General features: G+C 71.4%; 59 protein-coding genes and 1 pseudogene (2 of these 60 cut by a window edge). 28 read left to right on the plus strand and 32 right to left on the minus strand.

Going from position 1 to position 53774, the window contains the following annotated elements:
- Both D3272_RS12420 and D3272_RS12425 read left to right on the plus strand, forming a co-directional pair.
- Positions 1–718, plus strand: partial view of a xanthine dehydrogenase family protein molybdopterin-binding subunit gene (locus D3272_RS12420; protein ID WP_129219493.1) — the 3' portion only. 1544 nt of this gene lie to the left of the window's left edge; only the last 718 of its 2262 coding nucleotides appear in the window; its start codon lies beyond the left edge, outside the window; its stop codon occupies positions 716–718.
- Positions 719–918: 200 nt separating this feature from the next.
- Entirely contained in the window at positions 919–1512 is a 594-nt protein-coding gene (locus tag D3272_RS12425; RefSeq protein ID WP_129219494.1) for a retropepsin-like aspartic protease family protein, read from the plus strand.
- A 27-nt stretch (positions 1513–1539) separates the two neighbouring features.
- Here D3272_RS12425 and D3272_RS12430 read toward each other — a convergent pair whose 3' ends face one another.
- Positions 1540–2817: a hypothetical protein gene (locus D3272_RS12430; RefSeq protein ID WP_129219495.1), complete on the minus strand. Its 1278-nt coding sequence runs from the start codon at positions 2815–2817 to the stop codon at positions 1540–1542.
- Between the two features lie 207 nt (positions 2818–3024).
- Between D3272_RS12430 and D3272_RS12435 the strand changes: the two genes are divergently transcribed.
- The 4 genes from D3272_RS12435 to D3272_RS12450 all read left to right on the plus strand — a co-directional run bounded on the left by D3272_RS12435 (position 3025) and on the right by D3272_RS12450 (position 5860).
- Positions 3025–3300: a hypothetical protein gene (locus D3272_RS12435; protein ID WP_129219496.1), complete on the plus strand. Its 276-nt coding sequence runs from the start codon at positions 3025–3027 to the stop codon at positions 3298–3300.
- A 185-nt stretch (positions 3301–3485) separates the two neighbouring features.
- On the plus strand, positions 3486–4514 hold the full coding sequence (locus D3272_RS12440; RefSeq protein ID WP_129219497.1) for an SDR family oxidoreductase: 1029 nt from the start codon (positions 3486–3488) through the stop codon (positions 4512–4514).
- A 38-nt stretch (positions 4515–4552) separates the two neighbouring features.
- Positions 4553–5074 carry a DUF4142 domain-containing protein gene (locus tag D3272_RS12445; RefSeq protein ID WP_129219498.1) on the plus strand — a complete coding sequence of 174 codons (522 nt, stop codon included), beginning with the start codon at positions 4553–4555 and terminating at the stop codon, positions 5072–5074.
- Between the two features lie 48 nt (positions 5075–5122).
- The gene (locus tag D3272_RS12450; protein ID WP_129219499.1) at positions 5123–5860 is read left to right on the plus strand and encodes a hypothetical protein; all 738 of its coding nucleotides are present in this window, start codon (positions 5123–5125) and stop codon (positions 5858–5860) included.
- A gap of 179 nt (positions 5861–6039) precedes the next feature.
- On the opposite strand, the gene D3272_RS12455 is transcribed toward D3272_RS12450, so the two are convergent.
- Both D3272_RS12455 and D3272_RS12460 read right to left on the minus strand, forming a co-directional pair.
- Positions 6040–7056, minus strand: coding sequence for an LLM class flavin-dependent oxidoreductase (locus D3272_RS12455; RefSeq protein WP_129219500.1), 1017 nt, complete (start codon positions 7054–7056; stop codon positions 6040–6042).
- A 178-nt stretch (positions 7057–7234) separates the two neighbouring features.
- Positions 7235–7435 carry a hypothetical protein gene (locus D3272_RS12460; protein WP_129219501.1) on the minus strand — a complete coding sequence of 67 codons (201 nt, stop codon included), beginning with the start codon at positions 7433–7435 and terminating at the stop codon, positions 7235–7237.
- A gap of 231 nt (positions 7436–7666) precedes the next feature.
- Here D3272_RS12460 and D3272_RS12465 point away from each other — a divergent pair, with 231 nt between their 5' ends.
- Entirely contained in the window at positions 7667–8170 is a 504-nt protein-coding gene (locus D3272_RS12465; protein ID WP_129219502.1) for a hypothetical protein, read from the plus strand.
- 67 nt (positions 8171–8237) lie between these two features.
- On the opposite strand, the gene D3272_RS12470 is transcribed toward D3272_RS12465, so the two are convergent.
- The 3 genes from D3272_RS12470 to phaR all read right to left on the minus strand — a co-directional run bounded on the left by D3272_RS12470 (position 8238) and on the right by phaR (position 10741).
- Complete coding sequence (locus tag D3272_RS12470; RefSeq protein WP_129219503.1) at positions 8238–8672, minus strand: hypothetical protein; 435 nt, start codon at positions 8670–8672, stop codon at positions 8238–8240.
- A gap of 352 nt (positions 8673–9024) precedes the next feature.
- Positions 9025–10056, minus strand: a complete 1032-nt coding sequence (gene trpS, locus D3272_RS12475) for a tryptophan--tRNA ligase (protein ID WP_129219504.1) — start codon at positions 10054–10056, stop codon at positions 9025–9027.
- 70 nt (positions 10057–10126) lie between these two features.
- Positions 10127–10741: a polyhydroxyalkanoate synthesis repressor PhaR gene (phaR, locus tag D3272_RS12480; RefSeq protein WP_129219505.1), complete on the minus strand. Its 615-nt coding sequence runs from the start codon at positions 10739–10741 to the stop codon at positions 10127–10129.
- Between the two features lie 269 nt (positions 10742–11010).
- On the opposite strand from phaR, the gene D3272_RS12485 reads away from it, so the two are divergent.
- The 4 genes from D3272_RS12485 (at position 11011) to D3272_RS12500 (ending at position 13203) form a co-directional block, all read left to right on the plus strand.
- A complete protein-coding gene (locus D3272_RS12485; protein WP_129219506.1) occupies positions 11011–12192 on the plus strand; it encodes an acetyl-CoA C-acetyltransferase in 1182 nt (393 codons plus the stop codon).
- 146 nt (positions 12193–12338) lie between these two features.
- The gene (locus D3272_RS12490; protein ID WP_129219507.1) at positions 12339–12572 is read left to right on the plus strand and encodes a hypothetical protein; all 234 of its coding nucleotides are present in this window, start codon (positions 12339–12341) and stop codon (positions 12570–12572) included.
- A 23-nt stretch (positions 12573–12595) separates the two neighbouring features.
- Positions 12596–12826, plus strand: coding sequence for a hypothetical protein (locus tag D3272_RS12495; RefSeq protein WP_245496524.1), 231 nt, complete (start codon positions 12596–12598; stop codon positions 12824–12826).
- Between the two features lie 137 nt (positions 12827–12963).
- Entirely contained in the window at positions 12964–13203 is a 240-nt protein-coding gene (locus tag D3272_RS12500) for a DUF6894 family protein (protein ID WP_129219508.1), read from the plus strand.
- A gap of 33 nt (positions 13204–13236) precedes the next feature.
- Here the strand turns inward: D3272_RS12500 and D3272_RS12505 are convergent, their stop codons facing one another.
- Entirely contained in the window at positions 13237–14271 is a 1035-nt protein-coding gene (locus D3272_RS12505) for an aspartate-semialdehyde dehydrogenase (protein WP_129219509.1), read from the minus strand.
- Between the two features lie 375 nt (positions 14272–14646).
- Between D3272_RS12505 and D3272_RS12510 the strand changes: the two genes are divergently transcribed.
- Positions 14647–15087, plus strand: a complete 441-nt coding sequence (locus D3272_RS12510) for a hypothetical protein (RefSeq protein ID WP_129219510.1) — start codon at positions 14647–14649, stop codon at positions 15085–15087.
- A gap of 33 nt (positions 15088–15120) precedes the next feature.
- Here D3272_RS12510 and cax read toward each other — a convergent pair whose 3' ends face one another.
- The gene (gene cax / locus D3272_RS12515) at positions 15121–16203 is read right to left on the minus strand and encodes a calcium/proton exchanger (protein ID WP_129219511.1); all 1083 of its coding nucleotides are present in this window, start codon (positions 16201–16203) and stop codon (positions 15121–15123) included.
- Between the two features lie 100 nt (positions 16204–16303).
- A complete protein-coding gene (locus tag D3272_RS12520; RefSeq protein ID WP_129219561.1) occupies positions 16304–16699 on the minus strand; it encodes a flagellar export protein FliJ in 396 nt (131 codons plus the stop codon).
- A gap of 519 nt (positions 16700–17218) precedes the next feature.
- On the opposite strand from D3272_RS12520, the gene ctrA reads away from it, so the two are divergent.
- Positions 17219–17920, plus strand: coding sequence for a response regulator transcription factor CtrA (ctrA, locus tag D3272_RS12525; protein WP_129219512.1), 702 nt, complete (start codon positions 17219–17221; stop codon positions 17918–17920).
- A gap of 551 nt (positions 17921–18471) precedes the next feature.
- Here ctrA and D3272_RS12530 read toward each other — a convergent pair.
- Complete coding sequence (locus D3272_RS12530; protein WP_129219513.1) at positions 18472–18837, minus strand: response regulator; 366 nt, start codon at positions 18835–18837, stop codon at positions 18472–18474.
- A gap of 193 nt (positions 18838–19030) precedes the next feature.
- Positions 19031–19690 (minus strand): annotated as a pseudogene (gene chpT, locus D3272_RS12535) (histidine phosphotransferase ChpT); the annotation flags it as partial.
- Positions 19691–20026: 336 nt separating this feature from the next.
- Here chpT and cysQ point away from each other — a divergent pair.
- Positions 20027–20866 (plus strand): 3'(2'),5'-bisphosphate nucleotidase CysQ, encoded by an 840-nt coding sequence (cysQ, locus tag D3272_RS12540; protein ID WP_129219563.1) that lies wholly within the window; start codon positions 20027–20029, stop codon positions 20864–20866.
- Positions 20867–20973: 107 nt separating this feature from the next.
- Here the strand turns inward: cysQ and D3272_RS12545 are convergent, their stop codons facing one another.
- From D3272_RS12545 to D3272_RS12575, 7 genes are all read right to left on the minus strand, one after another.
- Complete coding sequence (locus D3272_RS12545) at positions 20974–21408, minus strand: CBS domain-containing protein (protein ID WP_207210198.1); 435 nt, start codon at positions 21406–21408, stop codon at positions 20974–20976.
- A 79-nt stretch (positions 21409–21487) separates the two neighbouring features.
- Positions 21488–21700 carry a hypothetical protein gene (locus D3272_RS12550; protein WP_129219515.1) on the minus strand — a complete coding sequence of 71 codons (213 nt, stop codon included), beginning with the start codon at positions 21698–21700 and terminating at the stop codon, positions 21488–21490.
- Between the two features lie 183 nt (positions 21701–21883).
- Positions 21884–22663, minus strand: coding sequence for a purine nucleoside phosphorylase YfiH/LACC1 family protein (locus tag D3272_RS12555; RefSeq protein WP_129219516.1), 780 nt, complete (start codon positions 22661–22663; stop codon positions 21884–21886).
- Positions 22660–23751, minus strand: a complete 1092-nt coding sequence (locus tag D3272_RS12560; protein WP_129219517.1) for a class I SAM-dependent methyltransferase — start codon at positions 23749–23751, stop codon at positions 22660–22662. Before D3272_RS12560 ends, D3272_RS12555 begins: the two co-directional genes overlap by 4 nt.
- 18 nt (positions 23752–23769) lie before the next feature.
- On the minus strand, positions 23770–24597 hold the full coding sequence (gene lgt / locus D3272_RS12565) for a prolipoprotein diacylglyceryl transferase (protein ID WP_129219518.1): 828 nt from the start codon (positions 24595–24597) through the stop codon (positions 23770–23772).
- Positions 24598–24815: 218 nt separating this feature from the next.
- Positions 24816–25484, minus strand: coding sequence for a maleylacetoacetate isomerase (gene maiA, locus D3272_RS12570; RefSeq protein WP_129219519.1), 669 nt, complete (start codon positions 25482–25484; stop codon positions 24816–24818).
- Complete coding sequence (locus tag D3272_RS12575; protein WP_129219520.1) at positions 25481–26581, minus strand: catalase family protein; 1101 nt, start codon at positions 26579–26581, stop codon at positions 25481–25483. The genes maiA and D3272_RS12575 overlap by 4 nt, the downstream gene beginning before the upstream one ends.
- A gap of 207 nt (positions 26582–26788) precedes the next feature.
- Between D3272_RS12575 and D3272_RS12580 the strand changes: the two genes are divergently transcribed.
- On the plus strand, positions 26789–27463 hold the full coding sequence (locus D3272_RS12580) for a DoxX family protein (protein WP_129219521.1): 675 nt from the start codon (positions 26789–26791) through the stop codon (positions 27461–27463).
- Between the two features lie 52 nt (positions 27464–27515).
- On the opposite strand, the gene D3272_RS12585 is transcribed toward D3272_RS12580, so the two are convergent.
- The 3 genes from D3272_RS12585 to D3272_RS12595 form a co-directional block, all read right to left on the minus strand.
- Positions 27516–28451, minus strand: a complete 936-nt coding sequence (locus tag D3272_RS12585; RefSeq protein ID WP_129219522.1) for a sugar-binding protein — start codon at positions 28449–28451, stop codon at positions 27516–27518.
- Positions 28452–28548: 97 nt separating this feature from the next.
- Positions 28549–29580, minus strand: a complete 1032-nt coding sequence (locus tag D3272_RS12590) for an ABC transporter permease (RefSeq protein ID WP_129219523.1) — start codon at positions 29578–29580, stop codon at positions 28549–28551.
- Positions 29580–30353, minus strand: coding sequence for an ATP-binding cassette domain-containing protein (locus D3272_RS12595; RefSeq protein WP_129219524.1), 774 nt, complete (start codon positions 30351–30353; stop codon positions 29580–29582). Before D3272_RS12595 ends, D3272_RS12590 begins: the two co-directional genes overlap by 1 nt.
- A gap of 264 nt (positions 30354–30617) precedes the next feature.
- Between D3272_RS12595 and D3272_RS12600 the strand changes: the two genes are divergently transcribed.
- Positions 30618–30857 (plus strand): DUF6894 family protein, encoded by a 240-nt coding sequence (locus D3272_RS12600; RefSeq protein WP_129219525.1) that lies wholly within the window; start codon positions 30618–30620, stop codon positions 30855–30857.
- 133 nt (positions 30858–30990) lie between these two features.
- Positions 30991–31269 (plus strand): DUF6894 family protein, encoded by a 279-nt coding sequence (locus D3272_RS12605; RefSeq protein ID WP_207210199.1) that lies wholly within the window; start codon positions 30991–30993, stop codon positions 31267–31269.
- Between the two features lie 214 nt (positions 31270–31483).
- On the opposite strand, the gene D3272_RS12610 is transcribed toward D3272_RS12605, so the two are convergent.
- From D3272_RS12610 to D3272_RS12630, 5 genes are all read right to left on the minus strand, one after another.
- Positions 31484–31963, minus strand: coding sequence for a F0F1 ATP synthase subunit B family protein (locus tag D3272_RS12610; protein ID WP_129219527.1), 480 nt, complete (start codon positions 31961–31963; stop codon positions 31484–31486).
- Between the two features lie 11 nt (positions 31964–31974).
- Positions 31975–32517, minus strand: a complete 543-nt coding sequence (locus tag D3272_RS12615; RefSeq protein ID WP_129219528.1) for a F0F1 ATP synthase subunit B family protein — start codon at positions 32515–32517, stop codon at positions 31975–31977.
- Positions 32518–32727: 210 nt separating this feature from the next.
- Positions 32728–32991 carry a F0F1 ATP synthase subunit C gene (locus D3272_RS12620; protein WP_129219529.1) on the minus strand — a complete coding sequence of 88 codons (264 nt, stop codon included), beginning with the start codon at positions 32989–32991 and terminating at the stop codon, positions 32728–32730.
- 52 nt (positions 32992–33043) lie between these two features.
- Entirely contained in the window at positions 33044–33805 is a 762-nt protein-coding gene (locus D3272_RS12625) for a F0F1 ATP synthase subunit A (protein ID WP_129219530.1), read from the minus strand.
- Positions 33806–33880: 75 nt separating this feature from the next.
- The gene (locus tag D3272_RS12630) at positions 33881–34237 is read right to left on the minus strand and encodes an AtpZ/AtpI family protein (RefSeq protein WP_129219531.1); all 357 of its coding nucleotides are present in this window, start codon (positions 34235–34237) and stop codon (positions 33881–33883) included.
- Between the two features lie 290 nt (positions 34238–34527).
- On the opposite strand from D3272_RS12630, the gene D3272_RS12635 reads away from it, so the two are divergent.
- Positions 34528–35265: a C13 family peptidase gene (locus D3272_RS12635; protein WP_245496526.1), complete on the plus strand. Its 738-nt coding sequence runs from the start codon at positions 34528–34530 to the stop codon at positions 35263–35265.
- 175 nt (positions 35266–35440) lie between these two features.
- A complete protein-coding gene (gene gyrB / locus D3272_RS12640; RefSeq protein ID WP_129219532.1) occupies positions 35441–37906 on the plus strand; it encodes a DNA topoisomerase (ATP-hydrolyzing) subunit B in 2466 nt (821 codons plus the stop codon).
- A 61-nt stretch (positions 37907–37967) separates the two neighbouring features.
- Here the strand turns inward: gyrB and D3272_RS12645 are convergent, their stop codons facing one another.
- The 5 genes from D3272_RS12645 to D3272_RS12665 form a co-directional block, all read right to left on the minus strand.
- Positions 37968–38192, minus strand: coding sequence for a hypothetical protein (locus D3272_RS12645; RefSeq protein WP_129219533.1), 225 nt, complete (start codon positions 38190–38192; stop codon positions 37968–37970).
- A 123-nt stretch (positions 38193–38315) separates the two neighbouring features.
- Positions 38316–38771, minus strand: coding sequence for a gamma-glutamylcyclotransferase family protein (locus D3272_RS12650; protein WP_129219534.1), 456 nt, complete (start codon positions 38769–38771; stop codon positions 38316–38318).
- 23 nt (positions 38772–38794) lie between these two features.
- Entirely contained in the window at positions 38795–40969 is a 2175-nt protein-coding gene (locus D3272_RS12655; protein WP_129219535.1) for a glycosyltransferase family 2 protein, read from the minus strand.
- A gap of 49 nt (positions 40970–41018) precedes the next feature.
- The gene (gene rfbA, locus D3272_RS12660; protein WP_129219536.1) at positions 41019–41912 is read right to left on the minus strand and encodes a glucose-1-phosphate thymidylyltransferase RfbA; all 894 of its coding nucleotides are present in this window, start codon (positions 41910–41912) and stop codon (positions 41019–41021) included.
- 132 nt (positions 41913–42044) lie between these two features.
- Entirely contained in the window at positions 42045–43397 is a 1353-nt protein-coding gene (locus D3272_RS12665) for a nucleotide sugar dehydrogenase (RefSeq protein ID WP_129219537.1), read from the minus strand.
- A 234-nt stretch (positions 43398–43631) separates the two neighbouring features.
- Here D3272_RS12665 and D3272_RS12670 point away from each other — a divergent pair, with 234 nt between their 5' ends.
- The 4 genes from D3272_RS12670 to D3272_RS12685 all read left to right on the plus strand — a co-directional run bounded on the left by D3272_RS12670 (position 43632) and on the right by D3272_RS12685 (position 47008).
- The gene (locus D3272_RS12670; RefSeq protein WP_129219538.1) at positions 43632–44552 is read left to right on the plus strand and encodes a polyphosphate kinase 2 family protein; all 921 of its coding nucleotides are present in this window, start codon (positions 43632–43634) and stop codon (positions 44550–44552) included.
- 362 nt (positions 44553–44914) lie between these two features.
- Complete coding sequence (locus tag D3272_RS12675) at positions 44915–45595, plus strand: hypothetical protein (RefSeq protein ID WP_129219539.1); 681 nt, start codon at positions 44915–44917, stop codon at positions 45593–45595.
- Between the two features lie 151 nt (positions 45596–45746).
- The gene (locus D3272_RS12680; RefSeq protein ID WP_129219540.1) at positions 45747–46490 is read left to right on the plus strand and encodes an archaeosortase/exosortase family protein; all 744 of its coding nucleotides are present in this window, start codon (positions 45747–45749) and stop codon (positions 46488–46490) included.
- The gene (locus tag D3272_RS12685) at positions 46487–47008 is read left to right on the plus strand and encodes a hypothetical protein (RefSeq protein ID WP_129219541.1); all 522 of its coding nucleotides are present in this window, start codon (positions 46487–46489) and stop codon (positions 47006–47008) included. Before D3272_RS12680 ends, D3272_RS12685 begins: the two co-directional genes overlap by 4 nt.
- A gap of 38 nt (positions 47009–47046) precedes the next feature.
- On the opposite strand, the gene D3272_RS12690 is transcribed toward D3272_RS12685, so the two are convergent.
- Entirely contained in the window at positions 47047–47619 is a 573-nt protein-coding gene (locus D3272_RS12690) for a biotin transporter BioY (protein ID WP_129219542.1), read from the minus strand.
- Positions 47620–47817: 198 nt separating this feature from the next.
- Between D3272_RS12690 and D3272_RS12695 the strand changes: the two genes are divergently transcribed.
- The 5 genes from D3272_RS12695 to D3272_RS12715 all read left to right on the plus strand — a co-directional run.
- Positions 47818–49464, plus strand: coding sequence for an ABC1 kinase family protein (locus D3272_RS12695; RefSeq protein WP_129219543.1), 1647 nt, complete (start codon positions 47818–47820; stop codon positions 49462–49464).
- Positions 49465–49724: 260 nt separating this feature from the next.
- Entirely contained in the window at positions 49725–50849 is a 1125-nt protein-coding gene (locus D3272_RS12700) for an iron-containing alcohol dehydrogenase (protein WP_165361330.1), read from the plus strand.
- 17 nt (positions 50850–50866) lie between these two features.
- Positions 50867–52405 (plus strand): aldehyde dehydrogenase family protein, encoded by a 1539-nt coding sequence (locus D3272_RS12705; RefSeq protein ID WP_129219545.1) that lies wholly within the window; start codon positions 50867–50869, stop codon positions 52403–52405.
- 23 nt (positions 52406–52428) lie between these two features.
- A complete protein-coding gene (locus D3272_RS12710) occupies positions 52429–53550 on the plus strand; it encodes a mandelate racemase/muconate lactonizing enzyme family protein (RefSeq protein ID WP_129219546.1) in 1122 nt (373 codons plus the stop codon).
- 5 nt (positions 53551–53555) lie between these two features.
- Positions 53556–53774: the 5' end (the start) of a LysR substrate-binding domain-containing protein gene (locus D3272_RS12715; protein ID WP_129219547.1), read on the plus strand. 789 nt of this gene lie beyond the right edge of the window; the window shows 219 of its 1008 coding nt (coding positions 1–219); its start codon is at positions 53556–53558; its stop codon lies beyond the right edge, outside the window.

Below are 53774 nucleotides of genomic sequence, written 5' to 3' on the forward strand. Positions count from 1 at the left end.
CACCGCCACGGCCGGCAACGCCATCCACGCGGCGGGCGGCGACGTCATCGCCAAGCTGGCGCGCCTCGCCACCGACGACCAGCGCTCGCCGCTGTTCGGCGCCGGCAATGCCGGCGTGGTAGCGCGGGACGGCCGCCTCGTGCGGCGCGACGACGAGAGCCGCGGCGAAAGCTACGCCGACATCCTGGCCCGGGCCGGCCTGCCCGCGCTCGAGGGCCAGGGCAGTGCGGGCGCCGACCAGGATGCCCAGAAGCGCTATGCCATGCATGCCCACGGCGCCGTCTTCGCCGAGGTGAAGGTCGACCCCGAGCTCGGCCAGATCCGCTGCACGCGCCTCGTCGGCGCCTTCGCGGCCGGCCGTGTCATCAACCCGCGTCTGGTGCGCAGCCAGTATTTCGGCGGCATGATCTGGGGGGTGAGCTTCGCCCTGCACGAGGAGGCCGTCATGGACCACCGCTCGGGCCGGCCGCTCAACGCCAACCTCGGCGAGTACCATGTGCCGGTGAATGCCGACATCCCGTCGCTCGAGGCCATCCTGGTCGACGAGAAGGACAGCATCATCAACGCCCTCGGCGTGAAGGGCGTGGGCGAGATCGGCATCACCGGCACGGCCGGCGCCATCGCCAACGCCGTCTACCACGCGACCGGCGTTCGGGTGCGCCAGGCCCCGATCCGGCTGGAGCGGCTGCTCGGCGACCTGCCGCTCGCCGCCGAATGATGCCGCCGCCCGGGGGACGATCCCTCCGGGCGGCGTCTCCAAGCAGCGCCGGCCCCCGGCGCGCCGGATTGCCCGGCATTCGACCGATCCGCGAAGTCCCGCCTTGACGATACCCGACGATCGGCCGCGGCGCGCAACCTTCCGGTAGGGAGCCGCGCCTGATCCTGTCCCCGCACGGGCGGAAGTGCGGAGGTCACCGGATGGGGTTCGTCAGGTTGGCGGTCGGCAGCGCCGTCGTGGCGTTGCTGGCGGCGCATCAATTGTCCGCCATGGCGCCGGCGCAGCGCGGCGCGCTCTGGGCCGGCGTGCTGGGTGCGGTCGGGACGGTGAATCCCGGGAGCGGCGCCGCGGCCGCGCCTTCGGCACCGCCGGTGGCCCCCGTCGCCGCGTCTGCCGCCGCGCCCGCCGCCCCACCGGCCTTCGGCGGCGAGGAAACGATCGCGCCCGACAGGCTCGGCCAGTTCCAGACCACGATCGAGGTCGACGGGCAGCGCCTTCCCGCCATGGTGGACACCGGCGCGTCCTATCTGGCGCTGCCCGCCGAGGCCGCCGACAGGCTCGGCATCCGCCCGCTCCCCGCCGACTTCAACATCCCGGTCAGCACCGCCAACGGGCGCGCTCTCGTGGCCAAGGTCAACCTGCCCTCGGTGCGGCTCGGCGGCATCGAGGTCCGCGACGTGACGGCGCTGGTCAGCGGCCGGGGGCAGCTCGGCCAGGCGCTGATCGGCATGAGCTTCCTGTCGCGCCTGTCGAGCGTCAGGATGGACCACGGCCGGCTGCTGCTCGCCCGGTGAACGGCACCGCAGCGCGGTGCGGCCGGCTCACACCGCCGCGCGCCGGCGCATCGCGTCGAAGTCCTGCGGCTTTCGGCCGGCATCCGGAATGGGCCACAGTCGCCGCGCCTCGTCGCCGAGCGACCGCGACACCTGATTGAAGATCTGCCGCAGCCGGTGGACATGCGGGTTGTCGAGGCGGAAGCGGATGTCGGCCTTCAGGGTGGCGAGGTTCGGCGCCGCTCCTCCGGCCGGCGGCGGGGGGTGATGCTGCCACAATATGGCGCCCACGGCGCCGATCAGCGCGTCGTCCCGGCAGGCCGGGTCGAGCAACACCCGTTCGAGGTCGAAGATCGTCCGGATGCCCAGCGTCCACAGCTGCTGCAGCGCCATGGGGCCGACCGAGGCGCAGAGCTGCGCCTGGGCCACCCAATCCATGATCTGGTAGACGCCGTAGGGCGTCTCGACGAAGAGCATCAGCGGGTTGGCGGCGGCGAGGTTCTGCACGGTCCCGATGTGATAATCGTCGAGGCGGCTGCGGGTCTCGGAATCGATCCCGTCGATGACTTCGAGAGGCGTCGACGTGAAGGCCTCGAACAGGCCGGTCGCTTCGCGCTTGTAGAGGCGCAGCCGCGACCAGCGCAGCACGGTCCGCACCGCGACATCGGGGAAGTAGCCGGCCGCGAAGGCCGCCACGAGCACCACCGGAAAGGCGGCGGGTCCCTCGACGTCGAAGGGGAGACCCACGGCCTGGCCGAGGCGGAAGACCCCGAAGACCAGGAGGGGAGCGCTGACCACCGAGAAGCACAGGTTGACGAAGGCTCCCAGCATGGAGAAGGGGCTGAGGTCGAAGTTGTTGATCGCCTGGCGGAAGGCGCGCAGCGTGAACAGCGCCGCGCCCGCGTAGGCAGCCAGCAGCACCCAGCCGAAGAGCGGCAAGTCGGCGTGGTCGCCGAGCCAGGGCACCGACGCCCCGACCGGCTGGTGGAAGGCCACGTGCAGCACCATCGCCAGCGTGAGGGCGTTCAGCGCCGAACACAGCAGGACGAAGGGGATGGCGCTCAGCAGCCAATGATGGCGCAGGAAGTCCGGCCGCCCTCGGCCGCCGCCGGGCCCGGGGTCGCGGTCGACCGAATACTTGTACTTCACGAACTCGAAGGACGGGATGATGGTGTCGCCTCCGCTCTTCGACGTGTCGAAGACGAACTTGAGGTCTTCGACGATCCCCTGGCGGTGACGCTTGGTCGACTCGCGCGTGACCACGAAGATGGCGGGGATCAGGGCGGCGGTGCCGCAGGATACGACCAGGATCAGCAACGGCAGCATCGCAGACCTCGCGTGATCGATGCGCGACTCACCCCGCCCGCGGCGGCCAAGACGCGACTTCAGGTATATTAATGATCGGATGCGCTCTGTAAAGTTGTGAAAAACCGGCGCGAGGCGGGCTTCGGCGGGGCTCCGGTGCCGGTCGCCGCATGCTGCCATTTCGGCGGCCCGCGCGTTGCGCTCCGACAGGACAACAGGAGCTGGACGATGGCCGATATGGTGTGGGACTCGCCCGCCGTGGTGCGTTGGAGCCCCGAGATGACGACCGAACAGATTGGGGTGTCGGGGGACGCTGCCGAGACGCGCAGCTTTCCCGACCTGCGCGCGGCGCTGAACTTCGTCATGGAGGAGCTGGAGCCGACCCCGCGCATGAACGTCGGGGTGTATCCCGAGCGGGGCAGCGCGCTGATCAACCTCGCCTATATCGAGCAGGCCTACCGCACGCACCCCATGCCGGACGGCGAACCCGGCGGGGCCGCCTGACTGGCCCTCCGCCGGGACGGAGGAGGGGGCGAGGTGACGAGGTTTCGCGCCGGCCCGCCCCGCGCTCGGGCGCGGTTCCGGCAGGAGCGGACGGCCTACCGCGACGATGCCGGCGCGGAACCTCGGACCGTTCGGCGCGAGTTGGCCGGGCGAGTCGATTCTAAGCCGGTGAGGCAGATTTCCGCATGTCCGACAGCAACGACACGTCCCTTTCACGCCGTCAGATCATGGGCGGCGCCGGGCTCGGCCTGGCGGCGGTGGCGGCCAGCCTGCCGGCGGCGGCCCAGACGGCACCCGGAGCCGCGCCGGCCGCCTCCGATGCGGCAGCGCCGAAGCCGTTGCAGGACCCCACCACCAAATATCCGCGGCCGCCCTATCCCCGGCAGTCGCAGCCCTGGCCGGGCCTGGCCGGGCAGATGGATCCCGTGCCCGACCATGGCGAGAAAAGCTACAAGGGTTCGGGGCGCCTGGCCGGTCGCCGGGCCCTCATCACGGGCGGCGATTCCGGCATGGGGCGGGCCGCCGCCATCGCCTTCGCGCGCGAGGGCGCCGATGTCGCCATCAACTACCTGCCGGCGGAAGAGCCCGATGCCCGCGAGGTCGTGGCGCTGATCCAGGCCGCGGGGCGCAAGGCCGTGGCGCTCCCCGGAGACCTGCGGGACGCGGCCTTCTGCCGGCGCCTCGTCGACGACGCCGTGCGCCAGCTCGGCGGCCTCGACATCCTGGTGAGCAATGCCGGGCGGCAGCAGTCGCGCGCCTCCATCGCCGAACTCTCCGACGAGGACTTCGACGCGACGATGAAGACCAACATCTACGCGCCGTTCTACATCATCAAGGCGGCGCTCCCCAGCCTCAAGCCGGGTTCGGCCATCATCGCCACGACGTCCGAACAGGCCTACGATCCGTCGCCGGACCTCTACGACTATGCGCAGACCAAGGCCGCCACGATGAACTTCGTGAAATCGCTGGCCAAGCAGCTCGGCCCCAAGGGCATCCGGGTGAACGGGGTCGCGCCGGGCCCGATCTGGACGCCGCTGCAGGTGTCGGGCGGCGCTTCGGAGGGCAAGGTCATGACCTTCGGGGCGACGGCCCCGCTCGGCAGGGCCGGCCAGCCGGCGGAACTGGCCGGCATCTACGTGCGGCTCGCCGAGGACGACGGCAGCTACACGACGGGCAACATCTACGGGGCTGGCGGCGGCCAGGGCCAGCCTTGAGCCGCGTCGACCGTACAGCTCCGCGAGGGACCTTGAGGATGGCGAAGACCGGATTGTGGGCAATGGCGGCGCTGGCCGTGGTGGCCGGCGGGAGCGGGGCCTCGGCGCAGACGCCGGTCCCGCCCTCGCCGAAGGACTTCGTCCTGGCGACGGCGCAGACCGACCGGTACGAGATCATGGCGGCGAGCGTCGCGTCGGCGCAGGCCCAGGACCCGCGCGTGCGCTCGCTGGCCCAGCAGCTCCTCGGCGATCACACGCGCGCCCGCGACGCGCTGCGCCAGGCCGCCGTGGCGGCCGGCCTGCCGGCGCCGCCGGACGGCATGTCGAGCGACGAGGCGAGCCTGCTCGCCGGCCTCCAGGGCCTGCGGGGACGGGATTTCGACCGGGCCTACGCGCGCCAGCAGGTGCTGGTGCACACCCAGGCCGTCGCGGTCGCCGACAGCTTCGCGGCGGCGGGAGCGGACCCGACCCTGCGCAAGGCCGCGCAGGCCGAGCTCCCGACCCTGCGCGATCACCTCAAGGCCGCGCAGCAGCTGCGTGCCGATCTCGGCGGTCCCTGATCGGGCCTCTCCCTGGCGCGGCGTCGACGCGCGGCAGCGGGGCCGGGGTTGGGGGACATCCTGCCGCGTGGCTCCTATAGGCCGGGCCGCCGTCGCGGGAACCCGCAACGGGTCTGCGGATTGCGATCGCACCTGGGCCTGTCACGCCAGGCTTGGCCGCGATCGGGATCGCCGGTCCTGTCGCGGCGCATCGGGGTGCGGAACGGCCCGTCGTCGGAGGCCGATGTCAGGAGACGGGCCAGGGGATATGACGCTTACGGTGACGCCGCCGACGGATACGGATATGCGGCCTATGGCCCGCCGCTATACTTTCGGGGTGGTGACCTCGACGCCACGCAGGGCCTGAGCGGCCCCGGCTCGACAGCCTATGACCAGCAGGGGCCCTATTCTAGCTACGCTGCCGAGAGCGACCGCGGCGGCATCTTCGAGCGGCAGACCACGCTGTATGCCGACAAGGTCACATCGTCCACCAGCTATCATTATGCCGACTCGGATTACGCGTATTCCAGCTATGGCCGGACGACCTCCTACGAGGCGCCGTCGTTCGGCTTTCCGGCGGAAGGCGGGTCTCCACTGTCCGAGATTGATTCGAACAGCATTCGGACGGAAACGTTCGACGGAGACAGCGCGCACCTGTCTTCATACGCGACCACCTACTACGCCTACACCGATGGAACCTACAAGCAATCGTTCGAGACCTTCGTCCACGACTATGTCGGCGGGCAGTTGCAGGCCGATACGGATGTCGGGAGTGATTTCACGGTCACCGGCTATCGCCAGGGCTGAACCCCGATCGGACCCAAGGGAGGCCCCGTTCAGGTGAAGCCATGGTCGAGCGCGATCGACACCACGGTGCCGGCCGTGACGGTCGGGCCGGTGAACACAGCGGCGCCGCGGCGGACGACGACGACGAGACATGACGGCGGACCGGCCGGCGCCCCCGTTGTCCCCGCCTTCGGCGCCCCTCAGCGCCAGCCGAGGGCGGGGGCGACGTGCTTCAGGATGCTGTCGATGACGTGGATGTTATAGGCGACGCCGAGCTGGTTCGGCACCGTCAGCAGCAGCGTGTCGGCTTCGGCGATGGCCTCGTCGGCCGCGAGCTGCGCCACGAGCCGGTCGGGCTCGGCCGCGTAGGAACGGCCGAAGATGGCGCGCATGTCGTCGATCACGCCCACCTGGTCGCCCCCGCCGTCGCGCCCGAAATAGGCGCGGTCACGGTCGCTCACCAGGGCGAAGATCGAACGCGACACCGACACGCGCGGCTTGCGGGCATGCCCGGCCTCCGCCCAGGCCTCGCGGTAGCGGCGGATCTGCCGCGCCTGCTGGACGTGGAACGGCTCGCCGGTCTCGTCGGCCTTCAGGGTGGAGCTTTGCAGGTTCATGCCCTTGCGGGCGGCCCATACCGCCGTGGCGTCGGAGGCGGAACCCCACCAGATCCGGTCCCGCAGGGTCGGCGAATGGGGTTCGAGGCGGAGCAGGCCGGGCGGGTTCGGGAACATGGGGCGCGGGTTCGGCCGGGCGAAGCCCTCGCCGTCGAGGGCGCGCAGGAAGGTTTCGGCGTGGCGGCGCCCCATGTCGGCCTCGGTCTCGCCCGCGGCCGGCGCGTAGCCGAAGTGGCGCCAGCCGTCGATCACCTGCTCGGGGGAGCCGCGGCTGAGGCCGAGCTGCAGCCGCTCGCCGCCGATGAGGTCGGCGGCGCCGGCGTCCTCCGCCATGTAGAACGGGTTCTCGTAGCGCATGTCGATGACGGCGGTGCCGATCTCGATGCGGCTGGTCCGGGTCCCCACCGCCGCCAGCAGGGGGAACGGCGAGGCGAGCTGGCGGGCGAAGTGGTGGACGCGAAAATAGGCCCCGTCCGCGCCCAGTTCCTCGGCCGCCACGGCGAGGTCGATGGACTGCAGCAGCGTGTCGCGCGCCGTCCGAGTCGCCGATTGCGGCGACGGCGACCAATGCCCGAAGGACAGGAACCCGATCGTCTTCATGGTGATGCCCTCCGGGCCATGGCGCCCGTGCCCCTACGCCCCGCCCGGGGCGCGGCGCCCGGGCGATGACGCCAGATAGGTCGCCCACCGGCGGCCTCGCAAGGAGGCACACGGGTGTTACCTGACCGATACCTTGGCCGGCACTTGCCCGCGCCGGGGCCGCGTCGCGGCGGCCGGCTCACCGCCCGGCGAGCATCGCCGCCTGGGCCTCGACGAGCCGGCGCGCCTGGGCCTCGTAGGCGCGCCACCGCGGGCGGGGCGTGGCCGGCGGCAGCCCGTCGTCCGCGGTGCGCGAGGCGTCGGGGGCGGGGGTCGGCTTGTCGGGATCCTGGCCGTCGGCCTGGCACATGGCGCGCGCCGTCGTCTCCACCTGGTCCAAGGCTTCCTCCTGCGGAACGGCCTCGGGGAGGCCTGCCGTCGGGCAACGCGGGAAGGCGGGGTCCGGGTCGGGCCCGAAACGCCACGCCCCGGTCGGGCCGGCCGCCGCGCCCGGCAGGCTCCACCTCCGGTGGAACACCGTTCCCCTGCCGAAAGGGTTTCTCTATGGTGGCGAGCGAGGCGGACCCTCGTCGGATCCGCGCGTCACCGACGCCGACAGGGGCAGAACCACATGCGTTTCGATCTTTCACGGTCGGTCGCCGTCGCCATGGTGCTGACGCTGGCGCCGATGGCGGCCTGGGCCAAGTCGACCACCGTCAACGGCATCACCCTCGACGTGCCGGACGGGTACAAGGTGTCCAGCAGCAAACGTGGCGTGCTGGTCAAGTCGCCGGACGACGAGGTCGACGTCTGGGTGGAAACCTTCGAGGGGGCCGATACCCAGACCCTTCTGGGCGAACACGCCGCCTATTGGGACAAGGAGAAGGTCGACCTGCACGGCAACGGCATCACGACCACCGGCAAGTCCGGCGATGCCAACGTCTCCAACACCGATTTTCCCGATGCCACCTGGAAGGGCGACCCCACCGTCCTGCGCTATTCCGCCATCGGACCCTACGGGTCGAAGAACAAGATGGTGCTGGTGACCTACTGGGCCTCGCCCGGCGGCGACAAGGACTTCGGCGGCGCCATCCAGACGATGATCGGCGACATCGGCTTCAAGTTCGAAAAATAGACGACGGGCGGCGCTCGGCCCGGCGGTCCACGCCGGGCCTCCGGGCCGAGTCTGCGCCATCGCCGGCTCAGGTCTTGACGTCGAGGCCGACGATCTTCCACTCGCCGTCGGACTGGATGTATTTCAGCACGTATGCGGCGTGATAGTCGCTCGTCAGGTCGATGCTGCCCTGCAGGATGAGCATGTCGTCGTCGAGCTTGGCTTCGTTGCCCTTCAGCGGCTTGGCCACGGCCCGGCTGATGTCGACGTGGTTGTCGACGAAGCCCTTGAAGATCTCCTTGAACTTGTCGGGCGAGAACTGGTCGCGGAACGGCTTGGCGGCCTTCGCGTGCAACACCGTGTAGTTGCCCGTGAGGTTGGCGTCGTTGAAGGTCATCAGCGTCGTCTTGACGAGGACCTCCTGGTCCTCGGCCGACGGGATGCTCAGCGCGAAGGCCGACAGCGAACTCGCGATCAGCAACCCGGCCGCGACGACGACGCGTTTGAAACCGATGGACACCATGTCGAACCCCTCTGCAGCCGAAGCGCTGGCGCCCCCGCGCCATCGCGAGGGTCCACGACCGGGCGGCACGGCAAGACCGCGGCGGCAAGACCGCGGCGGCAAGGCCGCGGCGGCAGGGGTCCGGCGAGCCGGCATGGCTGCGGGCGGCCGTCGCGGGGCGCGTTGCCGTCGCGGGCCGGGCCTGTATCGCCGCCGCTGCCGAAAACGGACGTCCCGAGCCGACCACGATCTGCCGTCGAGATTGCTGGAATCCAGGACAACCGTCAATAGTCAGGTGCCGTGGCGAAGCCCTCCGGCCGCCATCGTCGCGGGGTGCCGCCCGAGGGCGGGCCGACCGGGGGCTGGGGGCGGCTCAGCCCAGCAGGCCCACGATGCCCTTCACGTCGCGCAGCGTGGCCTCCGCGATGGCCCCGGCGCGCTCGGCGCCGCTCGCCAGCACGCCGTCGATGTAGCCCGGGTCGGCGGTGAGCCGGCGCATCTCGGCGGCGATGGGCGACAGCTTCTCCACCGCGAGGTCGCTCAACGCGGCCTTGAAGGTCGAGAACTGGTGGCCGCCGTGCTGGCTCAGCACCTCGGCCTTGCTCAGCCCCGCCAGCCCCGCGAAGATGGCGACGAGGTTGTCGGCCTCCGGGCGCCCGGCCAGGCCGTCGACCTCGGACGGCAGGGCGTCGGGGTCGGTCTTGGCCCGGCGGATCTTGCCGGCGATCGTGTCGGCGTCGTCGGTCAGGTTGATGCGGGAATTGTCCGAGACATCCGACTTCGACATCTTCTTGGCGCCGTCGCGCAGGCTCATCACCCGCGTGGCCGGCCCCTGGATCAGCGGCTCGGGCAGCTTGAAATAGCTGTCGCGCCCGGTCTTCTCGGCGATGCGGGCCGAGAAGTCGTTGTTGAACTTGGTGGCGATGTCGCGCGTCAGTTCGAGGTGCTGCTTCTGGTCGTCGCCGACCGGCACGGCATCGGCCCTGTAGAGCAGGATGTCGGCCGCCATCAGCACCGGATAGGCGTAGAGCCCCACCGAGGCGTTCTCGCGGTCCTTGCCGGCCTTCTCCTTGAACTGCGTCATGCGGTTCAGCCAGCCGAGCCGCGCCACGCAGTTGAAGATCCAGGCGAGTTCGGCGTGGCCGGGCACGCGGCTCTGGTTGAAGATGGCGTGGCGCACCGGGTCGATGCCGGCCGCGATGAAGGCGGCCGTCACCTCGCGGGTGGTGGCTTCGAGGGCGGCGGGGTCCTGCGGCACCGTGATGGCGTGGAGGTCCACCACGCAATACAGGCAGTCGTGGTCCTGCTGCAGCGTGACGAACCGCGTGATGGCGCCGAGGTAGTTGCCGAGATGGAGGTTGCCGGTCGGCTGCACGCCGGACAGGATGCGGGGTCTAGCGGTCATGGTCTCGGCTTCGCGTCGGGTGGAGGGACGGGGGCTCGTTCCTAATCCACCGCAGCCCGGCGCGAAAGGGTCACGGCTTGGTGGACAGCCGCTCCAGCCGCTTCTGCATCTCCTCCATGTCGCGCTTCATGGTTTCGAGGTCGTCGGCCTTGGCGGGGGCGGCCTCGGCCGCCGCCGGGGTCGCGGCCGGCGTCAGCGCGCCCGTGAAGGGGTTGAACATGGTCAGGGCCTGCGAGAACATCAGCATGTTCTTGCGCGTCTGGTCCTCGAGCTGGTCGAACATCTGGCTGCGCAGGGGGGCGCCCGGCAGCAGCTTGGCGCCGAACGACGCCTCGATCTGTTCGCGGAAATTGTGCTGGTCGTTGGTCAGCTTGTCGAGCGTGAACTCGAGGTAGCTCGGCACCAGCATCTGCATGCTGTCGCCGTAGAAGCGGATCAGCTGCCGCAGGAAGGAGATCGGCAGCAGGCTCTGGCCGCCCTTGCCCTCCTGGTCGAAGATGATCTGCGCCAGCACCGACCGGGTGATCTCCTCGCTGGTCTTGGCGTCGAAGACGACGAAGTCTTCGCCCCGCTTCACCATGAGGGCCAGGTCCTCCAGCGTCACGTAGGTGCTGGTCTCGGTATTGTAGAGCCGACGGTTTGCATATTTTTTGACCGTCACCGGCTGTTTGGCATCCGCCGTCATCGCATCCACCCGCTCTGTCCCGACCCGCGTCCCGTTCCGGCAAGATAGGGAGAACGCGCGGGCGGGGGAATATGAATTTGGAGGTTGCGGGCCGGCCCGGTCTTTTCCACATAGGATGGGACACGCGGGAACGGCCGGAACGGCTGCCCTGTCCGTGAGCGAGGCCAGGCTGGCCTGCCCGGAAAAGAGGCGAAACCTGCGCGCCGCCGCCGACGCCCCTCAGGGTGCGGCGGGCGGACGTCCCTGTCCAGGAACCCCGAGGAGATCCCATGTCCACCGACATCGTCATCGTGTCCGCCGCCCGCACTCCCGTGGGCTCGTTCAACGGCGCCTTCGCCAACACGCCCGCCCATGAACTCGGCGCCACGGCGGTGAAGGCCGCGCTCGAGCGCGCCAAGGTTTCGGCCGACGAGGTCGACGAGGTGATCATGGGCCAGGTGCTCACCGCCGGCCAGGGCCAGAACCCGGCCCGCATCGCCGCCATGGCGGCGGGCATCCCCAAGGAGAAGACCGCCTGGGGCCTGAACCAGCTCTGCGGCTCGGGCCTGCGCGCCGTGGCGCTGGGCCTGCAGCAGATCGCCAACGGCGATGCCAGCATCATCGTGGCGGGCGGCCAGGAATCCATGAGCCTCGCGCCACATGCCGCCTACCTGCGCTCCGGGCAGAAGATGGGCGACCTGAAGTTCGTCGACACGATGCTGAAGGACGGCCTCCTCGACGCCTTCCAGGGCTACCACATGGGCACCACGGCCGAGAACGTCGCCGGCAAGTGGCAGCTCAACCGCGAAGAGCAGGACACGTTCGCGGCGGGCTCGCAGAACAAGGCCGAGGCCGCCCAGAAGGAGGGTCGCTTCAAGGACGAGATCGTGCCGGTGACGGTCAAGACCCGCAAGGGCGACGTCGTCGTCGACCAGGACGAATACATCCGCCCCGGCACCACCGTCGAGGCGCTGGCGAAGCTGAAGCCCGCCTTCTCCAAGGAGGGCTCGGTCACGGCCGGCAACGCGTCCGGCATCAACGACGGCGCCGCCGCCCTGGTGCTGATGACGGCCGCCGAGGCCGAGAAGCGCGGCCTGACGCCGCTGGCCAGGATCGCCTCCTGGGCCACCGCCGGCGTCGACCCGGCCGTGATGGGCTCGGGCCCGATCCCGGCCTCGCGCAAGGCGCTGGAGAAGGCCGGCTGGAAGGTCAAGGACGTCGAGCTCGTCGAGGCCAACGAGGCCTTCGCGGCCCAGGCCTTGGCGGTCAACAAGGACATGGGCTGGGATCCCGCCATCGTGAACGTCAACGGCGGCGCCATCGCCATCGGCCACCCGATCGGGGCTTCCGGCGCCCGCGTGCTCACCACGCTGCTCTACGAGATGCAGCGCCGCGACGCCAAGAAGGGCCTGGCGACGCTGTGCATCGGCGGCGGCATGGGCATCGCCATGTGCCTCGAACGCCCGAACTGACCGCGTCCCGCATCGGCACCATCGGACGGGCGGGGCTTCGGCTCCGCCCGCTTTCGTTCCGGCCCGCGCGACATGGCCGCGGGCGGAACCCGTGTCCGGCGCACCTGTTGTGCCGGCACGCAAGGTCACACGGGGAGGCTTCGGTCATGGCATCAGCCGGCAAGTCGAAGGGCACCAGCCAGGAAGACAAGGTCCAGGCGCCCGACAAGCACAACACCGCCTCCAAGGGCATGGCCGAGATGACGCGCGGCGCCGGCGGCACGGGCGACCCGGAAGCGCTGGACGACGTCGACTATACCCGCCCGGCGGGCGAGGGCGACGTCGAGCGCGGCCGCTCGCACGAGGAACACAAACGGTTCGGCGACCGCAGCGATACCTGACGGCGCGACAGCAGGAGGCGAGGATGAGCAAGCATATCGACGGACACCGGAAGGGCGACGAGATCGCCATCGGCGAGATCACCGTCCAGGACGACCTCAAGCGCAACCCGGGCATCGGTCAATCGAAGGGCCTGACGGGGGCCGACCCCGAGGACATCGCGGCGGACAGCACCGCCGAGGGCGACACCGCCAACGAGGTGGATGCCCGCACGGGCGGCGTCGACCCGAAGCACATGGGCCGCACCAACCGCTGACGGGAGGACCTCGGGGGCCGCGCGCCCGGCTTCCGTCCGCTGCCGGACGGTAACTCCCGGCGGGTTTCTCCCGTTGTCAAAGGGCCCGCCGGGTGGATCTCAGGCGGGCCCGAGACAACGGGAGGCCAGGTCCCGCGATGCCACGCTATTACTTCGACGTCCACGACGGCGACCATTACAGCCGCGACGAGAGCGGCCTCTGCCTGCCGGAGGTCGGCAAGGTGTGGGAGATCGCCGTCCCCATGGTGGACGAGATCGCCAGGGCCAAGCACCAGCGGCAGCCGCCCCACACCGTTTCGGTCGTGGTCAGGGACGGGGAAGGCCGGATCGTGTATCGCAGCGACCACGTCGGCCGCCGGCAGGAAGAGACGGCCTGAGGCCGGCTTCGCCGGCCTCAGGCCCCGTCGCGCTCAGGCGGCCTTGCGCTTCGCCTGGATCAGGCCGCGGTTCACCAGCACTTCGGCGATCTGCACGGCGTTGAGGGCGGCGCCCTTGCGCAGGTTGTCGCTGACGCACCAGAAGGACAGGCCGTTCTCCACCGTCGGGTCCTCGCGCACGCGCGAGATGTAGGTGGCGTCCTCACCGGCCGCCTCGTGCGGCGTGATGTAGCCGCCGGGCTCGTGCCGATCGATCAGCAGGCAGCCCGGCGCCTCGCGCAGGATGTCCTTCGCCTCCTCGGCCGAGATCGGATCCTCGAACTCGACGTTCACGGCTTCGGAATGGCTGATGAACACCGGCACGCGCACGCAGGTGGCGGTGAGCTTGATCTTGGGGTCGAGAATCTTCTTGGTCTCGACCACCATCTTCCACTCCTCCTTGGTCGAACCGTCCTCCATGAAGACGTCGATCTGCGGGATGAGGTTGAAGGCGATGCGCTTCGGGAACTTCTTGGTCTCCAGCGCATCCGACACGAAGACGGCCCGCGTCTGGGTGAAGAGCTCGTCCATGCCCTCCTTGCCGGCGCCCGACACGGATTGGTAGGTCGCCACCACCACGCGCTTGATGCGGGCCTTGTCGTGCAGGGGCTTCAGCGCCACGACGAGCTGTGCCGTCGAGCAATTGGGGTTGGCGATGATGTTGAGCTTGCGGAAGCCCACGATGGCGTCGGCGTTCACCTCGGGCACGATCAGCGGCACCTCGGCGTGCATGCGGTAGGCCGAGGAATTGTCGATGACGACGCAGCCCTGCGCGCCGATGCGCTGCGCCCATTCCTTCGAGATCTCGCCGCCCGCCGACATGAGGCAGATGTCCGTGTCGGAAAAGTCGTGCTGGTCGAGGACCTTGCACTTCAGGATCTTGTCCCCGAAGGAGATCTCGGTGCCGCGCGAGCGGTTGGAGGCCAGGGCCACGACTTCGCTGGCCGGGAAGCCGCGTTCGGCCAGGATGCCGAGTATCTCGCGGCCCACATTGCCGGTGGCGCCGACGACGGCAACCTTGAACGCCATGTGATCTCTCCTCGGCGGTGGGATGGCTGAAAGCCGCCCTGCATAGAGCCTCGCGTGCCGCGCCGCAATGGCGTCGAGCCACGGCACGGGCCTCCGGATGCGGGTCGACGTGGGACCTTCGGGAGCGCCCTTCTCCCCACGGGGGAGAAGCGCGACGGTCCGCGGCGCCCCGCGCGGGTTTTGTGCGGCTGCGAGATCTTCTTGCGGTGCAGAAGTAGATGCATCGCGTCCGTCCAGTGTTCATGGCGAAATCGCATGGTCTCGCGTCGATCCCATGCGGAGCCATGTCTTCTCCGACGATCCTGCCAGGATTATCTCACCATCATACAATCGAGCCTGCACCTGACAGGCTCGGGCAGGAGCAGGAGGCGGCACATGCGTGCGTTGAAACTTCACGCGACTGTGGCGATGCTGGCCGGGGCGATGACGGTCGGTGGGATCGGTGCCGCGATGGCGGGCGCCGACGACGGGGGCGCCCATGCCTTCTTCGCGATCCCGAGCCCGGGTTCGGCGACCGGGGTCGCCGCAACCGCCACGCCCGACGGGGCCTCCGGTGTCGCCGATAGCGCGGCCGAGGCACAGCCCAGTGCCGGCGTGAGCCGGACGGTCGTGGCGGAGAGGCGCGCGTTACGGCGCCACGTCGCCGTGACGCGCCTCGCCCACTACACGGCTGCACCCCACCGGTCCGTGCCGCATGTCGCCGTTGTGCGCCACGAGGGCCCGCATCGCGCGGTGGCGGTGGCCCATCGTGTCCCGGCGCCGGGGACGCTGCACGCCATGCATCGCGGGCCTGAGACCGGCGGCCACCAGTCCTGACGTGACTCCGCCCCGTCGGTCCGCTCCGCGGGTTCAGCCCGCGAAGAAGAAGGCGAGGGCGAGGAGCAGGTAGACCCCCACCAGGAGGAGTCCCTCGAACCACGTGGTCTCGCCATCGCCCGCCACCGCATTCACGATGAGCGCCGTGACGCCGATGGCGAACAAGTCGAGCGGGTTCGAGAAGACCAGGGTCATCGGCTTGCCGATGAGGAAGGACGCCACGACCAGCAGCGGCGCCACCACCAGGGCGACCTGGATGGCGGAGCCGATGCAGATATCCATGACGAGGCCCATCCGGTCGCGGTGGGCGAAGAGCACGGCGGCGAACAGGTCGGCGGAGGTGCCGATGAGCGCCAGCACCACGACGCCGAGGAACAGCGGCGACAGGTGCAACTGGCTCGCCGTGGCCTCGAGGGCGCCCGAGACGAGTTCGGCCTCGAAGGCCAGCACCGCCGTGCCCACCACCATGATGCCGACCGGAACCCAGATCGACCGGCCGCGGCCCTCGGCGCCGCGTTCGGCGGCGGCTTCGGCGCTGTCGCGCGCGAAGACGTCGCGGTGGGTGACCAGCGTGTAGATCAGGTTGCCGGCATAGATGGCGAGCAGCACGGCCGACACGCCGAGGCTGAGTTGCTCGTCCGAGAACGGGATGTCGCGCCCGTCCGGATGCAGGCGCAGCACGAGGTCGAAGACGGCCGGCAGCAGCAGCGCGATCAGCACCACCACCAGCAGGCTGGACAGCAGGCCGGCGCGCTCCCGCTTGAAGGTTTGGCGGGCGCGCGTCGCGCCGCCCACCAGGATGGCGAGTCCCAGCCCGAGCAGGCCGGTGCCGATGATGGAGCCGGTGATCTGCGCCCGCACCACGCCGGCCTGGCCGTCCGCCAGGACGAAGACGGCGAGCACCAGTTCGGCGATCGAGCCGAAGCTGACGTTGAGCAGCCCCCCGACGGCGGGACCTGCCGCTTCCGCGACGGCCTCGGTTGCCGAGGAGACGTGATAGGCCAGGACCATCACGCCGACGGCGGCGGTGACGAAGACCCACAGGGGCGAGGCCCCCCACAGGAAATGCAGTGCCGCCGAGAGCGGCACGACGATAAGGAGCAGCAGAGCGATCATGGCACCGTCCGGGGGATTGCCATGTCTCAATGCCGGCGCCGCCCTCGCGTTGCCTCGGCAATGCGCACTTCGGCCGGGGGCCCGGCCGAAGGCGGTGCGGTCAGGCGCGCGCCAGCCGCGCCATGCCCATGTCGCGCTCGGGCCGGGCGGCCTCCATCGCGGGCATCTTGTCGCGGCCGTCCAGAGTTTCGACCTTCTTCAGCTCGTCCTGCGCTTCGCCGAGCAGGCCCCTGGCTTCGTCGAGCTGGTCCTTCAGCTCATCCGACGACCGTTTCAGGTTGTCGCGCCGGGTCACCGCGGCACGGGCGAAGGTGGGATAAGCATAATGGTTCGGATCCGAGATGCCCGAACGCTGTTCTTCCGACGCGATCTCGCGATCGAGATCGACCACCATGCGGCTGAAATCCGCGATCATGGACTCGATCTGCGTGACGCGACGGCGCCGTTCGTCGACTTGAAACCGTTTGAGGCGGATGAGGTGATCCCGCGACTTCACCATGCAAAACTCCAAGACGCGAGGGGCGGAAACTATGCTTCGACCCTTCAGGACCATGCCGACGCCGCGAGACACCTGGACCTTGGCGGATGGAAGTTGCTTCTTCCTTACTCCTGACGCTTGAAAGTAAGGGTAACGGGCTGCGGACCGCGATCGCGCGGCGCTAACGTCCTGTTTACCTTTTCCGTTAAGATTGCCAGATGGAGCCCACCCCGACGGTTCCCAGCCCCCGTCGTTCGGTGGGCCGCCGGCGGGGGTGGGGAGGCGGAGCGGACCGCCGACATGAGCAAGGCCGGACAGGATGACTCAGAGGGGGCCGTGGCGTGGCGGGATCGGCAGGCCGATCGACGTGGACGGATTCGAGGCAAAGCCGCGGCTTAATGAAAGTGATTCCATTAACCTTTCGGTGCTAACGATGAATGATGGCTCGGGGTTCTTAGCGGCCCTCGACCGAGATGCCGTAACGCGCTCGGCGCGCATCATCGGCGAGGCCAACCTGGGCAGGGGTGAGGACCACACATGCGCGTTCTCCTGATCGAAGACGACAGCGCAACCGCGCAGAGCATCGAGCTGATGCTCAAGTCCGAGAATTTCAACGTCTACACGACCGACCTCGGCGAAGAGGGGATCGATCTCGGCAAACTCTACGATTACGACATTATCCTGCTCGACCTCAACCTGCCCGACATGTCGGGCTACGAAGTGCTGAGGACGCTGCGGGTCGCCAAGGTCAAGACGCCGATCCTCATCCTGTCCGGCCTCGCCGGCATCGAGGACAAGGTGAAGGGCCTCGGCTTCGGCGCCGACGACTACCTGACGAAGCCGTTCCACAAGGACGAGCTCGTCGCCCGCATCCACGCCATCGTGCGGCGGTCGAAGGGCCATGCCCAGTCGGTCATCGCCACCGGCGACCTCATCGTCAACCTCGACCAGAAGACCGTCGAGGTCGGTGGTGCCCGCGTGCACCTGACCGGCAAGGAATACCAGATGCTGGAGCTGCTCTCGCTCCGCAAGGGCACGACCCTGACCAAGGAGATGTTCCTGAACCATCTCTACGGCGGCATGGACGAGCCCGAGCTGAAGATCATCGACGTCTTCATCTGCAAGCTTCGCAAGAAGCTCGCCAATGCCAGCCACGGACGCAACTTCATCGAGACGGTCTGGGGCCGCGGCTACGTCCTGCGCGAGCCGAACGAGGCCGACAACCGCATCACCGCCTGACGCCTCCGGTCGTCACGGTCAAAGGCCCCGGTCCGGATGGACCGGGGCCTTTGTCGTTCGGGGGCATGGAGGCGAGAACCGCGACGCCGCCCCGGTCGGGGCCCGCCATCATGGGCGGCGCTCCCGAGGCGCGGTTCCTCCCGACGCGCCCTCGTCGCCCGCCCTCGCGCGCAGCGGTGCTGATCCCGGGCGAAGCCGTGGCGGTGACGGGGCGGGGGAGGGGAGGCGGGAGGGAGGACTGTCCGAACGGTCTACAGCGCTTTCGCCTTCGGCGAATTCGCTCCAGCTCCGGATCGAGAGCAGTGTCGTCGGCTTGGAGTCGCCAAGGCGACTCGGAGAAGCCGATGCTGCTCTAGAGCAGATCGCGCTCAGGTCGAGTCACCTGATCGCGAGAAAATGCTCGCAAAAACATGGCACTAGAGCTGAAGTCGCGAGCCAAGGCGAGCGGCGACGGCTCTAGGCATCCCCGCGGTCGGAGGACCGTCAGGGCGATGCGGGGTCGACGACGCCGTGCGGGATGGGCTGCCAAACCCGACGGGGCCGCGGGCCCGTCAGATGAGGCCGACGGCCGCCATCTTGATGCGCAGGATGTCCTTGTCGAAGGGCTTCATCATCGTGTCGTCGGCGCCGGCCTGGCGGGCCTTGGCGATATGGGCCGCGTCGTTCTCGGTGGTGCAGAACAGCACCTTGGGCTTGCTGCCCCCGGGCATGCGGCGGAGCGCCTTCAGCACGGCATAGCCGTCCATCTCGGGCATGTTCCAGTCGAGAAGCACGCCGTCCGGCATGGCGACCGCGCAGGCGTCGAGCGCCGCCGGGCCGCTGTCCGCCTCGGCCGTCTCGAGGGAGAGGCCCTCGAGGATGCGGCGCGCCACCTTGCGGATGACGCTCGAATCGTCGACGACCAGAACGCGGGTCATGGGCTGCTCCCTGGGGATCCGGGCCGCGCCGGGCCGCTCAAGCGGCGTTGAAGCGCGACAGGGGCGCGTCGGATGCGGCGGCGGTGCGCATCTGGTCGGCCAGGTCGAGGGCCGCGCCGGCGGCGTCGTCGAGGGCCGTGCCGGCGGCGTGGTCCAGGGCCGTGCCGGCGGCGTCGTCGAGCGTATCCTCGCCGGCCACGGCGGCTTCCGCCACCACGGGCCGGGCTTCGATCACGATGCCCTCGGGCTCGCTGCGCACCGCCACCACCATGCCGACCTCGCGGGCCACGAGGCCGGTGAAGAAGGGCTGGATGGCATGGGCGTCGACGTTGCCGTGCTCGGGCGTGCCGGCGAGCAACGCCGCGATGCCGGCCGGCACGCGGGCATAATTGCCCTTGGCCAGAATGCGCACCGCGGCCTCGTCGCCCTGGCCCTCGACGTCGACCGACATGGTGCCGCCGCGCGGGATGGTCCCGGCCGCGATGAGGCACAGGTTGAGGATCAGCTTGACCTTGTTCTTCGGCATGAGGATGCGCGGCGCCCGCCAGTCGAGCTTGATCTTGTCGTCGCCGAAGAGGCCCCGGGTCACCGTCTCGGCGTCGCCCGTGTCGATGGAGGCCCCGGCCGACCCCGCCGCCCCGAACGCGAGGCGGCAGAACTGCAGCTTGGCCGACGCCATCGTGGCGCTCTTCTTCACGAGGTCGAGCGCGAAGGTCCGCATCTCCGGGTCCTTCTCCTCGTCGAGCACTTCGAGCCCGTTCACGATGGCGCCCACGGGGCTGATCACGTCGTGGCAGACGCGCGAGCACAGCAGGGCCGCGAGGTCGAGGGCTTCGAGCGCGATCGTCGTCATGGCATGGCATCCGTTGCGATGGCGCGGGGCGGCCCGCCGGAGGTGGGCTCGGTCCGCGCCGACAGGGTGGGGAGCCATCGGCGCACCGAACGCGGCTCAGGGTTTCCGGCTCAACCGACACCCCATAGCCTAGAGAATCTTCCGAAAAAGTTAACCAATCTTTGCGGGCGCGGCCCGCCGCCCCGGCGACCGGCGGTGCCGGGGCGGTTTCGCGGCCTGGGAGGATGGCGTAGGGCAGGGGGACATGTCCTCCAGCGGCGAGCCGCCATGCCCTCCTCCGACGCCATGCCTTCTTTCGACGCCATGCCCTCTTCGGACTTCCCGCCCCCGGGTTCGATGCCGTCCCTCGACGCTCCGCTCGATGCCGCCGCCCGCGACCGCCTCGCCGAATGGTTCGGCGCGCTCTGCGTCGCGGCCGGCGCGGTTGTGATGGACGTCTACCGAAACGGCGGCGAGGCGCGCGTCAAGGACGACCGCAGCCCCGTGACGGAGGCCGACGAGCGGGCGGAGGCGCTGATCCTGGCGCGCCTCGCGCAGGCGTTGCCGGGCTGGCCCGTGCTGGCCGAGGAGGCGGCGGCCCGGGGCGACGGCATCGCGGCCTGCGCCCGCTTCATCCTGGTCGACCCGCTCGACGGCACGCGCGAGTTCCTGAACCGCAACGGCGAGTTCACCGTCAACATCGCCCTCGTGGCCGACGGCGTGCCGGTGGCGGGGGCCGTCTACGCGCCGGTGCTGGAGCGGCTCTGGACGGGCGGCTCCACCGCGCGGGTCCGGCGCGTCGCGCCCGGCGCCGACCTCGCCACCGCCAGCGAGGACCGGCCGCTGCGCACCCGGCCGGCACCGGCCACGGGATGGACGGCGCTGGCCAGCCGGTCGCACGGCGATGCCGAGACCGAGGCGCTGCTGGCGCGGCTGCCGATCGGCGAGCGCCGGGCCGCGGGCTCGTCGCTGAAGTTCTGCGTCGTGGCGGAGGGCGAGGCCGACGTCTACCCCCGCTTCGGGCCCACGATGGAATGGGACACCGCCGCCGGCGAAGCCGTGCTCAGGGCCGCCGGCGGGATCGTGCTCCAGCCGGACGGGCGACCCTTCCGCTACGGCAAGGACGCATCCCGCTATCGCAACGGCCCCTTCGTCGCCTGGGGCGACCCGACGGCGGCGACGCGCGCCACCGCCTGACGACACCCGTCGGCGCCCGTGGCTGTGCCGGACCCGTGCCCGTATGCCGTCCGAGACCGTCGAGAGGGTTCTCGTGGCTGGACGGACGGGCATTCGGTCATCGAGTCTCAGTCCGGCGCCCGCCCGGCCTCGGTGATGCGGCTCAAGGCGCCCTGGAGGTCCCGGCTCTCGACCAACAGCTTTCGGGAGATGTCGGCGAGCGTGACCCAACCGCAGACCGCGCCATGGTCGTCCATCACCGGCAAGCGGCGGATGTGGTTGGCGGCCATCAGGTCCATGGCGACCTGCAGGTCGTCCGCCTCGCGGCAGGCGATCACGGCGCGGGACGCCACGTCGCGCACCAGCGTCCCCTTCGGGTCGAGTCCCGCCGCGACGACGCGGAACAGCAGGTCGCGATCCGTCACGATGCCCTCGAGCGCTGTGGCGGTGCCGATCGGCAGGGCGCCGACATCGAGCTCGCCCATCAGTTCGGCGGCCTCCTTCACCGGCACGTCCCCGGCGGTGAATTCCACCGCTGTGCTCATCACCTCCGCAACCTTCACGCGCGCATCCTCCTCCGGGGCCACAGGGCTCCCAACGCGCGAGGCGACGATTCAGCTCTCGCTTTTCGGCTCTTGCCGCTCAGCTCTTGCCGTCGAGCTTCCAGACGAAGACCTCGCGCCCGTTGTGGGCCTCGCTGATCTTGACGTGGTGGGCCGGGCCCGCCCCGGGGAAGTCCCGCAGCATGCGTTTGGCGACGTCCTTCACGGTGCTGAGGTGCCCCAGTTCGTGATGCGTCGCGGCGAGCTGTGCTCCGCCCGCCGTCCGTCTCCAGATCGTGATCTCGTACAGCATCGCCCGGATGAACTGTAACCTTCGGCCCCTGTCAACGCGCGTCGGGGCCGCAGCGAAAGAACAGCGGTGGATCGCGGGCCGATGTGGCAGGGGGATGTAAAGTCTGGACTTATTCCATTTCGACAAAGCGGCGCTGTTCGACTTGAATGCGTTCCTAATCGCGTGGGTATCGGAGCGCTGCGCTCACCGCTCCCGCAGCGCGATGGCGCCGACGAGGCGGCCGTAATCGGCCTCGCCGCGATGGGTGGCGCGGCGGTAGGAGAAGAAGCGCGCCTCGTCGGCATAGGTGTCGAGCGCGAGGTCGACGACGCGGCCGATCCCCGTGTCGCGCAGCCGCCGCACGATGAGGCCCGGCAGGTCGAAATGGTGGTGACCCGCACGGGCCGAGGGGACGAAGAAGACGGCGTCGGCCCCATCCCGCGCCACCACGCGGTCGCGGAACTCGGGCCCGACCTCATAGGACTCGCACGCGATGGTCGGCCCCAGCACGGCCGCGATGCCGCCCGCCGTGGCGCCGAGCGACAGCATGGCGGCGACGGTGGCGTCCAGCACGCCGTAGACGGAGCCCTTCCAGCCCGCATGGCAGGCGCCGACGACGCCGGCCTCGGCATCGGCCAACAGCACGATCCCGCAATCCGCCCCCGTGACGCCGAGGGCCAGCCCGGGGACGCGGGTGGCGACACCGTCGCAGGGCGGCCGGTCGGCATCCGTGAAGGGGGCCGAGACCACGACGGCGTCGGGCGAATGGACGAGGTAGGGGAGCACGAGGCGGTCCGGCGCCACGCCGAGGGTTTCGGCCATGCGGCGCCGGTTCTCCGCGACGTTGCCGCGCTCGTCGCGCGAGCCGATGCCGCCGTTGAGCGAGGCGTAGGGCCCGGCCGAGACGCCGCCCTCCCGGGTGAAGAAGCCGTGGGCGATGCGCGGGTCGTCGAGCGCCGCGGCCGTGATGGGGGCGAGCGTCATGACGGGATCTCCTCGAAGCCGGGCGGCACCGGAAGGGACGGGGCCGTGATGGCGAGCGCCTTGAAGATCTCGCCCATGCCGCGGCGCTCGGGCGTGCCGGCCCCCGTCAGCCGCTCCAGCGCTGCCGCGACGCTCGCCGCCTGGTCGGGCGTGGCGCGGGCCGTCAGCGCTTCGGCGCGTTCCGCGATGCCGAGCGCACGCAGGAAGGTGCCCTGCGGCACGGGGCCGTGGACGGCGGCGCCCGCGCCCTCGGCGGCCCGGCGCAGACCGCCGAAATCCACCTGGGCGGACAGGTCCGCCTCGCCGGGTTCGGCGAGGGGGTCGGCGAAGGCGTGGCGCTTCACGGCCTGCAGCGTTTCGGCGAAGGCGGGCTTCGCGTAGCCGTAGTCGATCACCAGGGCGGCACCGCCGTCGCGCACCAGCCGCGCCGCCAGGCCCCTGGCGATGCCCTGGGCCACGAGCCCGACCTCCAGCACGGCGCCGTCGGGGGCTTCGAGCGTGATGGCGGGCTCGGGGTCGGGCGCGAGGCCGAAGGCGAGCGTGTCGCCCTGCAGCCCGACGAGGCGCTGGTGCCAGCCGGTCGGCGCGCGGATGTAGTGGCGCACCGGCAGGGCGTCGAAGAACTCGTTGGCGACCACGATGGCGGGGCCGGGCGGCACGGCGGCGAGGTCGGCGTGCCAGGCGACCGGGACGCCGCAGTCGGCCAGCGTGGCGCGCTGCGCGTCCCGCAGCACCGGGCTGGTCTCGACGAGGTGGAGGTCGAGCGCCGCCGCGAGCCCGGGGATGCGCTTCGCCACCCGCAGGGCGTCGGCGAGCAGCGTGCCGCGGCCGGGGCCGAGTTCGACGAGGCGCACCGCCGCCGGTCGCCCCAGGGCGTCCCAGACCGCCGCCGCCCAGGCGCCGATCAGCTCGCCGAACATCTGGCTGGTTTCGGGCGCGGTGGTGAAGTCCCCCGCGGCGCCGAAGGGGTCGCGCGTGACGTAATAGCCGAGCGTCGGGTGGCCGAGTGCCAGGGCCATGAACCGGTCCACCCCGATGGGCCCGCCGTCGATCACGAGCGCGCGGATCTCGTCGGCGAGGCGGCTCATCGGGGCGTGCTCACGCCGTCACGCCAGCGCGGCGGGGCGCCGGCGCCCCCGCAGCGCATAGGCGACGAGGCCGAGGCCGATCGCCAGCAGCGGCAGCGACAGCAGCATCCCCATGGTGGCGCCGCCGAACAGGAAGCCGAGCTGGGCATCGGGCTGGCGGAAGAACTCCGACACGATGCGGGCCAGGGCATAGCCGGCCGTGAACAGCCCCGTGGACAGCCCGGGGCGCTTCAGCGCGCCGAGGCGGATCGCCACCGCCAGCAGGACGAAGAGCCCGATGCCTTCGAGCCCCGCCTCGTAGAGCTGGCTCGGGTGGCGCGGGTCGGGCCCGGCGCCGGGAAACACCATGGCCCAGGGCACGTCGGTCTCGCGCCCCCAGAGCTCCGGCTTGATGAAGTTGGCGATGCGGCCGAGGAACAGGCCGATCGGCACCACGGCGGCGACGCCGTCCGCCACCGACAGGAAGCCCACGCCGGCCCGCCGCGCGAAGATCCACATGCCGATGGCCGTGCCGATGAGCCCGCCGTGGAAGGCCATGCCGCCGTTCCAGGCCGCGACGATCTCGAGCGGATGCGACACGTAATAGGAGAAGTTGTAGAACAGCACGTAGCCGAGCCGCCCGCCCAGCACGATGCCGAGCGCCACATAGACGACGAGGTCGTCGACCGAGACCGGCGTCGGGTGGCGCACCGCGCCCCACAGCCGGTCGGCCGCGCAGAGCCGCTTCATGTAGAACCAGCCGAGCACGATGCCCGCCACATAGGCGAGGGCATACCAGCGGATCGGGAAGGGGCCGATGTCGACCAGGACGGGGTCGATGACCGGATAGGGGATGACGAAGAGCATGGCGCGACATGCCCGTGGGGTGCGACGCCGTCAAGACGGCGCCCGGACCATCGCAAGGTCCCGAACTCGGGTCGACGTGGCACCGTCGGGAGCGGGCTTCTCCCGCTGGCGGGAGAAGGTGGCGCCGCGCAGCGGCGTCGGATGAGGGTGGGAAGCCCCACGCATCGTTCGTGCACCGATCCTTTGCGGCGGTTCAGCCCGTCATGATCCCCTCGCCCCTAACCCTTCGGCGCATCCGGCTGGCGCGACGGCTCGGCCCTGGCGAAGGCCTCCTCGGCGAGGCAGCGCTGCACGATGCCCGACAGCACCGGCGTTTCCGGCAGGTCGAGCTTGAACACCCGCCCGATCAGGGCGAGGCCCGACACGCAGATGTCCGCCATGGTGATGCGGTCGCCGTGGCAGAAACGGCCGGTCTCGGGCGAATGGGCGAGGTTGGCTTCGAGCCCCACGAGGCCCTGGCCCACCCAATGCGTCACCCAGGCCCGGAAGGCGTCGGCGTCAAAACCGCCCCGTTCGGTCAGGTAGTGGCGCACGCGGGGCACCAGCAGCGGATGGGTGTCGGCCGCCACGGTGGCGGCGAGGGCCCGCACCCGGGCCCGGCCGCGGGCATCGGCGGGGAGGATCGGCGGCTCGGGATAGCGCTCCTCGAGGTATTCGAGCAGCGCCAGCGACTGGGTGAGCGGCGGCAGGTCGCCGTCGATCAGCGCCGGCACCGCCGCCATCGGGTTGCGGGCCACGAAATCGGGCGCGTGCTGCTCCCCCGCGTCGAGGTCCACCGGGATCTCGCGGTACGGCACGCCCTTGAGGTTCAGGGCCACGCGCAGCCGGTACATGGCATTGGAGCGCCAATAACCGTAGAATTCGAGCGGCTGGGACGCGTCGGTCATGGGGCGGCTCCGTCGCGGTCGGGTTCGGCGATGGTGACACGGTTGGCGGCGGCGCGGAACCCCGAAGACGCCGCGTAGACGGCCTTGCGCACCCGCATCACGGCGCCGAGCGGCCGGTGCGCGGCGAGGCCGTGCCAGGGGCTGAAGCTCATGCGGTCGTCGATCCGGCCGTGTTTCCCCTCGGTCCAGCTGTCCTGCGGCGGCATCGTGATGCGCGCCACCGGCACGTAGGGGCTTTCACCCTCCGGCCACACCGCCGAGGCGTCCTCGATCGGCATCGTGTCGGACGACGTGGCGAGCTGGACGCAGAGGTCCCATTCGGCTGCCTGGCCGGCGAAGAACTCCGACACCGCATCGCGCAACGCGTTCGGGTTTCCCGCATGGTCGAGCGGCGCGCCGCTGAGGTCCCGCAGGTTCGGCGAAGCCGGGCGGACCTGGACCTTGGCGACGTGGTCGCCGAAGCGCAGCGGCACCTGGCTGTAGAAGGTTTCGCCCAGGATGTTGGTCCGGGGCTGGCCGCCGAGCGAGAGCAGCGTCGCGCTGTGGCCGCCCACCGTTTCCAGCACGGCTTCGGCGCCCCGCATCACGGCCGAGATCGCCTTCTTCAGCACCTGCGGCGTGTCGGTGGTGGAGGCGAGCAGCTTGAGGCTCTTCAGGAAGGCCTTGGGCGTCGCGGCCGCGAAGGCCGGTGCATTGGCCATCACGAAGTCCTGGTTCTCGCCCGGCGCGTCCGGAAGCCGCTCCCCCGGCACCCCGATGACCTTCAGCGCCAGGCCCCGGGGTGTCGAGACGGTGTCGTCGAGCACGTCGCCGGGGTTGGTCGACAGGCGCAGGATGACGGGATAGGTGCCGCCACGGGCGAACAGGCCCTGGGCCAGGGCGGGCGGCAGCCCGTCGAGCACGCGCAGCTCGCCCTCTAGGAGCCCGTGGCTCTTGGCGTGCACGCCGCGCTCGGCATGGCCGGAGTCCTTGAAGACCGTCCCGGCGATCTTGCCCATCTCGTCGATGATCTGGCGCGTGACCTCCGCCTCGTCGGGCTCGGGCCGTTCGAGGTCGGGGCTGTAGCGGAGGGGATCGGGCGGGGCTGTCGCGGGCATGGGGCTTCACCACCGCTGGATGTGTCGTGTCGGTGGCGAACCGCGATGGGGCATCAACGGTTCCGCGCCGGACGCGCTTCGCGCCACGAGACGATTCCAACCGATCCGATACTGCTTTAAGCCTCCGGTCGCGTCGCGTGGCCGCGCCGGAGCGTCCCGAGCCCGGGCGCGGGCCGCCGCGGCGGGGATGCGCAGCCGAGGAGCCCCATGCCGACCCCCTTGAACGACCTCGTCGCCTTTCTCACCGGCGCCGCCGCCGACTACGAGGCGCTCGGCGCCGCCCGCTACGTGGTGCTGGTCGTGTTCTACGCCCTCGTCGTCGCCAGCCTGACGCTGCTCGTCGTCAACCTCCGCGACGACAGGGGCCAGCGCAGCGGCGGCCTGCTGTGGCTCTGGCTGGTGCGGGTCGCCGTCGGCTGCCTGTGGTTCAAGGCCATGCTGTGGACGCTGCCCTTCGGCACCGACAACGGCCTCCATGCCTGGACGGCCGCGGTGCCCGACCGTGCGGCGCTGCCGCAGGTGGCGCGCTTCGCCACCGACGCGCTGCTGCCGCATTTCGGCGTCTTCGACCCCTTGGCCTTCCTCGCCGCCTTCGGCGTCGCCGCAGCCCTGATCCTGGGGCTGCTGGTGCGCGTCGCCGCCCTCGTGGGCTTCGCCATGGCGGCGGCGCTGTGGCTGGGGCTCTACGGCGCGCCGGCGGGCGAAACCGCCGCGTCGTCCGCCGCATCCCCTTGGGGCTTCGCCCTGATGGCGCTGCTTTGCGGCACGCTTGCCGTGCTGGCGGCGGGGCGGGCGCTCGGCGCCGATGCCTGGATCCGCCGCGCGGTCCCCTCGGTGCGCGACCGCCGCCCGGCCGGGCTGCTGCTCCGCGGCCTGACCTGAGCGACGCGCGGCCCGGCCCGCCCCGGCGCGGAGCCGGGCCGGGCCGACGCCGTCACGGCTTCAGGAACTTGTCGACATTGTCCTTGGTGACGACGTCGAGCCCCGCGATGTTGACGGGCTGCACGGTCTCGCCCTTCTTCAGCTTCATGAGGATGTCCATGGCCTTCTCGCCCATCTCGAAGGGCCGCTGGCCGACCAGCACCTGGGCGTAGCCGTCCTTGAGGAGCTGCAGCTCGACGGGGAGCGTGTCGGGCATGACCAGCGGGAACTTGCCGGCCTTCACCTTGTCCATGTTGGCGTCGACGTAGCCCTTGTAGGCCTTGGGAGCGAAGAGCGCCCAGCCGCCGACCGGGATGATGGCGCCGATGTCGGGGTTGGCGGTGGCGAAATCGGTGAGCTGCTGGGCCGCCAGGGCGGCGTCGTCGTTGCAGAAGGCGGGCGAGCCCTTCACCTCCGTCCAGCCCGCGGCCTTCAGCACTTCATAGAGGCCGGCGAGGCGCTCGTTGAGGTTCTCGGCCGCGGGGCCGCCCGACTGGGTGGCGAAGGTCGAGGGCTGGGGATGCACCTTGATGAGCTGGCGGGCGAGTTCGCGGCCCATCTCCTTGTTGTCGGTGCCGACATAGGCCTGGCGCTTCGAATTCGGCGCATCGGCGTCGAAGGTGATGACCGGGATGCCGGCGTCGCGCGCCTGCTTGATGACGCCCGTCACGGAATCGGCGTCGGCCACCGAGACCGCGATGCCGGCGACCCCCTGGGTGATGAAGTCCTGCATGATCTGGACTTCGGTGGCGGGCTCGTGGGTGGCCGGGCCCTTGTAGATGCAGGTGACGCCGATCTTCTTGGCTTCGGCCATGCAGCCGTCGCGCGACAGGTCGAAATAGGGGTTGTCCATCCCCTTGGGGATCAGCGCGAAGCTCGTCGCATCCGCGGCATGCGCGAAGGCGGTGAGGGCGGTCATGGCCACGGCGGCCAGCAGGACGGATTTCATGGGACGTCTTCCTCTCGGTGCAACCGCGCCCGGTCTTCCGCCCGGCGCCGGATCTCGTGATGGGTCCCCGGCCGCGTCGGCGCGGGGACGCCGGGCGTCAGTCGGGCTGGCGCGTGCGGATGCGGTCGACCAGCACCGCCAGGATGATGATGGAGCCGACGAAGACCTGCTCCCAATAGGTGTCGGCGCCGAACAGCGCGAGGCCGTTGCGGATCACCTCGATGAGCGCGGCGCCGATGACGGCGCCGGCCGGCCCGCCGATGCCGCCCGCGAGGTCCGCCCCGCCGATGACCGAGGCCGCGATGATCTTGAGCTCGTAGCCGACCGCGAGGTTGGCGGGCGCCGAGCCGAGCCAGCCCAGCACCAGGATGCCGGCGAGGCCCGCCGCCATCGAGCACAGCATGTAGACCGACACCTTGACCCTGGCGACGGCGACGCCGGTCAGCTTGGCGGCGCGCTCGTTGCCGCCGAGCACGAAGACGTGCCGGCCCCAGCGGGTCTGGCGCAGCGCCACCCCCATCACGACGGCGAGGGCCAGGAGGTAGACGAGCGGCACCGGCAGGCCGAGGATGCGCCCGTCCGTCAGCGCGTAGAAGGTGTCGACGCCCGGGCCGTTCGGGGCCTGCCCGCGCCCCTGCGTGATGACGTAGGTGATGCCGCGGCAGATCGACAGCGTGCCGAGCGTCACCACGAAGGGGGACAGCCGCACCACCGCGATCATCACGCCGTTGACGAAGCCCACCAGGGCGGCCAAGCCCAGCCCCAGCACCACGGCGGCCCCCATGACGCCGAACGGCACCGAGGCCAGCACGGTGCCGGACAGCGCCTTCATCAGGATGGCGGTCACGACGGCGGTGAGGGCCATGACGGAGCCGACCGACAGGTCGATGCCGCCCGTGATGATGACCAGCGTCGAGCCGAGGGCCACGATGGCGATGTAGGAGAAGTTCTTCGACGTGTTGAGGAGGTTGTTGGGCGTGAGGAAGTGGTTGGCGAAGACCGCCACCAGCGCCGTGATGACGACGAGGGCGATCGCCACATAGGCGGTCTGCGACGCCAGAGCGCCGGAGCGGTACCACCGGTTCCGCCCGACGTTGGTGAATACGATGCCGGGAGCCGCGTCGGTCATCAGGCGAACTCCTTGGCGCCGGTGATCAGGGCCGTGACCTCTTCGGGGCTGGACCGGTCGACGCGCTTGTCGGCGCATTTGGTGCCGCGGCGCAGCACCACGACCCGGTCGCAGACGCTGAACACGTCGGGCATGCGGTGGGAGATGAGGATGACGGCGACGCCGCTGTCGCGCAGCCGGCGGATGAGGTCGAGCACCTCCGCCACCTGCCGCACCGAGATGGCGGCCGTGGGCTCGTCCATCAGGATCAGCTTGGCCTTGGCGAGCCGCGTGCGCGCGATGGCGACGGCTTGGCGCTGGCCGCCCGACATGGAGCGCACGAGGTCGCGCGGCCGCGTCTCGCTCTTGAGCTCGCCGAAGAGCTCCAACGCCCGGGCGTTCATGGCGCGGTGATCGAGGAAGCGGAAGGGGCCGACGCGGCGCGTCAGCTCCCGCCCGAGGAACACGTTGGCGGCGGCGCTGACGTTGTCGGCGAGCGCCAGGTCCTGGTAGACGACCTCGATGCCGGCGGCGCGCGCGTCGAGCGGCCTGTCGAACCGGTGCTCCCGGCCGTCGAGCGTGATGGTGCCGTGGGTGGGGTGGAAGTTCCCCGCCATGATCTTGACGAGTGTGGACTTTCCAGCCCCGTTGTCGCCCATCAGGCCGACGACTTCGCCCGGCGCGATGCTCATATCGACGTCGGAGAGGGCCCGGATGGCACCGAACTCCTTGCCGATACCCCGCAACTCCAGCACCGGGGCCGATTCCGCCCGTGCCGCATCCGCCGCGCTCATCCCGGCGCCTCCCCGATCGTTCTTCGTTGCCGGCAGGATAGTGCGGATTTACGAAGCCGCAACGTCAAACGCGTATGTCGGACAAATCCCGTGCGCTCGCGGCGGGCCGCGTCGGCCGAGGCGGGGCGCGGCGGCATCGGCCCTCGCCCCGCCGAAGCGGATGCTTCGGACAGCAAGGTGGCACATGTTGTTGTTCGCCACGCCGACGCTCTCTTAGGTTTTCGACGATCACGCTCCGCGATGCAGGCAAGCGGGAGGCTGGACATGCCACAGTTCTTTTTCGACACGGACGACGGGGAACGGGTCTTCCGTGACCGGGACGGGCTCGAACTCGCCGACCTCGACGAGGTCCAGGCCGAGGCCGCCAGCCTGTTGCGGGACCTGGCGCATGGCGTCGTCGACGCCGGTGGCCGGCGTTCCGTGCGGACGACGGTCAGGGACGTCAACGGTGCCCTGGTCTATGCCGGCACCATGACGCTGACCCTGGAGCGCCTCGGCGCCTGACGTCGAAGCGCCTCGGCGCCCGGCTGTCGGCGCCTCTGCATCGGGCGTGGCCCCGTGCGGTTCGGGCGCGGAAAACCGTTCTCTACGCTCCGCGTTACGCCTCGGGCCTCACCGGGAGGGTACCGCCATGCCATTGTTCTTCTTCGACGTGTATGACAACGGCCGGTTATCGACCGACGACCACGGGGTCGAATGCAGCGGCCTCGCGGAGGCCCGGGACCAGGCGGTGGCGCTGTTGCCGGATCTGGCCCGCGACGAACTCCCCGATGGCGACACCCACAGCTTCGTCTGCGAGGTCCGGCGTGCCGACGGGATGCGGTGCTACCGGGCCACGCTGACGTTCAACGGGATCTGGCACCCCGGCGGCGAGGCCGGAGACGGGCCGGCGAGCGCGAGCGACGGGCCGGGATGAGGGGCGGTCCCGTGGCGGCGCCGGGACGCATCGGACGCTCCACCACGCCGGTCATGCCCTCGCGCCAGCTGTCCCGGACGCTCGCCACGGCCCCGCGCCCGCCGGCGCCGAACGCGACAGGGCGCCGACGTGGCCCGCCGGCGCCCTGGATGGGGTTCGATGCTCCGCCGGCATGCGCGGCGGCGGCATCGGAGTCTGTGACGGGATCGAACTCTCAGTGGAACTGCGTGCGCAGCCGGTCGATCTCGCGGCTCGCCAGGGCGGCGACACCGGTGCCCTGGGGGTCGCGGCGCAGCACCGTCTCGGCGGCCCGCACGGCGGCATCGGCGGCGGCGGCCCGGACGTCGGCGGTCGCCTGCGTTTCCGCCATGGCGATCTTGGCTTCGGCCTGCTTGGTGCGGCGCGCCACGTAATCGGTGAGGCGGACCTGGGCCTCCTGGCTCATCAGCTCGGCCTCCTTGCGGGCCTGGGCCACGATGGCGGCGGCCTCGGCCTCGGCGGCGGCGGCCCTGCGCTTGAAGCTGTCGAGCACGGCGGCGGCCTCGTCATGCAGGCGCTTGGCCTGGGCGAGCTCGTCGGCGACCTTGCGGGCGCGGTCGTCGAGCGCGTTGCCGATCTTGCCGTGCACCCCGAGGTAGCCGAGGCCGATCACGAAGACCACGAAGCCGAGGGCGACCCAAAATTCTGCGTCCATGGGGATGCTCCTCAGCGGGCGGTGGAGGAAAGCGCGGCGTCGACCGCCTGGGGGTCCGCGGCCTTGCCGGTCAGGTGCTGGACGATGGCGGCGGCGGCGTCGCGCGCGATGCCCTCGACATTGCCCATGGCGCGGGTCTTGGTCTCGGCGATCTGGCGTTCGGCGGCGGCCATCTTGCCGTTCAGCTCGCCCTCGAGCGTGTGGCGCCGGGCCTCGTCGGCGGCGAGCAGTTCTTCGTGCGTCTTCTGGGCGAGGGCCTGGGCGCGGGTCTTGGCTTCGGCGAGCTTGGAATCGTAGGCGGCGCTGGCGGCCGTGGCCTGCTCCTGCATGCGCGCCGCGTCGGCGAGGTCGCCCTCGATGCGGCTGCGGCGGTTCTCCAGGATGGCGCCGACGCGCGGCAGCGCGATCCGCGACATCAGCCAGTAGAGCAGGCCGAAGACGATGACCAGCCACACGATCTGCGACAGGTAGGTCGAGCTTTCGAAGGGCGGGAAGGCGGCCGACCCCGTATCCAGGTCGGAGGCGTTGGCGAGGGTCTGTTCTGCGACGGCCATATCGGTTCCGGGATCAGGGCATCGGAGGGCAAGGCCGGCTCCGAGCCGGCGTCTCGTCTCGGCCCGGGGGCCGAGCAGGGTCGCCGCGGGGCAGGACCCCGCGGCGGGAAGCGCTCAAAGCTGTGTGCGGCGGACTCGGGCCTGAATGCCTTCCGGAAGCGTCGGGACGGTTCCCGTCGTTTCCGGGGAAACGGGCCTTCGTGCCCGGGCTCAGCGAACCACGAAGAGCAGCAGGATCGCCACCAGGAAGGCGAAGATGCCGAGACCTTCGGCGAGCGCCGCGCCGATGAAGGCCCGGCCGAACTGGCCGTCGGCCGCCGACGGGTTGCGCAGCGCGCCCGACAGGAAGTTGCCGAAGATCGTGCCGACGCCGATGGCGGCGGCGCCCATGCCGATGGCGGCAAGGCCGGCGCCGATGAACTTGGCGGCGCTGACGTAGGCGTCGGCGAGGTGCTGGGCCTGGGTGGGATCCATGATGAGCTCTCTTTCTAGGGAAGGTCGGGCGACGTTTGTTGTTGGGTAATTATCAGTGGCCCGGATGGATTGCGTCGTTGAGGTAGACGCAAGTCAGGATGGCGAACACGTAAGCCTGCAGGGCGGCTACGAGCAGCTCGAAGGCGGTCAGCAGGATGATGCCGATGAAGGGGAGGGGGGCGATCAGGGCCGCGGCGGTGCCGGAGCCGAGCAGCAGCACGATGAAGCCGCCGAACACCTTGAGGGTGATGTGGCCGGCCAGCATGTTGGCGAAAAGCCGGACGCTGAGCGAGATGGGCCGCGACAGGAACGAGATGATCTCGATCAGGACGATGAAGGGCAGGATCGCCGGCGCCACGCCCGAGGGGGCGAAGAGGCCGAGGAAATGCGTGCCGTGGCGCACCAGCCCGTAGACGATGACGACGCCCATCACCAGGGCGGCCAGCGCGAAGGTGACGATGATCTGGCTCGTCACCGTGTAGGAGAAGGGCAGCAGGCCGAGCAGGTTCGCGAACAGCACGAACATGAAGAGGCTGAACACGAAGGGGAAGAAGCGCATGCCGTCGTTGCCGGCCGTGCCCCGCACGGTGTCGGCCACGAACTCGTAGCTCATCTCGGCGGCCGCCTGCAGGCGACCCGGCACCAGCGAGCGCCGCGACGTGCCGTAGATCATCAGCAGCGACACGAGGCCGAGGATGATGAACATCAGCAGCGACGCGTTGGTGAACGAGAAGGCGGTCGTGTGGGTGTGGGCCGGCGAGAACAGCGGCGAAACGTTGAACTGTTCGATCGGGTCGATTGCTTTTTCAGCCACGTCCAAACCTCTTCCCGCTGGCGCCCCTCGCGGGGCGTTCGCCTGTGAACGAACGGCCGGCCGGCCGCGGATGCTTCAGCGCTTCGTCGTGCCGCCCGGTCCGCCGGGCTGCATGGCGATGCGGTAGACGTTCCAGAACCCCGCGGCCGTGCCGAGGGCCAGGAACACGATCAGGGCGCCGGGCGAGGTGCCCAGCCACCGGTCGATCGCCCAGCCGATGAAGCCGCCCACGACGACCGCGGCGACGAATTCCGACATGACGCGGAAACCCAGGCTCATCGCCTGGCCCATGCCGTTGGGGGACGAGAATCCGCCGGTCGGCTGCCGCGTTTCGGCCCCCTTGCGGTGGCCGTCGAGCGCGCCCGACAGGTCCTTCAGCCGCGCCCGCATGGCCGCGTCGTCGTCCGCGCCACCGCCCTGGGGATCCGCCATCTCGTGTCGCTCCCCCGTCGCGGTGGCCCGGTGATTCGCCCTTCGCCGGACGGCATCGGGACATGTTTCATCGCGAAAAGGGCACGGGCGTGCCCCATTCACGCTGGGCGGGTTCATAGAAACCAGCACCGATGTGGTGTCAAGAACGGCACGGGCCGGAACGGCAGGGTTTTTGGACCCGGTGCCGGGCGGGTGCGACCCCGCCGGGCGTGACGTCCCGCCCGGCGCTCGTGATAGGGTCACGGCCGTCGGTCGCGGCAGATCCGCCGGGCCGCCAGGGAGATGCCGCCATGGCCCAGACACGGATCCGCCTCGCCGCGGCGGCCCTGCTCGCGGGCCTGTTCGCGGCCTCGGCGCCGGCCGCCGCCGCCGCTCCTCGGGCGCGGTCGGCCGTGGTGGCGCTGGCGCTGTGGAGCGACCCGGTGTTCCGCTCGGAGGCCGAGGGGGCCGCCCGGGTGCTGGCGCGGCGCTACGGCCACGGCGGCCCCGTGGTGGTGCGGTCCAACACGCGGGCCGCCATGGTCAACGGGCCCGAGGGCATCGCGGCGGCCCTGCGGCTCGGGGCGCGGGGCCTCGACCCCGAGCGCGACGTGCTGATCCTGCTGCTCACCTCGCACGGCTCGCCCGACGGCATCGCCGACAAGGGCGGCGGCGCCGTGGAGCTGGTGCCGCCCGGCCAGCTCGGGCGCCTGCTCGCCGCCAGCCCCGTGCGCCACAAGGCGCTCATCGTGTCGGCCTGCTTCGCCGGCACCTACACGGCCCTGGCCGGGCCCGACACGCTGGTGGTGACGGCCGCCGACAGCACCCACCCCTCGTTCGGCTGCCAGCCCGAGGCGCATTGGACCTACTTCGGCGACGCGCTCTTCAACCAGGCGCTCCGCCACGGCGGCTCGCTCGCCTCCGCCTTCGCGGAAGCCCGGGCCATCGTGGCGCGCCGCGAGGCCGCGCAGGGCTTCGACCCCTCGAACCCGCAGATGGCCGGAGGCGCGGCGGTGCTGCCGCTGCTCGACGGCGCGGCGGCGCGCTAGCGCGGCGCGGCGAAGGACGCCCGGGGCGAAGGCGGCTCGGGCCGGTTTGCCTTTCATCGGCGCCCCGGCACCACTATATAAAGACAGGTCCCCGACGCCGCGCCGCGGCGTCCCGCACGCGGTCCAGGCCGGCATGTCCGGCCCGGACGCGCCCGGTCGGAGAAAGTCGAGATCGATGTCCCAATCGCCCGTCCCGTCCCCCGCGCCCGAGCCGAACGCCTATGGCGCCGATTCGATCAAGGTGCTGCGCGGCCTCGACGCGGTGCGCAAGCGCCCCGGCATGTATATCGGCGACACGGACGACGGCTCCGGCCTCCACCACATGATCTACGAGGTGGTGGACAACGCCATCGACGAGGCGCTGGCCGGCCATGCCACGCTCGTCACCGTGACGCTGAACCCGGACGGTTCGGTTTCGGTGACGGACAACGGCCGCGGCATCCCGACCGGCATCCACACCGAGGAGGGGATCTCGGCGGCCGAGGTCATCATGACCCAGCTCCACGCCGGCGGTAAGTTCGACCAGAATTCCTACAAGGTTTCGGGCGGGCTGCACGGCGTCGGCGTGTCCGTCGTCAACGCCCTGTCGACCAAGCTCATGCTGCGCATCTGGCGCGACGGCCAGGAGCACGAGATCGAGTTCGCCCACGGCGATTCGGTCTATCCGCTGCGCGCCGTCGGGCCGGCCGGCACCGACGAGGACGGCCGGGAGAAGCGCGGCACCGCCGTGACCTTCTGGCCCTCGTCCGAAACCTTCACCATGGTGGAGTTCGACTACGGCACGGTGGAGCACCGCCTGCGCGAGCTCGCCTTCCTGAATTCGGGCGTGCGCATCGTCCTCACGGACGCGCGCCGCGCCGAGGTGAGGCGCGAGGAACTCTTCTACGAGGGCGGGCTCGAAGCCTTCGTGCGCTATCTCGACCGGGCCAAGGCGTCGCTCATCACCAAGCCCATCCTGATGAAGGGCGAGAAGGACGGCATGACCGTCGAGGTCGCGCTCTGGTGGAACGACACCTACCACGAGACGGTGCTGCCCTTCACCAACAACATCCCGCAGCGCGACGGCGGCACGCATCTCGCCGGCTTCCGCGGCGCCCTGACCCGCCAGGTGACGGGCTATGCGGAGCGCTCCGGCATTTCCAAGAAGGAGAAGGTCGACGTCACGGGCGACGATTGCCGCGAAGGCCTGACCTGCGTCTTGTCCGTCAAGGTGCCGGATCCGAAGTTCTCGTCCCAGACCAAGGACAAGCTCGTCTCCTCCGAGGTGCGTCCCGTCGTCGAGAGCATCGTCAACGAGACGCTGGGGCGCTGGTTCGAGGAACACCCGGCCGATGCCAAGACCATCGCCGGCAAGGTGGCGGAAGCGGCGGCGGCCCGCGAGGCGGCCCGCAAGGCCCGCGAACTGACGCGCCGCAAGGGCGTGCTCGACGTCGCCAACCTGCCCGGCAAGCTCGCCGACTGCCAGGAGCGCGACCCGGCCCTGGCCGAGATCTTCCTCGTCGAGGGCGACTCGGCCGGCGGCTCCGCCAAGCAGGGCCGCAACCGCGAGTTCCAGGCCGTGCTGCCGCTCCGGGGCAAGATCCTCAACGTCGAGCGCGCCCGCATGGAGAAGATGCTGTCCTCGCAGGAGGTCGGCACGCTGATCACGGCGCTCGGCACCGGCATCGGCAAGGACCCGGTCGGCGGTTTCAACGCCGACAAGCTGCGCTACCACAAGATCATCATCATGACGGACGCCGACGTCGACGGCTCGCATATCCGCACGCTGCTGCTGACGTTCTTCTATCGCCAGATGCCCGAGCTGATCGACCGCGGCCACATCTTCATCGCGCAGCCGCCGCTCTACAAGGTGAAGCGCGGCAAGTCCGAGCAATACCTCAAGGACGAGCGGGCCAAGGAGGACTACCTGACCGACCAGGGGCTCGAAGGTGCGGTGCTGCGCCTCGGCTCGGGCGAGGAGCGGGCGCGGGGCGACCTGCGCACCGCGGTGGAGCAGGCGCGCCTCGTCCGCGCCGTGCTCGCCAAGCTCCACAGCCGCTACAACCGCGGCGTGGTCGAGCAGGCCGCCATCGCGGGCGCGCTGAAGCCGCTCTCGGTGCTGGGCGACGAGCAGGCCTCGCTCCTCGCCGAGGACATCGCGCGCCGCCTCAACGCCCTGGCCGAGGAGACCGAGCGCGGCTGGGAAGGCGCCATCGACAACGACGGCTTCGTGTTCTCCCGCATGGTGCGGGGCGTGAAGGAAGTGGCGGCGCTGGACGGCGGGCTGCTGGCCTCGGCCGAGGCGCGGCGCCTCGACGAGATCGGGCCCTCGCTCGGCGAGATCTACGACCGGCCCGCGGCCTTCGTGCGCGGCGGTGACACCGCCGCAGTGGCGGGGCCGACGAACCTCGTCGACGCCGTGACGGCGGCGGGGGCCAAGGGCATCACCCAGATCCAGCGCTACAAGGGTCTTGGCGAGATGAACCCCGAGCAGCTCTGGGAAACCACGCTCGACCGCAACGCCCGCTCGCTGTTGCAGGTGAGGATCAAGGAGGTCGACGAGGCCGACGACATGTTCGTCAAGCTCATGGGCGACGTGGTGGAGCCCCGCCGCGAGTTCATCCAGGAGAACGCCCTCTCGGTGGCCAACCTCGACGTGTGACGGGGCGGTCGCCCGTTGGGACGGGTCGCCGAGCGCCGCGGCGGCCCAGGCTGCAGGACGCTCACAGCCCGAGGCGCGCGTGGGCTTCGGCCGGCGTCATGTGGCGGATCTCCTCCTCGGAGACGCCGAGGTCGCGCAACGCCGCCTTCTGGCGCCGGGTGATCATCAGCGACACGCCGGGGAGCGCGGTGCCGTCGGGCGCAGCCTCGCCGGACGGGGGCTCGTCGGCCGCAGCTTCTGGAGCCGCGGCGGCCGGGGGCCGGTTGTCCTGGTCGTCGGTCTGCATGTCAGGTCAACCGGTCCGAGCTGGACGGGTTCCCGATCCGTTGCCCGCCCCCGGGAAGCCTGACGCCGAGCATCATGAGGCGATCGCCGATCGTTCCAGTGGGCCACGACCCATGGCGGCGGCTCACGTTGGCCCGTCGCGCCCTGATGCGGCCCGGGCCGCTGCCGCCAGCACGGGTTCGGCGTCGATGCCGAAGTCGCGGCAGCCCGCCACGATCGTGGCGAGGTAGCCGGGATCGGGCGGGGCCTCGTGCGTCCCGGCCATCCGGTAGACGAGGGCTTGCCGATGGACGGGGGCTTGCCCGGGCGCGTCGCCCTCCGCCGCCAGGACGGGCAGCAGCAGCCGGCGGTAGAGGCCATCAGCGACGTCCTCGTAGAGGTCGAGCGCCGCCGCGCAGGCCGGCGTGATCCGCCACAGGCCGCCCGCGACGCGGCTGCCGGCCCGGGGGACGACGTCGGCCCAGGCGCGAAACACCAGGGCATGGTCCGGCAGGTGGGCGGGCCCGAGCGGCACGGCCGCCGGGCAGCGGGCCCGCATGTCGGCCCGGTTCATGTTCGAACCGTAGGCGAAGTAGAGCATGGGCGGGCTCCCGAGGCGGTCCGTCACTGCACCCGGATCGTGCCGTCCTCCGCCTCCATCGTGAGGTTCGGCGACCCGTAGGGGTCGTCGAGCAGCCGCTCGCCCCACCGCTCCTTCAGGGCCGCGACCTCGCGGTTGAAGCGCTCGGCCGTGCGCGGGCTGAGGTCCCGGCCGCGGCTGACGCTCTCGTGGTGGGTGAGTTCGGCGAAGGGGGTCCAAAGGTTGCGGTAGCCGGCAGCCGCCACCTTGAGGCAGAAGTCGACGTCGTTGTAGCCGACGGCGAAGCGCTCCGCGTCGAGCCCGCCGACCTCGTCGTAGACGGCCTTGCGCACCACGAGGCAGGCGGCCGTGACGGCCGACACCTCGTTGACGGTGACGAGGTCGTCCCGCCCGCCGCGGTCCCCCCGCGCCGCGCGCTTGTGGCGGTGGCCGGCGGCACCCGCCACGCCCACCACCACCCCCCCGTGCTGCAGGCGCCCGTCCGGATACCAGAGCTTGGCGCCGACGCAGCCGACGCCCGGCTGCACGGCCCAGCCCACCATCTCCTCGAGCCAATGCGCGTCCGTCACCTCGATGTCGTTGTTGACGAGCCCGAGCAGCGTCCCCCTGGCGGTGGCGGCCGCGACGTTGTTGAGGCGGGCGTAGTTGAAGGGGCCGTCGTCGCGCAGCACGCGGATGCGCCCGTCCCCCACCCAGCTGTCGAAGAGCTTGAACGTATCGTCCTCGACCGAGCCGTTGTCGACCACGACGATCTCGAAGCGCCGGTAGGCGGTCTTGCCCAGCAGCGTCGAGACGGCGGTGCCGAGGAGGTCGGCGCGGTCGCGCGTCGGGATGACCAGCGTGACGAGCGGCTTCTCCTCCGGGGTGAAGAGCACGCGGGGATCGGGCGAGCGCGGGTCCGACATGACGCGCGCTTCGGCGCCGCGGCGGGCCAGCGCCCGGCGGATCGCGGCCTTGCGCTCCTCGGCCGCCGCCGCCGCCGCGGGACCGGCGCCGTGGCTGAGCACCTGGGCGACATGCACCACGTCGCGCGGCTCCAGCCATTCCCCGAGCCGCAGCATGAGGTCGTGGCGCCAGGCCGCGACGCCGAAATCGGCGGCGCCGTCCTCCTCGGCCGACAGGCCGATGCCGCGCAGCGTCTCGATGGCGATGGCGCAGGGGTCGCCGATGTAATTGGCGCTGAGCAGCCGCGCCGGCGACCAGGCGGGCTTGAAGGTCGGGTCGGTGCGGGTGCCGGCGGCGTCGGCATGGTCCTCGTCGGCATAGACGAGCCTGGCCCCCGGCACCCGCTCCAGCGTCAGGGCCAGCACCGTGAGGGCATGGGGGCGCAGCCGCGTTCCGGGCCGCGGCAGCAGCATGTGGGTGCCCCGCGCCGTCGCCAGGGCGGCGTCGGGGTCGGCGGGGTCGTAGGGGCGCTCGCGGTCGTCCCCGGGGGCGGGCGTGCCGGGCACCAGCAGCTCCCAGTCGGGGTCGTGCTGCGCCACGAGGCTGGCCCGCAGGGCGGCCAGGGCCGGGCCGTCGAGGTCGGGGCCGGCCAGCACGGTGAAGCGCGGGCGGCGGGCCAGCCCGTCGAGCCGGCCGCGGTGGAAGGCGGCCTCGGCTTCGGGCCGTTCGTCGAATCGCTCGCGCCACAGCGCGTAGGCGGCGGCCGGTGCCATGGCCTGCGTGGCGATCGGGATGGCGGTGCGGCCCTGCCGGCTCATCTGCACGGCGAAGCGCGCCAGCCGCCATGGGAAGGAGCGCGGGTCGCCGCGCAGCACCGAGACGGCGCGGCGCACCAGCGCGCGCCGCTGTTCCCAGGCCGGCACGGGGCGGAAGGCGAGCAGGCGCGGCGTCGCGAGGTCCGCCGAGCCCGACACCTGCACGGCGACGCTGGCCAGCGGGCGCGTCGGGCGCACCATGCCGAAGAAGGCGTTGCGCCCGGTCTTGGCGAGGTGCTGGGGCAGGACGGTACCGTCGGCGAAGGTGAAGACGAGGCGTCCGTCGGCCACGCCCGGCCCGTCATAGGCCAGCGTCAGGGCATACCAGCCGACGGGGCAGGGCGGGGCGAAGTCCCGCACCAGCCGAAGCGCGGGCTCGGGGTGGCGGAGCGTCACGGGCTCGCGCCCCGGCTCGGGACGCGTCGGCACCTCGACGCGCCAGCCCATGGGCCCGGCGCGGCCCGGCGCGTCCCGTCCCGGATCTGATGCGTCGCTCAAGCCGGATGCCTTTCGCGCGAGGGCACGGGGCGCGGCGGCGCGGCGCCGCTCAGGCGCGAGGGCTTTCGCCGGGCGCGCGCTCGGCCAGCACCTTGAACAGGTATTGCCCGTAGGTGCTCTTGCGGAGCTTCTCGGCCTGGCGGACGAACTGGACCTCGTCGATCCAGCCCTGGCTGAGGGCGATCTCTTCCGGGCAGGCGATGCGGAAGCCCTGGCGCTTCTCGAAGACGCGCACGAACTCGCCGGCTTCGAGCAGGCTGTCGGGCGTGCCCGTGTCGAGCCAGGCGAAGCCGCGCCCCATCCGCTCGACGCGCAGCGCGCCGCGCTCGAGGTAGATCCGGTTGAGGTCGGTGATCTCGAGTTCGCCGCGGGGCGAGGGCTTGAGGCTGCGGGCGATGCCGACGACCTCGGCGTCATAGAAGTAGAGGCCCGTGACGGCCCAGTTGGTCTTGGGGTTGGCCGGCTTCTCCTCGATCGAGACGGCGATGCCGCGCTCGTCGAAATCCACCACGCCGTAACGCTCGGGGTCGGTGACGTGGTAGGCGAAGACCGTGGCGCCCTGGGTGCGTTGCGCCGGGGCCTGCATCATCTCGGGCAGGCCGTGGCCGTAGAACACGTTGTCGCCGAGGATCAGCGAGCAGGGCTGGTCGCCGACGAAGTCCGCCCCGATGATGAAGGCCTGGGCGAGCCCGTCGGGCGAGGGCTGCTCGGCATAGGACAGCGACAGGCCCCATTGCGCGCCGTCGCCCAGCAGGTCGCGGAACAGCGGCAGGTCCCGCGGGGTGGAGATGAGCAGGATCTCCTTGATGCCGGCCAGCATCAGCGTCGCCAGCGGGTAGAAGATCATCGGCTTGTCGTAGATCGGCAGCAACTGCTTCGACAGCACGTGCGTCATCGGATGGAGCCGCGTGCCGCTTCCGCCCGCCAGGATGATACCGCGCATGTCGCCTCGTCCGTTCCGTCCCGGCCATCCCACGCGCCGCTCGGTGCCGCCACGACGTCGCCGAAGGGCCGCGCCGACCCGGGGACGACCTTAGCGGAGGATCGGGGCGGATCCAAATGCCGCGGGTTCGGCTCACGCCTTGACGATGTGGTCGCCCGAGAGGCCGGCGCGGGCCATCGCGTTGCGGGTGTCGACGACGAGGCGCGCGGCCCCTGCCAGCGCCGGGTAGTCGATGCCGTCGTGGTCGGTCGCGATCAGCACGGCGTCGTAGGCTGCGAGGGCGGCGGGGTCGAGCGGCCGGCTCGGGCGCCCGGCGAGGGCCGCGTGTTCGCGCGTCGGGGGGATGGCGGGCACGAAGGGGTCGTGGAAGTCGCAGGCGGCCCCCCGCGCCTCGATGAGGTCCATCAGGCGCAGCGAGGGGCTCTCGCGGGTGTCCTCGATGTTCTTCTTGTAGGCGACGCCGATCAGGAGGATGCGGGCGCCGTTGAGGCCGCGCCCGCGCTGCCGGTCGAGCGCCAGGGCGAGCCGGTCGACGACATGGGCCGGCATGGCGGTGTTGATCTCGCCGGCGAGTTCGACGAAGCGCGTCGGCCGGTCGAATTCCCGGGCCTTCCAGGTGAGGTAGAAGGGGTCGATCGGCACGCAATGGCCGCCGAGGCCGGGGCCGGGATAGAAGGGCATGAAGCCGAAGGGCTTGGTCTTGGCGGCCTCGATCACCTCCCAGACGTCGATGCCCATGGCGTCGTAGATGAGCTTCAGCTCGTTCACGAGCGCGATGTTGACCGAGCGGAAGATGTTCTCGGTGAGCTTCACCGCCTCGGCGGTGCGGGTCGAGGAGACCGGCACGGTGCGGACCACCAGCCTGGCATAGAGCGCTTCCGCCACGCGCAGCGCGTCGGCGCCGTCGCCCCCCACCACCTTGGGGATCGTGGCGGTGTCGTAGGCGCCGTTGCCGGGGTCTTCGCGTTCGGGCGAGTAGGCGAGGAAGAAGTCGGCGCCGCTCCGCAGCCCGCCGGCTTCCAGGATGGGGCGCATCACCTCGTCGGTCGTGCCGGGCCAGGTCGTGGATTCGAGCGCCACGAGCTGGCCCCGGCGCAGCCGCGGCGCGATGGCCCGGGCGGTGCGCTCGATGAAGGTCATGTCGGGCTCGCGCTGGCGCGTCAGCGGCGTCGGCACGCAGATGAGGATGGCGTCGGGCTCGTCGAGCCGGGCGAAATCCGCCGTCGCCTCGAAGCGCCCGGCGCGGGCGGCGGCATGCAGCGCCTCGGTCGGGATGTGGCTGATGAAGCTCGTGCCGGCGTTGAACTGCGCCACGCGGGCGGCGTCGATGTCGAAGCCCAGCACCGGCAGGCCGGCGCGGGCGGCGGCCAGCGCCAGCGGCAGGCCGACATAGCCGAGGCCCACGATGCCCACGAGCGCGGAGCCGGCCGCGATGCGCTCCAGCAGGGTCGTGGCGAGGGTCGAGGGTGTGGGCTGGTCCGGCACGGCATCGTCCTTCGGGAGCGCCCGGCGGCGCCATTCGAAGCGCCCGGCGGCGCCATCGGGAGCGCCCGGCGGCGCCTGGACGACAGCCTATAGGGGCACGGGCGCCGCGCCGGAAGGCCCGCCGGGCCGGGGACCGAGCGGCGGGGCGGGGCGGCGGGGCGGGGCGGCGGTGGCGCCCGTCGCGGGGGCGTGACATGCTCGCCCGACGCGACCTCGACCCAGAGCACCCGTCCGATGGCCCATGATCCCGACGAGAAGAGCCCCAGCCGCAAGGAGATCCGCGCCCTCGTCGACAGCTGCCGCGTCACCTCGGGCAAGGGCTTCCGCCTGGACCGCCACCCCACCGGCAATCCCGTGCCGGACCTGCTCGACAAGGCTTCGGGACAGGCGCTGCTGCAGCGCGGGATCGCGGAACTGTCCGAGCTGCAGGAAACGCTCTACGCCAATTCGACCTGGTCGCTGCTGCTGGTGTTCCAGGCCATGGACGCGGCCGGCAAGGACTCGACCATCAAGCACGTGATGACGGGGGTGAACCCGCAGGGCGTCAGCGTCACGTCGTTCAAGCAGCCCGGGCCCGAGGACCTCGCCCACGATTTCCTGTGGCGCATCACCCGGGCGCTGCCGGCGCGCGGCATGATCGGCATCTTCAACCGTTCGCACTACGAAGAGGTGCTGGTGGCCCGGGTCCACCCCGAGATCCTGGCGGCGCAGCGCCTGCCGCCCGCCCTCGCCGGCGGCAAGCACTTCTGGGACAACAGGCTCGAGGACATCGCGGGCTTCGAGCGGCACCTCGGCCGCCAGGGCACCCGCGTGCTGAAGTTCTTCCTCAACGTCGGCCGGGACGAACAGAAGAGCCGCTTCCTCGACCGGCTCGACGAGCCCGACAAGCATTGGAAGTTCAGCCCCGACGACCTCAAGGAGCGGGCCCGCTGGGACGACTACATGGCGGCCTACGAGGCCGCCATCGCGGGGACCGCCACCGAGGCGTCGCCCTGGTACGTGGTGCCGGCCGACCACAAGTGGCTCATGCGGCTCATCGTGGGGGCGGCGGTGGTCGAGGCCCTGCGCGACCTCGACCTCCAGCCGCCCGCGGTCTCGCCCGCCCTGGAGGAGCGCTTCGCTGCCGCCCGCGCGGCGCTCGCCGACGAGGGCTGAGGCCCCCGCCCGAGACCCCCGGAACCCGCGCCGGACTGGTCGGGACCGCCAGCGCCCCGCTGCGCCCGGCGCTGGCCCCTGACGACCGGACCCCGCTCGAGGCGGCAGCGCCCCGGGACCGTGCCGTGGCGGCCGGAATCCGTCGATCCTGCTGTCCTCCCTAGAAGAGAGTTGGACGATTTCAAGATTTGACGACGGAAATAAAATCATCGCATCTGGATTTTTGCGCCTTCTGGTCCGACAACAAGCTAACGAACTCGGAAATTCAGCACGTTAACCCTGTTCTGGTCGGTGTATTGGGTTGCCCACCGGATAGGTGATGCTGGTCTCGCGGTTTCGGTCCTTGGGGGAGGGCGATGGTGATGCGTTGGAGTTCGATCGTCGGTGCGGGCCTGCTGTTCGCGAGCCTCGCTACCGGGCCGGCCCGGGCCATCGATATCCCGATCCAGATTCCCGGCTGTCCGGATCGGTCCGGCGCCGATGTGCCGGACCGTGACGGCCGGCGTCCGGCGCGCAGGGCCGAGCTCGAACAGTCCTGCGGCGGCGGGGGCGGGGGCGGCGAAGCCGCCAGTGCCTATCCGGGTGTCAGCTTCGTCGCCCCGGCGGGCGGCGGTGGGGGTGGCGGCGGTGGTGGCGGCACGTCCCGGACGGCGGCCTCCGACTCCGCCACGACGGCGGGCGACACGACCGGCACAGCCGGCACGACCGGCCCTGGTGGCCTGGTCCTCGGACCCGCCACCAACCAGAGCCCCAACACCGGGGCAGGTGGCGGCGGGGGATCCGGACGTGGCGGCGTCACCCCGGCCACGACCGTGACGTCCGGCCCCACGGGCTCACCGGCCACCACCACCCAGCCGGCCGCCACCCCGACCCTGGTGGTGTCGACGCCGACGAACCAGAGCGCGAACGACTTCGGCGGCTTCGGCTTCCCGTCCGTCGGGTCCGACCACGGCGCCCCGTTGCCGGACCTCGGCGGCCCCTTCGCCTGGCTGCTCGCCATCGCCACCGGAGCCCTGCTGCTCCGGCGCCGTGTCCGTGGCTAGCACGGCATCGGGACCGTTCGGAGCGCCATCGCGGCTCGGACCCGACGTCTCTGCTTCCGCGCCGGCGCGCCCGTATCCGAGGCGCGCCGCCGCGCCCGCGCACCCGGGCGACCGCCGCCATGGGGGCTGGAACGGCGCCATCCTCCTCGCCATGCCGCTGGGGACACTCGCCCAGGTGGTGGCGACCCCGGCCTCGGCCGGGCTCGACGTGGGGGACCTGCTCTGCATCACGGCGTGCGGCGCCCTGGCCTGGCCGGCCGTCCTGGCGGGGGAAGAACTCCACCGGCACGGCCGGACGGTGCTGCTCGCCGCCTCCCTCCTGTGGTTCGCGGCGGATCCGCGCCTGTGCTACCTCGCCCTGACCGTGGCGGGCATCGCCGTGCTGATGTCCCGGCCGGGGCCGGCGACGGCCCGCTCGGCCTGGCTCTGGCTGGCGCTGTCGGGGCATGGGCTGTGGGGCCTGGCGGCACTGAAGCTCGCCGCGCCGCTGCTGATGCCGGTCGAATCGGAACTGGTCGGCCTCGCCGCCCGGGTTCTCGGGGCGGCGGCGCACGTGCAGGGCACCCGCATCGACGGCCCGGAGGGCTGGTTCATCTACGTGCTGGAAGGCTGCTCGTCGCTGCACGGCCTGTCGCTGGACCTGCTGGTCTGGGCTTCGGCGCTGGGGCTGGCGGATGCCCGGGCGACGCGCGGCGCCGCCGGGCTGCTCGCCGCCGCGGCGATCGCCACGGTCCTGGCCAACACGCTCCGCATCCTGCTCATGGCCCGTTCCCCGCAGGACTACCACGTGTGGCACGACGGCTGGGGCGCTTCCGTGTTCGGCGTCGCCCTGGCGGTCGTCGCGGTCGTGCCGGCGGTGATGGCCTGCCGCGGCGCCGCGGGCCGGGCCCGATGAGGCCCGCCCTTTCCGCGTTGCTGCTGGCCTGCACCCTCGTCGGCAGCCTGGCGGCGCGGTCGGCCCTGGCCGGGCGCGGGGACGGGCCGTCCGCCTCGCCGCTTTCCGCCCTGCCGCGTCTCGCCCTGCCGCATCCCTTGGCCGAGCGTCTCGTGGCGCGGACCGCCATGCCGATCGGCGGCATCGTCACCGGGACGCTCGCCGTCGCGTCATGCCCTGAGGGCGTCGCCACCGTGATCCTGCCGGCCTTCGACGCCACGATCGACCCCGATGTCGGCATCGCCCGGGGCGACGGCATGCGGTTCCTCACCTTCTATGCGGGCTTTCGGCTGCCGGACGCGTCCTACCGGGTCGCCGTGACGGCGCTCCACCTCGTGCGGTCCGCCGCGGAATCCTTCCGCCTCCGGTCCCCGACCTTCGCGACCGACAACGTCGTTCGCTTCGCGGTCCCGCGCGACTGCCCGCCGAGGACCGACGCGGAACTCGGCCGCGTGATGGCGGCCGTCGCGGCGCCCTGACGGCGCCGCAAGGCGTCGCAAGATGCCGCGAAACGCCGTCAGCGCGCTGGCGGTCGCAGCGTGGGGAGCAGCGCCAGGACGAGGCCGATCTTCAGCGCCTCGCCGGACAGGAACGGCGTCAGGCCGAAGGCGATGCTCTTTTCCGGCCCGAACAGCACCGCCAGCCAGGCGAGGCCGGGCAGGGTGATGGCGGCGAAGGCCGCCAGCACGGCGGCGACGGCGGACAGGGGGCGGCCGAGGGCGCCGCGCTCGGCGGCCCGGCCCGCCACCAGCGCGGACAGGACGTAGCCCAGGAGGTAGCCGCCCGTGGGGCCGGCCAGGTAGAGCGGGCCCGCGCCGCCCTGGAACACCGGCAGCCCCAAGGCGCCCTCGGCCACATAGGCGAGCAGCGTGGCGGCGCCGAGCCGGCTGCCGTAGGTGATGCCGATCAACACCACGACGAGGCTCTGCAGCGACAGCTTCACGGGCCAGAACGGCACCTGCACGTGGGCGGCGAGCGCCAGGACGGCGCTGCCGGCGGCGACGAGGCCGAAGGTGCGCAGGGCGCCGTTGCCGGCCGCTTCCGGCCAGAGGCGGACGATGGCGGTCGTGTGCGGGGCAGGGGAGGGCATGCGGGAGACTCCGGCTTCGACCGGGCCGCCATAGCATCCCGGCGGTGGCCTGGCACCCCGGGGCTGCCGTGGCCGCCGGCCCAAAACGGGGGGCGGGAACATCGCCGGGTCCCGCGACTTCGCATAGGAGTCGAGGAACGGTGCTGCGCCGCAGCAGACCGTCACATCGAGACCGCAGTCGAGGCCTAGTCCGAGCGCATGTTCAAGACCGCATTCGTGGCCGCGCGCGATCGCCGCCGACTCTTCGTCATCGCCGGCGTGCTGATCGGCTTCGGCTTCAACAAGGTCGTCGACCGGCTGGGGCTGCAGGCGATCGCCCGCATGGCGGCCCGCAACGCCTCGTTTCCCAACGTCGCGCGCCTGTCGCCGCCCCAGCGCGCCCGCCGCGCCATCGAGGCACTGGGCCCCACCTTCATCAAGCTCGGCCAGATCCTGGCGAGCCGCTCCGACCTGCTCACGCCCGAATGGACCGACGAGCTCGGCCGCCTGCACAGCCAGGTCTCGCCCGTGTCGTGGGAGAAGATCCGCCCCCAGCTCGAGGAGGACCTCGGCGGGCCGCCCGACGCGATCTTCGCCGAATTCGACCAGAACCCCATCGCCTCCGCGTCCATCGCCCAGGTCTACAAGGCGCGCCTCAAGACCGGCGAGGAGGTGGTGGTCAAGGTGCTGCGCCCGGGCCTGCGCAAGATCATCGAGGCCGACCTGCGCCTCATGAGCAACGGCGCCCGCATCGTCGAGCGCGAATGGCCTGAGATCGCCCGCTACAAGCCGCAGGAGCAGATGCGCCACCTCGCGGCGGGCATCAACGGGGAACTCGACCTCATCAACGAGGCCCGCAACTGCGAGATGCTGGCCGCCATCTTTGCCGACCGGGAGGACATCGTCTTCCCCAGGATCCACTGGGAGCACACGACCGAGCGCGTGCTGGTGCAGGAGTTCCTGCACGGCATCCCGCTCACCGACCATGCCCGCCTCGACGCCGGCCATTACGACAAGCCGCTGCTGGCCCAGAAGGGCACCGACGCCTTCCTGCAGATGGCGCTGATCGAGGGCGTGTTCCACGCCGACCCCCACCCGGGCAACCTGCTCGCCATGTCGGGCAACCGCATCGGCTTCATCGATTTCGGCATGATCGGGCGCCTGTCGCAGAAGCGACGCGACCAGTTGCTGATGATGATCGGCGCCATGTTGGGCCAGAACGCCGACGGGCTGATGGCGGTGCTGATCGACTGGAGCGGCTCCACGGCGCCCGACCTCGCCAAACTCGACGCCGCCGCCCACGGCTTCGTGCAGCGCCATTCGGGGGTGAACCTCAACCTCGCCATGGTGCTGACCGACTTCATGACCATGGCGCGGGAGAACGACCTCTCGATGCCGACCGACCTCGCCATCCTGTTCAAGAGCCTCGTATCGGCCGACGGCGTCATGCGCCAACTCGACCCCGAGTTCGACCTCTTCACCGCCGCCGGCCCCACCGTGCAGCAGAACATGAAGGCGCGCTTCTCCTTCGACGGCTTCAAGAAGAAGCTCGCCGGCATGGGCGCCGGGCTGTTCTCCGCCGTGTCCGACCTGCCGGCCCTGGTGCACCTGCTGCTGGTGCGGCTGAAGCAGGGCAAGATGACGGTGGAGATCGAGATCAAGGGCCTGGACCAGCTGATCCACGGCATCGAGCTCGCCGCCACCCGCCTCGCCATCGCCATGGTGGTGGCGGCCTTCACCCTCACCATCGCGCCGCGCCTGCTGGCGCTCGGCGAGGGCGTCTTCGTCAGCGCCACCGTGGTGGTGGCGCTGATCGGCATCGGATGGATGCTGCTGCTGCGCCGCAAGCGCTCGACGCCGCGTTGACCCGCGTCCCCGCGCGCCTTTCGTCCCGAGGCGCGGGTTCTGCCGGACGCGAGCGCCGGGCGGACCCCGGCGCCGATCGGAGCGCAGGCTGTCGGCCGCGGCGCGGCCGCCCCGCCTCCGGCTGAATTTTCGGCGGCGCCATCTCGTTTCTCGGCTTGCCGCGAAGCCCCGGCTTCGGCTCCCATGACGCTCGGTTCGAGCGCCCGTCCGGGCCTCGTGGCTCCGGCGGGGTTGGAATGGCGTCTTATCAGCTCGCACGCGTGCCACGCATCACGGTCGGGGCGGGGGCGCGCCAGGGCCTCGCCGACCTCGCTTCCGGCCTCGTGCCGGCGGGCGCCGCCGTCCTGCTGGCGGCCGATCCCGGCCTCGAAGCGCTGGGCCTCGTCGCGGAAGCGGCCGACACCCTGCGCCGGGGCGGCTTCACCGTCGTGACCTTCACCGACATCAAGAGCGACCCCACCCTGGCCCAGGCCGACGCCGCGGCCGACCTCGCGCGGTCCGTCGGCGCGACCCTGCTGGTCGCGCTCGGGGGCGGCTCGGCCCTCGACCTCGGCAAGGCCGTGGCGGCGGTGGCGGGCGCCGAGGCCCCAGCCGCCCGTTACGCCCTCTGCGCCGCGCCGCTGCCGGTGGCGCGGCTCAAGACCATCGTGCTGCCGACGACGTCGGGCACCGGTTCGGAGACCACCCGCACCGCCATCCTGTCCGGCACCGACGGCGCCAAGCTGTGGTTCTGGGGCGAGGAGCTCAAGCCCGACGAGGTGGTGCTCGACCCCGAACTCACCGTGTCGCTGCCCGCCGGCCTCACCGCCGCCACGGGGCTCGACGCGCTGGTCCACGCCGTCGAGGCCGCCACCAACCGCAACGCCAACCCGGCCAACGACGCCCATGCCCACGAGGCCATCCGCCTCGTCGCCGGCCATCTCGAGACCGCGGTGCGGACGCCCGGCGACCTCGCCGCGCGCGAAGCGCTGCAGCGCGCCGCCGCCCTGGCCGGCATCGCCATCGACAATGCCGGAACCGCCATCGCCCACACGATCGGCCATGCGCTGGCGTCGCTGCGGCCCATCCATCACGGGCGCGCGGTCGGCGTCGCCATGCTGGCCTCGCTGCCCTGGGTGGTCGAGGGCAGCCCCGACGCCTTCGCCCGCTGCGCCGCCGCCATGGGGGCCGAGGCTTCGCCGCAGGGCTTCATCGCCGCCTACCGGGCGCTGATGCAGCGCGCCGGCCTCGCCCCGACGCTGGGGCCGGCCTTCGACGGGGTCACGCCCGAGGCCCTGGCCGCCCAGATGGCTCGGCCCGAGAACATGCCCATGGTGCGCTCCACCCGGCGCGAGGCCGGCGACGCCGAACTCCTGGGCCTCGCTCGCGCCACCCTCGCCGCCTGACCGCCCGGAGCGCCGCCATGACCGCCACCGCCACGACCGCCGCCGCCCCGCTGCCCGCCGCCCGGCCCACCACTCGCGCCGGCTGGGAGGCGCGTGCCGCGTCCCTGCGCATCGAGGGCCGCGCCTTCATCGACGGGCGCTACGTTTCGGCCGCCTCCGGCCGGGCCTTCGCCCGCCTGTCGCCGATCCACGGCCGCGCCGTCGCCGAAGTGGCGGAAGGCGCCGAGGCGGACGTGAATGCGGCGGTCGCCTCCGCCCGGCGCGCCTTCGAGGACGGCCGCTGGCGCGACCGGGCGCCGGTCGAGCGCAAGCGCGTCATGCTGCGCTTCGCCGAGCTGATCCGCGCCGACCTCGAGGAGCTGGCGCTGCTCGAAACGCTCGACGTCGGCAAGGTCATCGGCAATTCGCTCGCCGTGGACGTGCCCTTCGCGGCCGACTGCATCGCGTATTACGGGGAACTCGCCGACAAGCGGTTCGACGAGGTGGCGCCGGTCGGCCCCAGGGACGTGGCGCTGGTGCGCCGCGAGGCGCTCGGGGTCGTGGCCGCCATCGTGCCGTGGAACTACCCGCTCATCATCTCGGCCTGGAAGCTTGGCCCCGCGCTGGTGGCGGGCAATTCCGTCGTGCTGAAGCCCGCCGAGCAATCCTCGCTCTCCGCCATCCGCCTCGCGGCCCTCGCCGCCGAGGCGGGCCTGCCGGACGGCGTGCTCAACGTGCTGCCGGGCTTCGGCGAGGCCGCGGGCCGGCCGCTGGCGCTGCACGGCGACGTCGACATGGTGAGCTTCACGGGCTCGACCGAGGTCGGCAAGCTGATGATGGGCTATGCGGGCGCCAGCAACATGAAGCGCGTCGCGCTCGAATGCGGCGGCAAGAGTCCGCATGTGGTGCTGCCGGACGCCGACCTCGACGCCGCCGCCTCGGGCATCGCCTGGGGCATCTTCTACAATCAGGGCGAGACGTGCCACGCGGGCTCGCGCGTCATCGTGCACCGCGCCGTCCAGGAGGCGCTGGTCGAGAAGATCGCCGCCGTGCAGCGCGCCGAGATCCCGCTCGGCCACCCGCTGGATCCCGCGGCCGGGATGGGCGCCATGATCGACGAGGCCCACATGGGGCGGGTGCTGTCGCTGGTCGAGGCCGGGCGGCGCGAGGGGGCCCGCGTGCATTGCGGCGGCGGGCGGGCCCTGGCCGAGACGGGCGGCTTCTACGTCGCCCCCACCATCCTCGACGGCGTCGGCCAACGCGACCGCGTCGCCCAGGAGGAGATCTTCGGCCCCGTCCTCGCCGTGACGCCCTTCGACACCGAGGCCGAGGCGGTGGCCATGGCCAACGGCACCGTCTACGGCCTCGCCGCCGCGGTCTGGACCGAGGACATGCACGCCGCCCACCGGCTGAGCTCGGCCATCCGGGCCGGCACCGTCTGGGTGAACTGCTTCGACCGGTCCTCGCTCGCCACGCCCTTCGGCGGCTTCAAGCAATCCGGCTTCGGCCGGGACCGCTCGCCCCACGCCGTCGACAAATATACCGACCTCAAGACGGTCTGGACGGCGTATCGTTGAGCGACGCGGGGGAGGGGATCCGGATGGCCGGACAGGTGAAGATCGCCGGGATCGAGATCAGCCATCACCGGCTGCCGCTCGACCCGCCCTTCAACGCCAGCTGGGACACCCAGCCGCGCCGGTCCTTCGACGCCACGATCGTGCGCGTCCACACGGATGCGGGCCTCACCGGCATCGCGTCCGGCGACGCCATGCTGGGCTTCGCCGGCCACGAGCACCTCTTCGTCGGGCAGGACGCGCTCGCCATCGAGCGCCACTGGCGCATCCTCGACAACATCCAGTTCCACTGGGGCCGGCCCTGGCCGCTTGACCTCGCCCTGTGGGACCTCGCCGGCAAGATCACCGGCCAGCCGGTGTGGCGCCTGCTCGGCGGGCGGAACGGCACCGTGAAGGCCTATGCCTCCTCGGGCACGTTGCGCGCCCCGGCCGAACTCGCCGATGCCGCCGAGCGCTACCTGGGCCTGGGCTTCCCGGCCCTGAAGATCCGCTTCCACCGCGGCGACTGGCGCGCCGACATCGCGGCGCTGGAAGCCGTGCGGGCGCGGGTCGGCGCCAAGCTCGACCTCATGGTCGACTGCAACCAGGGCTGGCGCATGTCCTGGGACGCCTACGGGTCCTGGAGCCTGAAGGACGCCCTGCAGGTCGGGCGCGAGCTCGAACGGCTCGGCGTCTACTGGATGGAGGAGCCGCTGCACCGGGGCGACCGCGAGGGCATGCGCCGGCTGCGCGACGCGCTCGACGTGCGGATCGCCGGGGGCGAGATGACGCGCGAGCTCTACGAGTTCCGCGACCTCGTCGCCGAGGGCTGCCTCGACGTGATCCAACCCGATGCCGCGCTGGTCGGCGGCATCACGGGGCTGCGCCGCGTCGCCGCCATGGCGGAAGCCCACAACCTCGTCTTCACGCCCCACACCTGGACCAACGGCATCGGCGTGCTGGCCAATGCCCATCTGGTGGCGGGCGTCGCGGAAGTGCCCTTCCTGGAATTCCCCTTCGACCCGCCCGAATGGAGCCTCGAGCGGCGCGACTTCGCCATGGCCGAGCCCCTGCGGGTGGACGGCCGGGGCGAGATCGCCCTCGGCGAGGCGCCGGGCCTCGGCTTCGCGCTCGCCGAGGACCTCCTCGCCCGCACCCGCGTCGGCTGACCCCGGTGAAGCCGCGCCCCGCCAGCCGGCATGCGATGGACCGGCAATGGCTGCCGCTCAACGCCCTGCGGGCCTTCGAGGCGGCGGGCCGGCTCGGCAGCTTCACGGCCGCCGCCGCCTCCCTCACGGTGGCGCAGAGCGCGGTGAGCCGCCACGTCATCGCGCTCGAACGGTTCCTCGGCGTGCCGCTGTTCGAGCGGCGGCCGGGGCAGCTCGCCCTCACC

It is taken from the genome of Lichenibacterium ramalinae, assembly GCF_004137085.1.
Taxonomy (GTDB): Bacteria; Pseudomonadota; Alphaproteobacteria; order Rhizobiales; family Beijerinckiaceae; genus Lichenihabitans; species Lichenihabitans ramalinae.

What these genes read in the sequence shown, in the direction of transcription:
- D3272_RS12425 (WP_129219494.1), top strand. Translation starts at nt 919, where the DNA reads ATGGGGTTCGTCAGGTTGGCGGTCGGCAGCGCCGTCGTGGCGTTGCTG.
- D3272_RS12430 (WP_129219495.1), bottom strand. Translation starts at nt 2,817, where the DNA reads ATGCTGCCGTTGCTGATCCTGGTCGTATCCTGCGGCACCGCCGCCCTG.
- D3272_RS12435 (WP_129219496.1), top strand. Translation starts at nt 3,025, where the DNA reads ATGGCCGATATGGTGTGGGACTCGCCCGCCGTGGTGCGTTGGAGCCCC.
- D3272_RS12440 (WP_129219497.1), top strand. Translation starts at nt 3,486, where the DNA reads ATGTCCGACAGCAACGACACGTCCCTTTCACGCCGTCAGATCATGGGC.
- D3272_RS12445 (WP_129219498.1), top strand. Translation starts at nt 4,553, where the DNA reads ATGGCGAAGACCGGATTGTGGGCAATGGCGGCGCTGGCCGTGGTGGCC.
- D3272_RS12455 (WP_129219500.1), bottom strand. Translation starts at nt 7,056, where the DNA reads ATGAAGACGATCGGGTTCCTGTCCTTCGGGCATTGGTCGCCGTCGCCG.
- D3272_RS12465 (WP_129219502.1), top strand. Translation starts at nt 7,667, where the DNA reads ATGCGTTTCGATCTTTCACGGTCGGTCGCCGTCGCCATGGTGCTGACG.
- D3272_RS12470 (WP_129219503.1), bottom strand. Translation starts at nt 8,672, where the DNA reads ATGGTGTCCATCGGTTTCAAACGCGTCGTCGTCGCGGCCGGGTTGCTG.
- trpS (WP_129219504.1), bottom strand. Translation starts at nt 10,056, where the DNA reads ATGACCGCTAGACCCCGCATCCTGTCCGGCGTGCAGCCGACCGGCAAC.
- phaR (WP_129219505.1), bottom strand. Translation starts at nt 10,741, where the DNA reads ATGACGGCGGATGCCAAACAGCCGGTGACGGTCAAAAAATATGCAAAC.
- D3272_RS12485 (WP_129219506.1), top strand. Translation starts at nt 11,011, where the DNA reads ATGTCCACCGACATCGTCATCGTGTCCGCCGCCCGCACTCCCGTGGGC.
- D3272_RS12490 (WP_129219507.1), top strand. Translation starts at nt 12,339, where the DNA reads ATGGCATCAGCCGGCAAGTCGAAGGGCACCAGCCAGGAAGACAAGGTC.
- D3272_RS12495 (WP_245496524.1), top strand. Translation starts at nt 12,596, where the DNA reads ATGAGCAAGCATATCGACGGACACCGGAAGGGCGACGAGATCGCCATC.
- D3272_RS12500 (WP_129219508.1), top strand. Translation starts at nt 12,964, where the DNA reads ATGCCACGCTATTACTTCGACGTCCACGACGGCGACCATTACAGCCGC.
- D3272_RS12505 (WP_129219509.1), bottom strand. Translation starts at nt 14,271, where the DNA reads ATGGCGTTCAAGGTTGCCGTCGTCGGCGCCACCGGCAATGTGGGCCGC.
- D3272_RS12510 (WP_129219510.1), top strand. Translation starts at nt 14,647, where the DNA reads ATGCGTGCGTTGAAACTTCACGCGACTGTGGCGATGCTGGCCGGGGCG.
- cax (WP_129219511.1), bottom strand. Translation starts at nt 16,203, where the DNA reads ATGATCGCTCTGCTGCTCCTTATCGTCGTGCCGCTCTCGGCGGCACTG.
- ctrA (WP_129219512.1), top strand. Translation starts at nt 17,219, where the DNA reads ATGCGCGTTCTCCTGATCGAAGACGACAGCGCAACCGCGCAGAGCATC.
- D3272_RS12530 (WP_129219513.1), bottom strand. Translation starts at nt 18,837, where the DNA reads ATGACCCGCGTTCTGGTCGTCGACGATTCGAGCGTCATCCGCAAGGTG.
- cysQ (WP_129219563.1), top strand. Translation starts at nt 20,027, where the DNA reads ATGCCGTCCCTCGACGCTCCGCTCGATGCCGCCGCCCGCGACCGCCTC.
- D3272_RS12550 (WP_129219515.1), bottom strand. Translation starts at nt 21,700, where the DNA reads ATGCTGTACGAGATCACGATCTGGAGACGGACGGCGGGCGGAGCACAG.
- D3272_RS12555 (WP_129219516.1), bottom strand. Translation starts at nt 22,663, where the DNA reads ATGACGCTCGCCCCCATCACGGCCGCGGCGCTCGACGACCCGCGCATC.
- D3272_RS12560 (WP_129219517.1), bottom strand. Translation starts at nt 23,751, where the DNA reads ATGAGCCGCCTCGCCGACGAGATCCGCGCGCTCGTGATCGACGGCGGG.
- lgt (WP_129219518.1), bottom strand. Translation starts at nt 24,597, where the DNA reads ATGCTCTTCGTCATCCCCTATCCGGTCATCGACCCCGTCCTGGTCGAC.
- maiA (WP_129219519.1), bottom strand. Translation starts at nt 25,484, where the DNA reads ATGACCGACGCGTCCCAGCCGCTCGAATTCTACGGTTATTGGCGCTCC.
- D3272_RS12575 (WP_129219520.1), bottom strand. Translation starts at nt 26,581, where the DNA reads ATGCCCGCGACAGCCCCGCCCGATCCCCTCCGCTACAGCCCCGACCTC.
- D3272_RS12580 (WP_129219521.1), top strand. Translation starts at nt 26,789, where the DNA reads ATGCCGACCCCCTTGAACGACCTCGTCGCCTTTCTCACCGGCGCCGCC.
- D3272_RS12585 (WP_129219522.1), bottom strand. Translation starts at nt 28,451, where the DNA reads ATGAAATCCGTCCTGCTGGCCGCCGTGGCCATGACCGCCCTCACCGCC.
- D3272_RS12590 (WP_129219523.1), bottom strand. Translation starts at nt 29,580, where the DNA reads ATGACCGACGCGGCTCCCGGCATCGTATTCACCAACGTCGGGCGGAAC.
- D3272_RS12595 (WP_129219524.1), bottom strand. Translation starts at nt 30,353, where the DNA reads ATGAGCGCGGCGGATGCGGCACGGGCGGAATCGGCCCCGGTGCTGGAG.
- D3272_RS12600 (WP_129219525.1), top strand. Translation starts at nt 30,618, where the DNA reads ATGCCACAGTTCTTTTTCGACACGGACGACGGGGAACGGGTCTTCCGT.
- D3272_RS12610 (WP_129219527.1), bottom strand. Translation starts at nt 31,963, where the DNA reads ATGGACGCAGAATTTTGGGTCGCCCTCGGCTTCGTGGTCTTCGTGATC.
- D3272_RS12615 (WP_129219528.1), bottom strand. Translation starts at nt 32,517, where the DNA reads ATGGCCGTCGCAGAACAGACCCTCGCCAACGCCTCCGACCTGGATACG.
- D3272_RS12620 (WP_129219529.1), bottom strand. Translation starts at nt 32,991, where the DNA reads ATGGATCCCACCCAGGCCCAGCACCTCGCCGACGCCTACGTCAGCGCC.
- D3272_RS12630 (WP_129219531.1), bottom strand. Translation starts at nt 34,237, where the DNA reads ATGGCGGATCCCCAGGGCGGTGGCGCGGACGACGACGCGGCCATGCGG.
- D3272_RS12635 (WP_245496526.1), top strand. Translation starts at nt 34,528, where the DNA reads ATGGCCCAGACACGGATCCGCCTCGCCGCGGCGGCCCTGCTCGCGGGC.
- gyrB (WP_129219532.1), top strand. Translation starts at nt 35,441, where the DNA reads ATGTCCCAATCGCCCGTCCCGTCCCCCGCGCCCGAGCCGAACGCCTAT.
- D3272_RS12645 (WP_129219533.1), bottom strand. Translation starts at nt 38,192, where the DNA reads ATGCAGACCGACGACCAGGACAACCGGCCCCCGGCCGCCGCGGCTCCA.
- D3272_RS12650 (WP_129219534.1), bottom strand. Translation starts at nt 38,771, where the DNA reads ATGCTCTACTTCGCCTACGGTTCGAACATGAACCGGGCCGACATGCGG.
- rfbA (WP_129219536.1), bottom strand. Translation starts at nt 41,912, where the DNA reads ATGCGCGGTATCATCCTGGCGGGCGGAAGCGGCACGCGGCTCCATCCG.
- D3272_RS12670 (WP_129219538.1), top strand. Translation starts at nt 43,632, where the DNA reads ATGGCCCATGATCCCGACGAGAAGAGCCCCAGCCGCAAGGAGATCCGC.
- D3272_RS12675 (WP_129219539.1), top strand. Translation starts at nt 44,915, where the DNA reads ATGCGTTGGAGTTCGATCGTCGGTGCGGGCCTGCTGTTCGCGAGCCTC.
- D3272_RS12680 (WP_129219540.1), top strand. Translation starts at nt 45,747, where the DNA reads ATGCCGCTGGGGACACTCGCCCAGGTGGTGGCGACCCCGGCCTCGGCC.
- D3272_RS12685 (WP_129219541.1), top strand. Translation starts at nt 46,487, where the DNA reads ATGAGGCCCGCCCTTTCCGCGTTGCTGCTGGCCTGCACCCTCGTCGGC.
- D3272_RS12690 (WP_129219542.1), bottom strand. Translation starts at nt 47,619, where the DNA reads ATGCCCTCCCCTGCCCCGCACACGACCGCCATCGTCCGCCTCTGGCCG.
- D3272_RS12695 (WP_129219543.1), top strand. Translation starts at nt 47,818, where the DNA reads ATGTTCAAGACCGCATTCGTGGCCGCGCGCGATCGCCGCCGACTCTTC.
- D3272_RS12705 (WP_129219545.1), top strand. Translation starts at nt 50,867, where the DNA reads ATGACCGCCACCGCCACGACCGCCGCCGCCCCGCTGCCCGCCGCCCGG.
- D3272_RS12710 (WP_129219546.1), top strand. Translation starts at nt 52,429, where the DNA reads ATGGCCGGACAGGTGAAGATCGCCGGGATCGAGATCAGCCATCACCGG.